Genomic DNA, 57,132 nt, shown 5'->3' with positions numbered 1-57,132 from the left:
GGTAACCGTACCCAGTACGCCGCTCAGCGCCGAAAGCGGGTTCGAACTGGTCGTTGCGCTGCCCAGCGTCGAAGTGACCGCGCTCAACGGCACGCTGCCGAGCAGGCCCGTGAGCGACGCGAGCGGCGTGCCGGCAGTGGCCGACGAGAGCGCCGACAGCGGCGAACTACCGAGCAGCGAGGTCACCGAAGTAAGCGGCGAGGCGCCGAGGCCAAGGCTCGACAGCGTAGCGTTCAACGGTCCGAGCGGTCCATTGGCGGCGGCGCCGGTCGGCGGTCCGCCCGCCACGACGGCCGTGGTGCTGCCAAACAGGCTGGTGATGAGACCCGGAATCGGCGCGGCGCCGTTCGGGCCATTCGGATTGACGAGGCCGCCGGCGTTCGTGACCGTATTGCCGAGCGAACCGACGAGGTTGCCGACGTCGGCGCCGAGCGGATTTTGCGTGGTCGAGGCGATCGTCGAGCTGGCGGAGCCCAGTGCGCCGCCGACTTGCGCCAGCACGCCGGAGACCGGTACGCCCAGACCGGTCGTGGTGCCGACCGTTTGCGTCAGGATGCCGGCACTCTGCACGAGCGGCGTGATGGCCGTGCTGAGCGGCTGGGTGATCTGTTGCACCGGCGCCGACGACAGCGCATTGCCGAGCGTCGTGCCGCCGACGCCAAGCGCGTTGGCCGCGGTGCTGAGCGTGCTGGCGAGCGGTGTCGTGAGCGGTGCGAGCGGGGCGAGGGGCCCGCTGCCGAGGCCGCCCACGGTGGTGCTCAAGCCTTGCACGACGCCGCCCGTCGAAGAGACCACGGAGCCGAGGCCCGCGACGGTCGTGCCCACCGCGTTCGCCGTCGAGCCGGTCTGGCCGATACCGTTGCTGACGGTATTGGCCAGCGTCGTCAGCGTGCCGCCTGAGGCCGACACCGTATTGCCGAGACCTTGAGTCACCTGCGAATTCAGACCGGGAAGCGCTTGCGACGAGATGGTCGTGCCGAGGTCGTTGACGGCCTTGGCGGCGGTCGTCACGGCCCCCGGGGTGCCGCTCGACCCGGTGGTCGAGGTGCCACCGCCCGAGCTTGAACCCGAGCCAGTGCCGGAGCCTGTTCCGCTGCCCGAGCCGGTCGTGGTGGTTGTGGCGCCGCTCGAACCGCTACCGGCGTTGGAAGCGGCGGGCGGCGCGGTGACATCGCTGCCGCCACAGGCGGCGAGGAGGCACGCGACGGCGAGGGCCGTGAGCGGCATGCGCAGCGACGACAGCGTCGTGCAGGCCGCTTCGGGAACAAAAAAGCGTGGGGTCGACATAGGGTGCTCCTCGGTCTCTTGTGAGTCTGACTGGATGTTCTCCGCGCGCCGGTGCAACCGTTTCTGAGCGGCGCGGCTCAGCTCAGGTGAAGCGAAAAGCCGCGCACGCGCGGCCTCTCGCGGACCTGATTACTTTTTCGTCACACCGCCGAGCAGACCGCCAACCAGCGATGTCACCGGTGACAGCAGGCTGCCCGCGGCGCCACTGCCGCTGGTCGACGTCAGACCGCCGATGAGGCCCGTCGAAGCGGTCGTAGTCGTGCTGGTGCTCTTGGTCGCGCTGGTGGCTGTCGTCGTGGCGCTGCTGAGCGTGCCGGTGACCGTGGAGAGCAGGCCCGTGACCGGAGCGAGCGCGCTGCTGCTGCCGCCGCTTGCGCCGCTCAGCGTCCCCGTCAGGCTCGAAACGAGGCTCGTGACCGGCGCGAGCGGGTTGCTGCTGCCGCCGCTTGCGCCGCTCAATGTGCCGGTCAGGCCCGAGACGAGGCCGGTGACCGGAGCAAGCGGGTTGCTGCTGCCGCCGCTTGCACCGCTCAATGTGCCGGTCAGGCTCGAGACGAGGCCGGTAACCGGAGCGAGCGGATTGCTGCCCGAGGTACCGCCTGCGACGCCGCTCAAACCACCGAGCAGGCCGGTCAGCGGAGCCAGCGGACCGCTGCCGGTGCTGCCGCCGGCGGCTGAGCCGAGGCTGCCGAGCAGGCCGGTCAACGGCGCGAGCGGGTTGCTGCTGCCGCCGGTCAGCAGGCCGCCCACCGACGTCACCGTCGTGCCGGTGCTGGTGACGACATTGCCGAGGCCAGTCGTGATCGGGTTGCCGCCGGTCGATGCGATCACCGAGCCGGCCTTGCCGAGGCCACCGCCGACCGTCGACAGCACGCCGCTGAGCGGGGCGCCGAGGCCGGTCGCCGAGCCGACGGTTTCGGTGGTGGAGGCCACCATCGAGGTGATCGGCGTGATGGCGGTGCTGAGCGTCTGAGTGACCTGTTCGACCGGGCCGGTCGAGAGCGCGGTGGTCAGCGTGCCGCCGCCCTTGGTGACGGCACCGCCGAGCGTGTCGATCACGCCGCCGAGCGGTGACGTCACGGCTGCGAGCGGCGCGAGCGGGCCGCTGCCGAGACTCGTCACGAGATTGCCGGCGCTGCTGACTGCGCCGCCGACATTGCCGACCGCGCCGCCGACGCTCGACACAGTCGTGCCGATCGCATTGCCACCGGTGCCGAGCTGGCCGAACCCTGCGGTGACGCCGTTGCCGAGAGTGGAGACGGCTGCACCCACGTTCTCCACGACACCGGCCGCGGCCTGGGTGGTTGCCGCGCTGACGCCCGGCAGAGATTGCGAACCGATGACCGAACCGACGCCCGAGACGGTCGAGCCGACGTGACTGACGACGTTACCCGCGTTGCCGGCCACGGTGCCGAGCGCATTCGCAGTTGCCGTGGTGGTGGAGCCGCCGCCGGTCGTGGTGGACCCGCCACCCGGGTTGGTGCCCGAACCGGATCCGCTCGATCCGCCGGACGTTGCACCAGTGGTCGAACCGCCACCGCTCGTCGTCGACAGTGCGCCCCCGTCACTGCCGCTACCGCTGCTTCCAGTCCCCGAACTCAAGGCTCCCGAGCCGCCGCAGGCGCTCAGCGACAGCATGGCTGCCACCGTTGCCGCGATAAAAGTTGCCCGTACCGTGAGGTTAGTCGTTTGAATGGTCATGTCACCCTCGAATCGCATCTGTTGTTGGATAGTGCTGCGTGCCTATCTCTGCAACACCCGTGCCATTTCAGCTGTTGAATACACAACCATTTCGGTTTGAATGGCTGAAAGCGATACGCGGTATAGATTTGTGGGCGATTGATGGAGTGCTTATCGAATCAGAATCAGGCGTAAATGCCTGTCATTGAAAACGGTTTTATGGCGGGCGTAACGTAACGATCCGGACTCGGCGTTACGGTGGGATGCGTAACGTGCGGTGACGCGTTGCTTCAAACACTCTGTTGAAACGGATAATTAGTGGAGCGAATCTAACCTATGGTTAGTCCTATGTGCTGCAACGCACGAAGTGCCGTTAATCTAAGTAGACAGATCGCTCCAAACACAATGGCATCCGCGCAACAACGGACAATTGCTTAAAAATGGTTCGTAGGCTATAAAAGCCGGGAGCATCAAAGTTTGAGTCGGGAGGTGCGATATCGAACAGACGGCCAAATGTAATTTGTGGTTTTAAAGCCGGCTGCGATGAACAGGCTGTGGCAGTGCAAAAGACCCGGGTCGATGAACGAGAGAATCATCGATCACGGCACTGACTACATCGTCATCAAGAGCAGCATCAATACAATCGAAATACAGCAGTTCCGAGGGCGAAAATGAAAAAGTTCACCATCAGCTTCCTGAGAGATAACAAAGGGGTCACGGCAATCGAATACGCCATGATCGCCGGGCTGATCGCAGTTCTCCTTGCCACCAGCTTAACCAGCGTAAAAACCGCTTTGGTAGGTGTCTTCACCCAGATTGTCTCGGCGTTGCCTACCACCGGCGGCTAACTCATTCTTGCGGGTTGGCGCTGCCGGCTTCTGTGAGCGCGACGCGTGCGGATTTTGTCATGCGTATCGGCTGAATCTGCGCGTCTCGCGTGAATAGTGCCAATGGAACGGATGCGGGTTGCGCTTGCGACCCGCGTCGGTTTATGTCGCCCGTCGAGTCCATATGAATCTGCTTAGTGATTCCCTCTTCGCCGTCTGGGCTACGGTCGTCGCGGTGTGCGACTGCCGCGCACGACGCGTGTCGAACGCGCTCGTCGCGGCCGGACTGGTCGCGGCGTTTGCATGCGCCGCACTGGATCAGGGTCCATTCGGAATTTCGCTTGCGCACGCGGCGCTAGGCACGCTCGTCGGCCTATGCGCGCTGTTGCCGTTCTTCGCACTGGGCGTGATGGGCGGGGCCGACGTCAAGATTTTTGCGGTGCTCGGCGCATGGTGCGGCATGCATGCGCTGGTTGGCTTGTGGATCGCCGCGAGTCTGCTGGCGGGCTGTCATGCGATCTGGTTGCTGGTGTCCACGCGGACCCGGCTTGCCACGATAGCGTGCCGTGGAGCCCCCACCTTCGAGCTGCAGGGTAAGCGTGCAACACCGTATGCCGCCTGTCTGACCATGCCCGCCATTGCGTGGATGGGCCTGCAGGCTTTTGCTGCGGGTGTGAGATGAATCGGATTCCTTATTACATGATTTCGTGTCCCGCCTTGCGGGTTGCAGCCTCGTGCTCGCGCCGCGAGCGTGGGACTGCCGCAGTGGAATTCGCGATGGTGTTCCCGCTGTTCTTCGTGATTCTTTACGGAATCATCACCTACAGCCTGATCTTCGTCGCACAGCAGAACCTGACCCTCGCCGCGGAGGAAGGCGCGCGTGCCGCGCTCAACTATCAGGTGGCAAGCAGTGTCGGGAACGCGCTGGCCGCGCGCACGTCCGCCGCCTGCACGGCGGCAAAAGGGGTGGTGACATCGCTGATCAGTTCGACCACCTGCGTATCGAGTTCGGCGCCGTGCAGTTACGACGGAACCATGGATTGCGTCAACGTCACGCTCACCTACAACTACGCCGGCAAGCCGCTGGTACCGACCTTGCCACTCGCCAGTTTTGTGTTGCCTGCTTCGCTGGTGAGCAATGCGACCGTGCAACTTAACCCGGAAAACCTACTTTAATGCGCGTGCCGGCTCTTTCCTTTGCTGTCGCATCCTGGCGGCCTGTGTCGTCGGCGGGCCGGTGTGCGCTCGAACAACCTGGTGAACTGTCATGCCGAATCTGACCCGGATCGTGGCAGGCGCCCTGATTGCGCTCGCGCTGCTGCTTGGCATCTTTGCGTGGACGCTGTCGCGGCAGCCGGCGGTTCATCCCGTCACGCCGGTGGCGCAAGCCACATTCCCCGTCGTGGTGGCCGCGCGCGCACTGCCGGCCGGCAAGCCGATCACCGTCGATGCGTTGCGCGTCCAGTCACTGCCGATCAATCCGGAAGGCGCGTTCGGCGATCCGTCCTTGCTGACGGGCCGTGTGCCGACCGCGGACATCGGCGCGGACGCGCCGGTCCTCGAAGCGCAACTGTCGTCGGGACTCGCCGAACGGATCGAACCCGGTGAGCGCGCTCTGGCTGTGCGGGTCGATGAAAGCAACGCAGTGGGCAATCGTCTGCGGCCGGGCAACCTGGTGGATGTGTTCTTCACGTTGAAACGTGAGGGCAACGGCGCGAGTGGCGCGGAAGTGGAGCGCAGTCAGGCCCGCCTGCTGATGTCCAAAGTGCGCGTGCTGGCGTTCGGCAATGCGACACCAGGCGCCGACAACCCGGGCGACGCCAACGGCATGGTGCGTACGGCGGTGCTTGCAGTCCCGGTGGCGCAGATCGATAACCTGACGCTTGCTGAAACCTCGGGGCGCCTCGTGCTGGCGCTACGCAATCCTAAGGATGAGGAAGTCGTCGATCCGGGCGCTTTTGCACCGGCCGAAGGGGTCCTGAAGATTTCCTCGCATGCATCGGCTGGGGATGATGCGCAAGCGTCGACGCGCGCCGCAGCCGGCGTGGGGCTCGATGAACTGGCGGGTAATGCAGGCAGCGCGGGCAAGCCATCCGCACGACCGCAAACGGCGCCGCGGTTGGTGAAACCTGCCGCGCGCGTGGTGGCGGCAAACGACAATATTGAAGTCATACGGGGTGGGCGTACCGAATCGGTCGCCCGATAGGGTTCCAGGGAGCGGGCGGCCGGATGCGTCCAGAACAATATGAAAAAACGGATTTTTGCATACGGGATAGCAGTGTGGCTCGGCATGGCGTTGCTTGCCGTGGCACCGGCCAGCCATGCGGCGGATGGGCCGCAGACGGTCGCCATCACGGTGGGCTCGCAACAATCGCTGGCGCTCGGCCACACCCTGCAGCGGATCGCGATTGGTGACCCGACGGTGGCGGATGTACTGATTATCCGGGGCGACAAGCGTGGCGGTGTGCTGCTGATCGGCAAATCGCCAGGCACGACTAACCTGATGCTATGGGAGCCTAATCGTGACACGCCGCTGTCGTACACCGTCAACGTGACGGCGACGGCATCGGGCGCCTTGCTCGGGCCGGGCACGCCGAACGTGAAAACGATGGGCGACACGGCGCTGATCTCGGGCTCGGCGGCGACGATGGAGCAGCATCAACGCGCGGTAGCGGTGGCGCAGGTCGAAGCGCGTGCTCACGCCGCCGCGCTCGGCAGTGGCCTGGATAGCGGTGCGGGCGGTAAAGGTGGCGCCAAGGGCGGCTCGTCCGGCGCGGGCGCGACCGGCGACACAGACGCGAACGTGGTGGACGCCTCGACCGTGGCGACCCGTTCGGTGGTGCAGGTCGACGTGCGGGTGGTGGAATTCAGCCGCTCGGTACTGAAGCAGATCGGGCTGAACATCCTCAAGCAGAACAACGGCTTCACGTTTGGCTCGTTTACGCCTTCGTCGCTGAGTTCGGCAACCTTCGGGTCGACACCGTCGTTCAACTCGACCATGCCGATCGCGGCGGCCTTCAACCTGGTGTTCAACTCGGTCACGCACGGTATCGGTGCCGACCTGAGCCTGATGGAAAGCAACAACCTCGCGCGGGTTCTCGCCGAACCGACGCTGGTGGCGCTGTCGGGGCAGAGCGCCAGTTTTCTGGCGGGTGGCGAAATCCCCGTGCCGGTGCCGCAGGCACTCGGTACGGTGTCGATCGAATACAAACCGTATGGCGTCGGTCTGATGCTGACGCCGACGGTGCTGAGCCCCGAGCGCATCGCCCTGAAGGTCGCGCCGGAAGCAAGCGAACTGGACTTTACGAACGCCATCACGATCAATGGCGTGTCGGTGCCGGCCATCACGACGCGGCGCGCCGATACCACCGTCGAACTGGGCGACGGCGAGAGCTTCCTGATTGGCGGCCTGATTGACCGCGAGACGATTTCGAATGTGTCGAAAGTGCCATTGCTTGGCGATCTGCCGATCATCGGCGCCTTTTTCAAGCAGGTGAGCTATTCGCAGAACGACAAGGAACTGGTCATTATCGTGACCCCACATCTGGTTTCGCCGATTGCCAAGGGCGCGGCATTGCCCGCGACGCCGGGTGAGCAGTCCGAGCAGCGTGACGGCGCGGTGTGGCGTTCGGTGCTGGGTGGCATCGCGTCGCCGGATGCGGCGCCGGGCTTCTCGAAGTGAAGGGGGGGCGCCATGCGACGCGGCGAGTCTCGCGTGGTGTGGCGAACCGGAAGGGCAGGCAGGCCGGCGCAAGTGCGCAGGTCAACCGTGGCAGTGCGCAGTACGATTCGGCGGCCTTGAAGCGTCGGCCGCCAAAGGATGTTCCATATGAACGCGAGAACGCATTCATTGACTGACCGGATAACCACCGACTATTTCGTGTTCGCGTCGCTTGTCGACGCGCACGTCCAATGGCTGGGCGATACGCTGGTGGCAGCCGGCGCGGTCGAACAGGTGACGCTCGATCCGGCGATGCTGACCCAGCGCATCGCGACGCTCAATCCGTCGCTGGTCTTCGTCGACTTTTCCGGCGGCCGCGCTGCGGCGGCGAGTGCCGCTGCCAGTGCGGCACGGGCCGCCTATCCGGGCCTGCAGATCGTCGCAGTGGGGTCGCTCTCGGAGCCGGAGAGTGCGCTTGCCGCGCTGCGCGTCGGCGTACGCGATTTCGTCGATCTGTCGGCGCCGGCGGAAGACGCGCTGCGTATCACCCGCCAGGTCATCGACAACCTCGTCGAGCCGGTTAGCCGGCACGGTCACGTGACCGTGCTGATCGGCGCGCGGATCGGCATGGGCGTGAGCACGCTCGCCGCCAATCTGTCGGCCATGCTGCACCGGCGCGACGTGGCGCAGGGGCGCCAGACCTCGCTCTTCGACCTCGGCTTGCCGGCCGGCGACGGTTCACTGCTGCTCAACACGCGCAGCGAATTCAATTTCGTCGAAGCCGTGCGCAATCTGCGCCGCTTCGACCAGACGTTCGTTCACACCGCGCTGTCGCATCATTCGAGCGGGATGGCGCTCACTTCGCTGCCGCCGAATCTGGCCGACATGCGCGAAGTGTCGTACTCCAGCTCGATCAGCCTGTTCAACCGCTTGCGAGCATTCTTCGACCAGCAGATCGTCGACCTTGGCGGTTTCAGCAATACCGAGTTCATCGCGCATGTCGTGAAGTCGGCGGACGAAACGTGGTTGCTGTGCGATCAGGGGGTCGCGTCGATCGTCTCGGCGGTCGCCATCCTCGACGCCTTGCGGGAAGAGGGCGTGGACGTAAGCCTCGTGCATCTGCTCGTCAACAAGTTCGATCCGGATCTCGGCCTCACCGCGGCGCAGATTGCCCAACGCCTCGATATTCCGTTGCTCGGCACGCTGCCCGAGCGGCGCGTGCCGCTTGGGCAGGCCGTCAATCAAGGGCAGTTGCTGATCGACGCGGCGCCCCGCGACCCGTACGTTCGCGCACTCGAGCCGCTCGTCGAGCGGCTTGGCGGAGTGGCGAGCGCCGCGGCGCAGGCGCGCGGCAAGTCCGCACTCGGCGCGCTCAAGCGCTTTATTCCAACCTCCAACAAGCGGTCATAGACGATGGCTAAAGACATCGAATTTGCCGACGACGCGCCTTCATTCGCGCATAGCCAGCAGTTCCAGGACATCAAGAACGCGGCGCACGAACATCTGCTCACGCGTATCGAGGAACTCGGCGCGGAGTTCGGCCGCTGGTCGCGCAATGCGATCAACCAGTTCGTCGATATGGAAATGGACAGCTTCGTGCGGCTGCGCCGGATTCCGATCAACGAGAGCGAGGTGCGGCTGATTGCCGAAGCGCTGACGAAGGAACTGGCGGGCTTCGGCCCGATCGAGGACCTGCTCAACGACGTGGCGGTCGAGGACATCCTGATCAACGGCTACAACGACGTTTACGTCTCGCGCCACGGTATCCTCACGAAAATCCCGGTGCGCTTTGCCGACAACGCGCATCTGCTGCGTATCGTGCGACGCATTCTTGCGCCGATCGGCCGGCGGCTCGACGAATCGAATCCGATGGTCGACGCGCGCCTGCCGAACGGCGGGCGCGTCAACGTCGTGATCGAACCGCTCTCGATCGACGGTCCGATCGTCTCGATCCGTAAATTCCGCAAGGACCCGTTGCGTCCCGACGACCTGCTCGCCAACGGTACGTACAACGCGGAAATCGGCGCGCTGCTCGACGCGGCGGTAGCCGCACGCTGCAACATACTGGTCTCGGGCGGCACGAGTTCGGGCAAGACGTCGCTGCTCAACGCGCTCGCTTTTCATATCCCCGAAGCCGAGCGTGTCGTGACGATCGAGGATACGGCCGAGCTGTCGCTGAACCATCCTCACGTGGTGAGGCTCGAAAGCCGCCCGGGTGGCTTCGACGGCGCGGGCGTGGTGTCGATCCGCGACCTGCTGCGCAACACCTTGCGGATGCGCCCGGATCGCATCATCGTCGGCGAAGTGCGCGGCGGCGAGGTGCTGGAAATGCTGCAGGCAATGAACACCGGCCACGACGGTTCGATGGGGACGGTGCATGCGAGCTCGCCGCGCGAGTGTCTGTACCGGCTCGAAATGCTGGCGGGCTTCGCGGGCTTTCAGGGCACCGAATCGAGTTTGCGCCGGCAGATCGCCAACGCGATCGACTTTATCGTGCAGATCGGGCGGCTCTCGAACGGGCGCCGGCGCATTCTGTCCATTACCGAAGTGACGGGGCTGTCCGACAACATCATCGCGACGCAGGAATTGTATCGCTACGAGCCGGTAGTTGATCAGGATGGCGAAGAGATCGACCAGTGGGTCTCGCTCGGCATCCATCCGCATTCGCCCAAGCTGGCGCGCTTCCGGCAGGCGCTCGGCGGCATGCAGGAACCCGTGGGCCGGTTCAGCGGTTTTGGCGGTGGCTTCAATGTCTAGCGGTGCAGTGCTCATTGCGGCGATCGCATTGGTGTGCGTGGCCGGCGCGTTGTTGCTGTTGCAGCGCGGGGCGCGCCGCGAAGAACGCGTGAGCACCGAACGGTTCATCGACAGCCGGATGGCGGCAACGGTGCCGGGCGGCGTCAGCCCAGCGCGTCCCGCTGCGCCGCGTGCGCAGGCGCTCGCGCATGGCGGCATGGCACCGCGCGCGCCCGAGGCGGGTGCCGATGCAGGGACCCGCTGGGCGTATCTGAAGGCGAAGGTGGGCTTTCAGATCGGCAACGTAATGAGTCGCGCCGGGATTTCGAATGCGCGCACACCGATCATTATCGTCGCCGTGGTTTCGGTATGGCTGTGCCTCTGGGCGGCCCGCGAGGGCGGCTGGCTGGCCGCGACGGTGACGCTGCTCGCCTGCGTGTGTTTTGTGGCGTTCATCGTGTCGATGCGCACCCAGAAGCGCCGTCTGGCGATTGTGCGGCAATTGCCGTCGTTTCTCGACGGCATCGTGCGACTCATCACGCTGGGTAACAGCGTGCCGGCAGCGTTCCAGGGCGCGATGCAAACCACCGAGGGGGCATTGCGCGAATGTCTCGACGACGTCTCGCGGATGTTGCGCGGCGGTGTCGAGATCGACCGTGCGCTTTCGCAGGCAGCGACGCTGTACGGCGCCCGTGAACTCGAACTGGTGGGTGCCGTATTGCGCCTGTCGGTGAAGTACGGCGGTCGCGCGGACGTCATGCTCGACCGCATGGCCTCGTTCATGCGCGATCTCGAACAGGCTGAGCGCGAACTGTCCGCGATGTCGGCGGAGACGCGCCTGTCGGCATGGATTCTTGCGCTGATGCCTATTGGCATCGGCGGCTTCCTGATGCTGACCAATCCGGGCTATTTCGGTGCGATGTGGTTCGACCCGTCCGGACGTCAGCTGGTGTATCTCGCGTTTGGGCTGCAAGTGGCCGGCGCCTTTTTGCTTTACCGCCTGACGCGGCTGAGGGGGGGCTGATGCGCGCTGATCGTGTCGCCGCACTGGCATTGGCACTGGCTGCCGTGGCGTTGCTCTTGCTGGCCGCCCTGGTGATCGCGAAACTGGCGGCGACGCGCCGTAGAGAGCGGACGTTGTCGAACGCGCTCAACGAACGCGCCCAGCAGAATGCGGCGCGCACTGCCGCAGGTGCTTCGGTGAGGCGCAGCGATGCCGGTGCGGGTGAGCAGGTACCGAAACTTGCGCCGGCGACGGGACTGAAGGCGCTGGTCGAGCGCTTCGCGCACACCGGCATTCGCTGGCTCGATACGCCGTTGGGGCGGCAACTGGTCGCGGTGGAAGACCGGCGCATGCTCGAGCAATGTGGCTTCGTCGATACGCGGGCGCGCGGCTTATTTCTCTTCGCGCGAATCGGCCTCGCGACCTGTTTGCCGTTGCTGGCCGGCACGCTCGCAGGCGGCCATCTGGCCGGCGAGCAGTATTTTGCGCTGTTGATCGGCACGATGATCGCGGGCTTCATGTTGCCGAAATTTTTCATTCAGCGACGCGCGGCCAGACGCCGGCGCGGCGTGGTCGACGAATTGCCCATGCTGGTCGACCTGCTGCGCCTGCTGCAAGGTGTCGGTTTGTCGATCGATCAGAGTCTGCAGGTGATGGTGTCCGATTTCAGTGGCGTGCTGCCGGTGCTGTCGAGCGAGCTGGAAATCGCCCAGCGTCATTTCGCAACCGGCCGAACCCGCGAGCAGTCGCTGCAAAGGCTCGCTTCGAGCTACGGCAACGAAGACTTGCGCGCGATCGTGCGGCTGCTGGTGCAGGTGGATCGCCACGGCGGAGCGGTGCAGGAACCGCTGAAGCAGTTTTGCGAGCGTCTGCGTGAGGCCCGGCGCGCCACGCTGCGCGAGCGCATAGGACGTCTTGCGGTGAAGATGACAGGCGTGATGATCATGACGCTGCTGCCGGCGCTCCTGATCGTCACCGCGGGGCCGGGCGTGTTGTCCATCACGAACTCGCTCCACGCGACCAAACGATAGGCAATGCTAATGAATGACGACATGACCTCGAACCCCATTGCGCGACCGGCACCCGCTGCAACGCGAACTGCGCCCGCGGCCCGACGGTTGGGCCTCGCGCGGTTCAACCGGCGTATGACTGCGGTGCTGTCGTTTGCGCTGCTCAGCGCCTGTGGGTCGACGCTGCCGGGTTACGGCGTCGGGCCGCAGGCCGAACGTCAGGCGGAGATTCAGCAGGCGACCCGCGACCCTGCGCCCGATACACCGAGCGTGTACCTCGATCTGATCGGGCGGATGCAGGCGCAGGGCCTGTACTACGCATCGCTCGCGCATATCGATGCCTTCGAAAAGCAATACGGCGCGCAGCCCGACACGATTCTGATGCGAGCGGACGCGCTGCGCATGACCGACCAGCCGGCAGCAGCGGCGGAGGCTTATACGAAACTGCTGCAAACGCCGCTTGCCGCCCGCGGCTACCGTGGACTCGGCCTGATTGCCGGCGCGGCGGGCGACTTCGGAAGCGCGGTCCAGCAATTGCAGGACGCAGCCCGCCTCGCGCCGACCGACCCGGCGACCCTGTCGGATCTGGGCTACGCGGAGCTGCGCGAAGGCGACATCAACGGCGCACGGGTGCCGCTCATGAAAGCCGCTCAACTCGACCACAGCAATCCGAAGATCATCAGCAATGTCGTGCTGTATCTGCTGGCCGATGGCGACACAGGGCGCGCGGCGACGCTAATGGATCAACAGAAGTTCAGCCCGGGTGTGCGCGCGGCGATCCGCCGTGATGCGGACAAGGTCGCCGCGGCCGGACGGGCGCAGCAACGCAGGGTGCAACTGCAACAGGATTCGCGGGATTCGAGCAACGCGCCGATCGCGAGTGCGCAAGGCGTTGAGCCGGCGCCGCGGTTGCTGCAGCGGTTCTCACAATAAGAGGCAGTGAAGGGGGCGTTTATGACGACACAACAAACGAAACGAGAACGGCGGCGTGCATCGGGCTTCGCGCCGGTAGCGCTAGTCGCGCTCTCGCTGCTGACGGTCTGCGGCTCGAATGCGGTTCATGCGCAGAGTGAAGCCGGACAACAGGCCGTGCCGAACAGCGAAATCGGCCACGCGACGAACCAGTGGCGCGCGCTCCAGCGCAGCAACGCGGCGGCCGCACCCGTGCGGCCGATGCTCGGCGCGGAAGCGAACCTGGCCTATAAGCGCTATCTGGAGTCGTTCAATTCGAAGATTCCCGATTTTTACGGCTCTTCGATCGGTGCTTCGACCGGGGGCGGCTCACAGGGCGGCCCGACGCCACAGAACTGATATGTCGGTCTCCGAATCATCTACCTCTGAAACCCGGCGCTTTGCGCGCCGTCGCCGCGGCACGGCCGGCTCGCCGTTGCGCCGGCAGCGCGGCGTGACCATGGTGATGGCGGCGCTCTGCCTCGCCGTTGCCGTGGCGGCGCTGGGGGCGATCGACGTCGGGAATGTCTTCTTCGTTCGACGGGCAATGCAACGTACTGCGGATCTGGCGGCGGCGGCTGGTGCGCAGACCGTCAGCAATGGCGGCGGCTGCAGCTCCGCTACCACCTCGGCGCAACAGAATGCTGTGACCGGCAATGGTCTGCCGAGCGGCGCGACGGTGACCGTGGTGTGCGGCCGCTGGGATCCGTCGGTCAATGCCGGTCAGTCGTATTTCGCGACCAGTGGCGCGCCGATGAACGCGGTACAGGTCACGGTCAGTCAGACCGTGCCTTACTTTTTTCTCGGTCCGGCGCGGGTGGTACAGGCTGTCGGTACGGCTCAGGCTACCAATATTCGGTCGTTCTCGTTGACCTCAGCGGTGGCGACACTGTCGGGAGGGGTGCTGAATGGCTTGCTGAACGCCTTGCTGCCCGGCGCCAACCTGAATCTCAGTGCGGTGTCGTATCAAGGTCTCGCCACAACCCAGATCAAACTGGGCGACCTGGCTACCGCGCTCGGCGTCGGTTCAATGAGTCAACTGCTCGGCACGCAGGTGTCGCTCTCGACACTCGTGTCGGCGATGATTACTGCCGCCGGCAAGAGTGCAACCTTAGGTGCGACCGCCATTACGGATCTGGGCACAATTCAGGCGGCTATTCCGTCCGGCCTGAACGTCGCGCTCGGTAACAACTCGACCACGAATGGCCTCCTGGCGGTGGCGCTGAGCGATCCCCAGGCGGCGGCGAGCGCGACCGTGAATCTGCTCGATACGCTTTTGGCAGCAGCCGAGATCGCCAATGGCACGTCCGCCATCAATCTCGGTGCGGCGCTCAATCTGGGGGCGCTCGCCAGCGTCACGGCGCAGGCGAAGGTTATCCAGCCGCCGGTGATCGCGGTGGGCGAGGCGGGGAACAATGCGGACGGCACGCCGCGCACCAGCGCGCATTCCGCTCAGGTTCAGGTGTATCTGAACGTCAAACTGTTGAATCTGGGCATTCCGGGCATCGTCACCATCAGCGCGCTGAATCTGCCGGCTTATATCGAGGCCGCCGGCGGTACCGCGGTTTTGCAGAGCACCTCGTGTACGACCCAGCAGGCCACCAGTCAAAGCACGATTGTAGTGGCGCCCTTGCCTGCGACGCTTTGCATAGGCGGCGACGCATCGAGCAACTTCACCAATACGACGACCGCGGCCCAGTGTAACCAGCCGGCGCAAATCGCGAACGTGAACGCATTGGGTTATACGGCACTCAGCGTGTCGGTCGGATCCTCGTCCGGTTTGAACCTCCAGTTCAAAGGCAGTCCGACGCCGCTCGTCTTCAATGGCGTGCCGAACAGCAGCACCGCCTACCAGTCCGTCAACACCAACGCCGTGGGCTCGGCCACCGCCGGTTTGCTCACCCAAGTGGCAAATTCGATGGGGACCAATCTTCATGCGACGGTCGCGGGTATCGACGTCACCGGGCTGGTCGCACCTCTGCTGAGCGGGATTGTTACGGTGCTTAGCCCGATCCTGAGTTCGCTCGACGCACTGCTCATTCCCGTACTGCAACTGCTGGGTGTCCAGATCGGCGTAAGCACGGTCCACGACCTCGGACTCGCCTGCGGTCAGGCCCAACTGGTTTACTGATTCTTCGCCAATGAGAACCACCGCCAAAATCGACGAACTCGATATCTACGTTTGGGAAGGCAAGGCCGACATTGTCGACCGTGTCGCGCGCTGCATGGCGAGCTTCGATGTCGAGGTGATCCGTGCCGACGACATCGCGATTTCGCCCGAACGCACCGCGCAACGGCCGTCGCTGGCGATCATCAGCGTGTCCGTCATCGACAGCGGCGCGCTGATCCTGCGTGACTGGCAAGCCGCGCACGGCATGCCGGTGGTGTGGGTCGGCGCGGCACCGCGCGATCACGATCCCACGATGTATCCGTCCGAGTATTCCCATATCCTGCCGCTCGACTTCACCTGCGCCGAGCTGCGCGGGATGACCACCAAGCTGGTGTTGCAACTGCGCGCGCACACCGCGCAGACGCTCGAGTCGAGCGCGCTGGTGGCGAACTCGGAATGCATGCAGGCGCTGCTGCACGAAGTCGACACCTTCGCGGACTGCGACACCAGCGTGCTGGTGCATGGCGAGACCGGCGTCGGCAAGGAACGCGTCGCTCAACTGCTGCACGAAAAGCATCGCCGTTACGGGCAAGGCCCGTTCGTGCCGGTGAACTGCGGCGCGATTCCCGATGGCCTGTTCGAGTCGCTCTTTTTCGGGCATTCAAAAGGGTCGTTCACGGGCGCCGTGGTTGCCCACAAAGGCTATTTCGAGCAGGCCGACGGCGGCACGCTGTTCCTCGACGAAATCGGTGATCTGCCGCTGTATCAGCAGGTCAAGCTGCTGCGCGTGCTGGAAGACAGCGCAGTGACGCGGATCGGTTCGGCGACGCCCGTCAAGCTCGACTTCCGGCTGGTGGCCGCCACCCACAAGCACCTGCCACAGCAGGTCAAGGACGGCACGTTCCGCGCCGACCTTTACTATCGGCTGGCGGTGATCGAACTGAAAATTCCTTCGCTCGAAGAACGCGGCGCGGTCGACAAGATCGCCATCTTCAAGTCGTTCATCGCGTCGGTGGTCGGGGCGGACAAGCTCGCGACCTTACCCGACATCCCGTACTGGCTGGCCGACGCGGTAGCCGACACCTATTTCCCCGGCAATGTGCGCGAGTTGCGCAACCTCGCCGAGCGGATCGGCGTGACGGTGCGCCAGATCGGCACGTGGGATGCGGCGCGGCTGCAGCGGCTGCTCGCGCTCGCGCGCAGCAACCAGCCGGTGCCGGCCGAGAGCGCGGCGGAGGTGCTGGTGGATCGCAGTAAATGGGATATGGCAGAGCGCAATCGCGTGCTCGCGGCGCTCGACGCAAACGGTTGGCGCAGGCAGGATACCGCAGGGACCTTAGGCATCAGCCGCAAGGTGTTATGGGAAAAAATGCGCAAGTACCAAATTTTCGACGAGGAACCCGAAATTCGCGAAAGTGAGTAATAATGAGACAAGATGTAACAAAACAAAAACTGTTCAAGCAGGAATTACATGGACCACAAGTCGAAACTTCGACAGATTGTCTTGGGCACTCTGGTTGCGCTCGGGACCGTGCAAGGTGTTTACGCGCAGGCTTTGACAGGTAGTGGGGCAAGCGCCGCCGTCGTTTCCCAGCCGGCTACGACAACAGCATTGCCAGCCACGACGCAGGAGCAGCCTGGGCAATCGGCCGCACTGACGCCGGACGAGGCGAAGCAATCCGCCGCCGGTAACGTCGCGGAACTGCAGCAGATGATCCGCGGCTCGGATCTGAGCGAATTGCGCACGACCTACAACGGTAGTTACGGCGCAAGCATGCTGTTTTATCCGAAGGAAATGACGTACTACGTCGCGCTGTTCCAGCAAAAAACGTTCTGGCGGGTCATCAAGACCGAGGATGAAACGCGCGCTGAAATGATTTACAAGGACTTCGTCCGCCAGACCCTGCAGCTTTCGGATGTCGAGATCCGGCGCACCCGGCTGGAGGCGCAGAAAGCCTTCACCGAGCGCATGATCGCGCTGTCGCAGGACCGTGCGAATCGTCTGCAGGCCGACCTGAATGTGGCGCATCAGCAACAGACCATCGTCAACAGCCAGCAGCAGCAGACGCGCGCGGAAGCTGCGGCGCTCGCGCAGCAGAAGACTACTGCTCAGGCCCAGTTGCGTGAAGCGCAGCGTCAGGTGGAAGAACTGCAGCGCCAGCTCGATAGCGGCCTGCCGACCATGCACTGAGCGGGCGTCGCTCGCTCGGTTCTGGCGGCAAAAAAACGTGACCTCGCCTGTTGTTCAGGGCGAGGTTTTGTTGTTTCTTGTGCTGGGCAAAAGGACGCTGCGGCTACTCCGCGCCGAGCGCCTCGCCAGCTTGCGTCAGATGACGGCGCGAGATGCTTTCCCACGCAGCCACTACGATCATGACCGCCGTGGTGAGACCGCCGGTCATCAGCAGATCGGTGTGAAACGCGAGCGGCGCGATCAGCGCGAGGAGCACCAGCCCGACCCAGTGCGATAGCGGAAACCCGCCGTAGACGACGCGCTTGTACAGGCCGCTGCCCGCCACGTAAATGGCCGGGCCGCCTAGCAGCAGCCAGGCAGTCGGCCAGTCGATGCGTTCGGGCGGATGCAGGATCACGAGGTCGTCGGCGGCCGCCGAGACGATCACGCCGGCAATCAGGATCACATGCACGTAGTGGAAATACGCCGCCATCAGGCCGGGCTCGCGGGCGCGTGCGATAGCGCGGCTGCCGGCGCTGCTGCTGGTATCGAAGTACACCCACCACATGGCCACGCTGCCGGCAAAACACACCAGAAACGCAATGATCGACGGTTCGGTCCATGTGTCCAGATCGGATAGCGTGCCGCCTGTCACCAGCACCGATTCACCGAGCGCAAGAATCACGAAGGCCTGGCAGCGCTCGGCGATGTGACCGCCCTCGGCGCTGCGCCAGTCGGCGGCGCTCGAGCGTCCGAGTCCGGGCAGCGGGAAGCCGAACATCGGCGACAGGTACTCGCACAGCACCGCCACGCTCCAGCAGGCAAAGCGCGGCAAGCCGTCCAGCAGGCCGCCCGCTATCCACGCGATGCCGGAGATCGCCAGCCATCCGCAGATACGCCGGAAGTTCGCCGTGAGTGCATGGTCGCGGCCAAGAAAAGCCAGCACCACGAGGCTGCGGCCCACCTGGATCGCCACGTAACTGATCGCAAAGACGAGGCCGCGCTCGCCATAGGCAAGCGGCAGGCTCGCGGCCATCACCATGCCGATCAGCATCACGCCGAACAGCAGCAGGCGGACCTGGATGCGTTCGGGATCGAACCAGTTCGTCACCCAGCAGGTGTATTGCCAGCCGAGCCAAACCGCGAACCAGAGCACCAGCGTCTCGAGCGCGCCGAACGCGCTCAGGTGATGGACCAGCCGATGCGAGAGTTGCGTGACCGCAAAGGCATAGATCAGATCGAAGAACAGCTCGACGTTAGTGACACGGGCTTCGTGTCCGTCGCGTTCGCGCAGGAAGCGGGCAGAACTGGGGGTGAGCGGGCGGGCAGGGTCGCTGGGCATGCTGTCGTTCCTTCTGGCGGGAGCGGGCAGGGATCGGCGCGCGGCGAGCGATGCAGCAGCGCGCCTCTGCGGTTACGCTGATGGCGGAAGTGCCAGGGCGCGGACGTGCTGGGGCGCGGTGCGGAGCCGCGTGCGGTTCAGGCGGCGGGTTTACGTGCGCCTGCTTTCTTTAGCCGGTGTCGGCTGCGCCGGGACGGGGTGCGGCCGCTCGGTGGGATCGACGGCGATCGGGTCGCTGGCGGGGAAGGTCTCGTCGAGGGCTTCGTCGAGTCGGTCTTCGGCTGTCTCACCGGAGGGCGGCGCGTGGGGCTTCGGCTTGGACATGTCATCCTCCGCATAAGGTGTCGAGCAGTCAGGATAGCGCAAACCTGTCGACGCCGGCCACCTGGCCGTTCCTTGAATTTGCCCTGGGTTGGCTCGTCTTGGGTGTGTCGCGGACGGTCTGCACCGGCCGCATCCGGGTGGCAAGGTGACGAGTTGGCGGAGGGGGCGCAGCTATGAAATCGAACGGGTCGCAGCAGGCACAACGCCTTAGCGGGTCACACGTCGTGGATGCGGAACTGGAACATCTGGATTGGGCCACGCGACAACCGATGGTGCACATGTTCGATGCGGGCTACTGGCGCCGTCGCGTGCTGGCCATCAAAACGGCTTATGAGCTGAACTACCTGCAGGGGATGCGTATCGAGCAGATCTTGCGGCGGCTGGGCGGCCCGGTGGAGTAGGCCGCCGCTGCGCAACGGCTTATTCGTTGCCGTTGTTGTTATTGTTGTTGCCGCCGCTGTTGTTTCCGCCGCCATGACCGTCGCCACTGCCGGTGCCGAACAGGCGCCGGCGCCGCGTCACGACCACCGGACCGTCCGAAGGCGGGCGTTCCGACGACGCTGGGCGCTCGCCGGACGGCTGGCTGCCATACGACTCACGCGGTTCGCGTGGCTCGCGATGCTCACGCGGTTCGCGCGAACCATGCGGGCCCCGCGTGGTGTGCTCGCCATGCGACGGCCGGCCGGCGCGCGGCGCAGGCCGGGTGCCGGTGTCGAGCTGGATGGTCGAGATGGCGCGCTTGTAGATGCCTTGCAAGCCGACTGGCGTGCGCAGCATCACCAGATACTGATCGAACGACTCAATGCATCCTGTCAGGCGAATGCCATTGACAAGATAGATCTCGACGCGCTTTCGTTCTTTGCGCGCTGCGTTCATGAAGTCGTTTTGCGGATGCGATTCTGCGGATGCCATGGACAAGTCAGGTAAGAAGGACAGTTGCTCGCCGCGATTCTACCCTTTTCGGGGCCGGGCGCGGACGGGTGAGCGATCTGGTTCCACTATAACGGCTTGCGCGCCCGGAAGCATCTGATAACTGGCTTCGGTAACGTTGAGTTACGAATCTGGTCTGGGATCTGGCCGACAAACACGGGCCGCCCGGCACCGGCGGGAGCGCGATCCTGGCGTTATCTGCGCGCGGCCGGAATAAAACGCCGGCTGTCGACGTTATGTCTCCATAGCGACGCACATTTCGTGCATCGCGTCGGCTTCGTCCCGTTCGGACCGCCTTACGGGGCGAACCCCTGACACGCCGGGCACGGCAGCTTGCTGCGGACGTTGCGCGGCAAGCCGTCCGGTCGGCTGGGCCAAGCCTCTCCTGGAGACAGTGCATGAAACCATTCCGTATCGTTTCGACCGCGTGCGTGCTTGTGGCAATCGCGTTGGCCTCGCTGGGTGTCACGGGCTGCACCACGCCCGACAGCGGCTCGAGTTCGTCCACCAGCAGCAGCGGCGGTTATTGAGCGCCCGCGCGCACGGTTCGCCGCGTGAATTTCGAAGCGGAAGTGATTTCCTGGCTCCCGCAGCTGCGGCGTTATGCGCGCGCACTGACGGGCGATTCCGCCTGGGCGGACGATCTGGTGCAGGACACCGCCGAGCGCGCTCTCGCGCGCTGGGCGGCATTCCGTCCCAACAGCAACTTGCGGGCATGGCTGCTGACGATTTTGCGGCATCTGTACATCGACCAGTTGCGGGCCCGCCGCGAGATTACGGTTGACGAAGAGAGCGCACCGTGGCGCAATCTGGAGGCGCCGGCCGGGGTCGTCGACGGCCTCGTGCTGCGCGATCTGCAGCGGGCGCTGTATTGCCTGCCGCTCGAGCAACGCGAAGTGCTGCTGCTCGTGTGCGTGGAGGAGCTGACTTATCAGGAAGCGTCGATCGCGCTCAGCGTGCCGGTTGGCACGGTGATGTCGCGTTTGTCGCGCGCGCGCGAACACATGCGTGTGCTTCTGACCGAAGGTCCGACGCGTAAGCCCGCGCCGCTCAAAGTAGTGAGAAATCCGTGATGAGCTACGACGACCCTCATTCCGCCGTGCCGAAGCCGCCTGACCTGCAGGCGTTGTCGGCGTTCGTCGACGAAGCGTTGCCGGACGAGGCGCATGCCGCCGTGCTCGAGCATCTCGCGCAGGATTCGGCCGCTGCCGCGCGGGTGGCGGACTGGCGTGCCCAGAAGGCGGCGCTCAAGGCATTGTGCGGCGCGCCCGTGGCTGACGAGGCGTCGTTCATCGTCGTGCGCGCGCCGGTTCCATGGTGGCGGCGTGTCGGCCTCGCGGCGTGCTGGCTCGTCGCCGGTGCGGGACTCGCGCTGCTGCTGGGACCGTTGGGTTCGCGTCTGCCGGACAGCCTGCGCGGTCATGAACCGATGGGCTTTGCGAAGCGCGCCGACATCGCCTATGCGGTCTATACGCCGGAGCAGCGCCACCCGGTCGAGGTCGCCGCGAGCGAGGAAGGCCATCTGGTCAACTGGTTGTCCAAACGCCTGAACCGGCCGCTTTCCGTCCCGTCACTGCAGGAGTACGGCTATTCGCTGGTGGGCGGACGGCTGCTGCCCGGCGATGCGGGCCCGGCCGCCCAGTTCATGTACGAGAATCCGGAAGGTGCGCGGCTCACGCTCTACGTGACCGACATGGGCGACAACGAAGCTGCCTTTCGCCTGTTTCGCGAAGGCAATCGCCGCACCTTCTACTGGGTCAGCGACCACGTGGGCTATGCGATGTCCGGACCGATCTCGGAGGGCAAGCTGCGCGAAATCGCGATTGACGTATGCAGCGATCTGGGCGGCAAGCCGGAGTCCTGGCAATAGCGTCCCGTCACCGTGTTGCCCGGATAGGCTCGGGTTCATGCCCTGAAAGGGTCCTTGAAACACGCCGTAACGCACGCGCGGTTCGCAGTTCGCCCGGCGCCGGAATAGTGCGGTGAGGCGCCTCGTTTAGTCATGGCGAGTCTGAGTTGCTGTTGCGTGTGACGAGCGGCGGCGGCACGGACGGATGCGAGGCAAACGATGGGGTCTTCACGGTGACGACCGCGTGGGCGGCCGCGACGCCGGACCGTCGGGCGGGACAAAATTATGCGTAATATCAAAGGACGCTGCACGGCACTCTGTGTGTGTCTGGCGTGCGCGGGACCGGTGGCGGCGCAGACCGCTACCGACACGGTGGCCGATGCCGCGCCGCCGTGCCAGACGGTCACAGGTCAGGCCGAGATCGACGGCGCGATGCAGCAGATCACCGGAATGGCCTGCCTGCAACCGGACGGCACCTGGCAGATCGTGCAGGGCCTCGACAATACCGTGGCGCTGTATCCGGCGCCGATCTATCCGTACTACGATCCATTCTATTGGGGCGGTTTCCTGACGGTCGGCTTCGGTGGGCCGTTTATTTTCATCGACCGCTTTCATCACCGCCATCCAGTCGGCTATTTTCATTTCAACCGCGTGTCGTACGGCGCGGGGATGCGTTCGGGCGGCTGGCACGGTGCGGGACCCTGGCACAGCGCCGGCGGGATGCATGGTGGTTTTGGCGGGGGCGGCGGGCACCGGTGAAGGTGGCCGCACCTGGGTGACCTGGCTGAGCAGTCAAAGGAGCGGTCTTGACACGTATTTTGCCGCCGAACGTTTTAGAGGCGCAGTTCGACCGGGCGCTCGCCGCATGGCGTGCGATTGTGGGGGAGCCGCATGTGGTGTCGTCCGGCACCGATCTCGCCTCCTACCGCGATCCGTTCGCGCCGGGCGAGGCGGCCGCGTTCGCCGCATCCGCCGCAGTGCGGCCGGATTCGGTGGACGCCGTGCGCGCCGTGTTGCGCGTCGCCACGCAGTATCGCATTCCGCTCTGGACCGTCTCCACCGGCCGTAACTTCGCGTATGGCGGCGCGGCGCCGCGTCTGACGGGTTCGGTCGTGCTCGACCTGCAGCGCATGAACCGCATTATCGAAGTCAACGAAACGCTGGCTTATGCGCTGCTCGAACCCGGCGTCAGCTACTTCGACCTGTACGCGTATCTGCGCAACAACGGCCATCGGTTGTGGGTCGATCCACCGGCGGCCGGCTGGGGCAGTGTGGTCGGCAATACGCTCGAACGCGGCTTCGGCTACACGTCTTACGGCGACCATGCCGCCAACCAGTGCGGCATGGAAGTCGTGCTGGCCAACGGCGACATCGTGCGGACGGGCATGGGCGGCATCGAGATCGGCACGGCATGGCAGACGTTCCAGCCGGGCTATGGCCCGTCGTTCGATGCGATGTTCATGCAGTCCAACTACGGTGTGGTGACGAAGCTGGGCGTGTGGTTGATGCCGGCGCCGCCGGCGTATCGGCTCGGTGAAATCCAGTTTCGTCATGAACAGGATCTGGAAGCGATCGTCGAGATTCTGCGGCCGCTGCGGCTCGACGAAACGATCCGCAACAACGCCGTGATCGAAGGCGGCTTGCGCCGCGCAGCCGGACTGGGTCCGCGGTCGCAATGGTACCAGGGGACGGGTCCCATGCCGGAAAGCGCGATTGACGCGATGCTCAGGAAGCTCGACGTGGGCCGCTGGAATCTGCATTTCGCGCTATACGGCACGCCCGAGGTGATCGACGCGCGCTACGCGATCGTGCAGCGCGCGTTCGCGCAGGTGCCGCAGGCGAAGATGATTGCGCATCTGTATCGCGGCGACGAGCAGCCGACCGGCGGCGGCGACCGCAACATGGCTGGCATTCCTGCCATGAGCGCGTTCCGGATGCTCGACTGGCGCGGCGGCGCGGGCGCGCACGTGGATTTTTCGCCGGTGTGCCCAGCCACCGGGCGCGATGCGATGCGCCAGTACACCATGGCGAAGGCCCGCGCGGCCGAATACGGCTTCGATTACTACGGCGGTTTCACAGCCGGCACGCGTCATCTGAACCATATCGTTGCGATCATTTTCGATCGCGACAATGCCCTGCAGGCGGATCGGGCGGGCGACCTGCTACGCGTGCTGATGAGCGATGCGCGTGCGGCCGGCTACGGCGAGTACCGGTCGCATCTGGCCTACATGGATCTGGCCGCCGCGCAGTACAGTTTCAACGACGGCGCCCTGTTGCGCCTGTCGGAGGCGATCAAGGATACGCTCGACCCAGCCGGCATTTTGTCGCCGGGTAAGCAGGGTGTATGGCCGGCGGCGTGGCGCACACGGCGCGGTTATACATGAGGCGGCGCGGCGCGCATGTCTGGTACACGGAAGGTGTGAACGTAGATCACGCGAGATTTGCAAAAACCGGATGAAGCCATGGACAGACGTGCTTTCATGATGACCGGTGCATGGCTTTCGGCGGCGGGCGGCACATTGCCGTGGATCGCGCACGTCGGCGCGGCGCGCCATACGATTGCGCTGGTGGATGCGAGTCTCGCGGGAGGGCGCGCGTTCTCTCGCGAGGTCACGCGCCAAGGCATTTCGGTGTTCGAAATAAACCACGAGAGCGGCGACGATATCGGCACGCTGTGGTACACGACGCTCGCGCCGCGCCTTGCCTCCACACGGGGTCTCGTGATCGGCGTCGCGCGTGCTTCGGATTATTTTGTACTCGGCGAACTCGCGCGCTGCTCGACGAAACTAGTCGAACAACGCTGCGAACGCTGCGCGGAACCGTGCGCGCCCGTGGCATTTCTGCTCGGTTCCGGCGCGATGCGTTCGCGTTCACGCTGAGCACCTATTCAGAACTTGTAGGCCGGGTTTTTCGGATCGAAGACCGCATCGTCGAGGGGTTTCGGCGTGATGCTTTCGAACACGATTCGCTCGAAGATTTTCCCGTCATTGGCATACGACTCGACCGTGCGGAAATACGGATGCCGTAAATCGAGTCCAAGCGTTTCCTTCTTCGCATAGAACTGCGGCTGACCGATCGGCGTCTCGTACGTGAAGGTGACGACCCGCACGCCTTCGATAGTCTGCACACCGATCTGGGTGGAACGGGGCACGCCCGCTTCGACGTATTTCTTGCCCTCGGCCAGATACTGGTTAGTGATGTACCCGGTGCCGAGGTCGCGCACCTGGTGATTCGATTGCGCACGCGCCAGCGCGCCGGTCGTCGAGGTCCAGAGCGGCACGACGCCGAGCACACCGCCCAGGTGCCCATACATTTCGTCGCTGCGTCTGGACTCGTCGTAGATGATTTCCTGGCCCGCGTGCGTCCCATCGGGCAGCCATTTTGCGTAGATGCGCAGCGGATCGTGCGCGATGCGTACCAGCATGTGATCCGGCTTGTCCGGCCACTCGCCCTTGATACGCTCCCAGCGCGACATCCTGAACTCATACGAGGGGTAACCGTTCGGTCCCTCCTGGATATAGCGCGGCAGCGTGAGCGGATCGAGCGACTGGAACAGGGCGGCGAGCTGCGCGTCGTCGAGTTTCTCCAGCGCACCGCTTTGCTGGGCCTGGCGCAGCCAGTGCATCTGCTGGTCGAGAGTCAGCTTGCCCGCCTGCGTCGGTGGCACGGAGGGCGCCTGCACGGCGCTGGCGGCCGCGGCGTCGGCAGCGGTATCGGCCGCCGTGTCCGTGGCGGACGGCGGCGTGGCGGATTGCGCCAACGCCAGTGCCGACGCACAGGCGAAAACCGTACCGGCAAGCGAGCGTCGCAGCAGCGGCCCGAGGAGATGCAGATTGCGCGTCAAACCCGGCGCAGGTTGCAAACGCGTGAACAGATGATGCTTCATTCATTGCCCTCCAGATCCAGGGTGAACGGAATCGATCGTAGTCCTGCCGGTCGACGTGTGCTTGAGGTGCATGTTTCGTCAGGCACCTTTTTGTTTGGCGAGTTCCTCGTCGCGCAACGCACGCCGCAGAATTTTTCCGACGTTGGTCTGCGGCAGCTCGTCGCGGAACTCGACCAGCTTCGGCACCTTGTAGCCGGTCAGATTCTTGCGGCAGTGCGCGATGACCTGCTCGGCGGTGAGCGCCGGATTGCGCGAAACGATGTACACCTTGATGCGTTCGCCTTGCGCGGCGTCGGGGATGCCGATCGCCGCCACTTCGCGCACGTCGGGATGCATGGCAATTACGTCTTCGATTTCGTTCGGATAGACGTTGAAGCCCGACACCAGAATCATGTCTTTCTTGCGATCGATGAGCCGCATAAAGCCGCGCGAATCCATCACGCCAATGTCGCCGGTGGCGAGCCAGCCGTCGTCGTCGAAGACCTTGGCGGTTTCGTCGGGACGGTTCCAGTAGCCCTTCATCACCTGCGGGCCCTTGACGCACAGTTCGCCCGCTTCGCCGATATTCGCCCAGCTGCCGTCGTCCTTCCTGAAGCGCACCTGGGTGGACGGTGCGGGCAGCCCGATCGAGCCTTCGAAATCGCGCATGTTCTTCAGGTCCACTGGGTTCATCGACACGATCGGCGAGCATTCCGTCAGCCCATAGCCTTCGATGATCGGTTGCCCCGTGACGGCCTTGAAGCGTTCGGCGACGGCTTTCTGGGTGGCCATGCCGCCCGCCATCGCGAGTTTCAGGTCCGAGAAATCGCGCTTCCTGAACTCGTCGTTTTCGAGGAACGCGTTATACAGCGTATTGACGGCCGTGATGCCGGTGAATTTCTCGTGACGGATGATCATCATCACGCGTTTGGTGTCGCGCGGATTGGCGATCAGGATATTGCGCCCGCCCAGTCCCATGAAGATCATCGCGTTCACGGTGAGCGAATAGATGTGATAAAGCGGCAGCGGCGTGAGCACGGTTTCGATGTCGCCGGTCAACTGCCCTTGCGACCATACTTTCGCCTGCAACAGGTTGGCGATGATGTTCTGGTGCGTGAGCATGGCGCCTTTGGCGACGCCCGTGGTGCCGCCCGTGTATTGCAGAAAGGCCAGATCGCCGCGGCCCGGGCGCACCGGCGTGAGCGGCCGGTTATAGCCGGAGGCGAGCGCGTCGAGCAGTCGCACGGCCTGCGGCAGGCGGTATTTCGGCACCATCTTCTTGACGTGCCGCAGTACGAAATTGAGCATCCGCCCCTTCAGATTCAGCCCATCGGCGAGCAGGTCGCCCAGACCGGTGACGATCACGTTCTGCACACGCGTGCCGGGCATCGCTTCTTCGACGGTCCTGGCGAAGTTCTCGAACACGATGATGGTCTGCGCGCCACTGTCCCTGAGCTGGTGGGCAAGCTCCCGCACGGTATAGAGCGGGTTCACGTTGACCACCACCGCGCCGGCTTTCAGGACACCGAACAGCGCGACCGGATACTGGAAGGTGTTCGGCAACATGATGGCGACGCGCTCGCCCGGCTTGACGCCAATGCTTTGCAGATACGCCGCAAACGCCGTGGCCTTGCGCGCCAGTTCGCCATAGGTCAGGTTGGCGCCGACGCTCACATACGCAACCCGTTCGCGGAACTGCGCGGTGCATTCGTCGAAGAACTGCACGATCGATTCGTACTGCCGCACATCGATTTCGCGCGGCACGTCTGGCGGATACGAGGCGTACCAGATGCCGTCGGTGTTCGGCGCATGCTGCGCCGGTTTAGCCTCGGCCGAGGGAATCGGCGCCGATTGGATAGGCTGGTTCATTGCATGTCTCCTGAAGCGCGATGCTTCTTCTATGTCTATTTATATGCAGCTATGTCGATACCTGGGCGTGGCATAAAAATCCGCAAGCGGCCGCTAGCGTTCGAGTATCGCGACAACGCCCTGGCCGCCCGCTGCGCAGATCGAAATCAGCCCGCGTGCCGTGCCGGCCGGTTTGTCGAGTTGCGCCAGCATTTTCGCCAGACCGGCGACGATACGTCCGCCGGTCGCGGCAAAGGGGTGCCCGGTCGCGAGCGATCCGCCGTTGACATTCAGTTTCGTATGATCGATGGCGCCGAGCGGACCCGCGAGACCGAGTCGCGTGCGGCAATACTCGTCATCCTGCCACGCGTTGAGCGTGCACAGCACCTGAGCGGCGAAGGCCTCGTGAATTTCGTAAAGGTCGAAGTCCTGCAGCGTGAGGCCGGCACGTGCCAGCATGCGTGGCACGGCGTAAGCGGGTGCCATCAGCAGGCCTTCTTTCTTGTCGAAGTAGTCGACGGCCGCCGTCTCCGACCAGCTCAGATACGCGAGCACCGGCAGCCCGTGCGCGGCGGCCCACGCTTCGCTCGCCAGCAGGACGGCGGAGGCGCCGTCGGTCAGCGGCGTGGAGTTGCCCGCGGTCAGTGTGCCGGCGTCGCGGTCGAAGACGGGCCGCAGGCTCGCGAGCTTGTCGAGCGTGAGGTCGGCGCGCAAGTTGTTGTCGCGCGCGAGGCCACGATACGGCGTCATCAGGTCGTTCAGAAAGCCGCGTGTGTACGCATCGGCGAGCTTGCGGTGGCTCTCGTAGGCGAGTTGATCTTGCGCCTCGCGCGCGATGCTCCAGCGCTTGGCCATCAGTTCGCAGTGTGCGCCCATGGAGAGACCGGTGCGCGGTTCGCCGTTGCGCGGCAAAAGCGGCTTGAAGAGCATCCCCGGACGCAGTTTCGTCAGCGCGCCGACGCGCTGGCCGGTGGTCTTGCCGCGATTCGCTTCGAGCAGGATCTTGCGCATCCGCTCGTTGACGGCGATCGGCGCGTCCGAAGTCGTATCGACGCCACCCGCAACACCGGCTTCGATCTGACCGAGGGCGATCTTGTTGGCCACCAGAATGGCGGCTTCGAGACCGGTACCGCAGGCCTGCTGCACGTCATAAGCCGGGGTTTCCTTCGCGAGGGTCGTGGAGAGCACCGACTCGCGCGTCAGGTTGAAGTCGCGCGAATGCTTGATGACCGCGCCCGCCGCCACTTCGCCGAGGCGCTCGCCGTGCAGGTTGAAGCGATCGACGAGTCCTTGCAGCGTGAAGGTCAGCATGTCCTGATTCGAGGCGCTCGCATAGGCGGTGTTCGAACGCGCAAACGGAATCCGGTTGCCGCCGACGATGGCGACGCGCCGCACAGCGGGAAGCGGGTGAGACATGCGTAACTCCTTTCAGGGCGTGGCGATTCGATTGGCTGGGTGTTGCGCTGCGCGCTTCGTCATAAAGGACGACGCGCGCCGGATGCTGAATGAGCGCCCGGTCATAACGTCGTCCATTGAAAACGGCCGCGAAAATGGGGCTTCTCGCCGGCCGCATCGCGTACTTCGAGGTCGCGCGTGGTGGTGGCCGCGATGGCTGCTGCCGCCGTCGCGGGGACGGTGGTCCAAAACGAAGCGTCGCCGGGCAGCAGCATCGGCAGCTTGAACTCGGCGCTGAGGTCCGCCTCGCCGAGCGGCTTGGGCGGTTGCAATGCGGCGGCCGCGCGCGCGAGGGTCCACATGCCGTGGGCAATCGCACGAGGAAAGCCAAACGCCTTGGCGGACAGGGCGGTCAGGTGAATCGGGTTGTAATCGCCGGACGCGTGCGCGTAGTCGCGCCCGAGTTGTGCGGGAAGCTGCCAGCGCGTCACGCGCTGCAAAGCGTCGCGGTCGATTTCAAGCGCGGCTAACGGATCGCCCAGCGGCGCGACGCCGCGCTTCAGGTACACGCTGTCGCCGTCCCAGACCGCTTCGCCGCGCCGATACAGGCGGGTGTGCAGGACGAATGCCTGGCCCTTGTCGTGGCGCAGCAGGGCGCCGAATTCCACCTCGACGCGCAGCGCTTCGTGGCACGCGAGCGGCCGCCGCAGGCGCACGTGATTGGCGAGATGCACGAGCCCGAGTGCCGGCCACGGAAAGGCGGGATCGGTCAGCATCAGCAGATGCAGCGGGAAGGCGAGCAGATGCGGAAACGTCAGCGGGACGCCGTGTTCCGGGATGAAACCGCAGGCGCGCGCATAGCGTTCGATGGCGGCCGGTTCGAGGCGCGCCGCGGGGCGCACGAGGCGCAGCGCGGGCAGCTGCGTGGCGCGGCCGCGCTTCAGGATGCCGGACAAGGCGCGCGCATACAGCTTCGCCGGTGCCGGCAAGGTTTCGATCGTCACGGTTCGCGGGCGCGCCGCGCCGTGCGTCGAGCCGGGACTGGGATCGGAGGGCGCGCCCATGCTCATGCTCCGATCAGGCTCTGGCCGCACACCCGCACCACCTGACCGGTGATGCCCGCGCAACCGGGATGCGTGAGCCACGCAATGGTCTGGGCCACATCCACCGGCTGGCCGCCCTGACTCATCGAATTCATGCGACGGCCGGCTTCACGGATCGTCAGCGGAATCTTCGCGGTCATCTGGGTTTCGATGAAACCCGGCGCCACGGCATTGATCGTGATGCGCCGTGCGGCGAGCTGGGCCGCCATGCTCTGCACGCGGCCGATCACGCCGGCCTTCGAGGTCGCGTAATTGGTCTGGCCCATGTTGCCGGCAATGCCGCTGATCGACGACACGCTGACGATGCGGCCGCCGTCACGCAGCGTCCCGGCGGCGAGCAACGCATCGTCGAGGCGTTCCTGCGCGGACAGATTGATGTCGAGCACGCTGTGCCACGCCGCTTCCGTCATCCGCGCAATGGTCTTGTCCTTCGTGATGCCGGCGTTGTGCACGACGATGTCGACGCCGGATTCGTCGAGTGCTGCGGCGATCTGCGCAGGCGTTTCGGCGGCGGCGATATCGAAGGCGAGGGCGGTGCCGGAGAGCGGCCGGAGGGTGGCCTCCAGCGCCTCGCGCGCAGACGGGATATCGATACCGATCACATGCGCGCCTTCGGCTGCGAGCGCGTTGGCGATAGCCGCGCCGATGCCGCGCGCCGCACCGGTCACGAGCGCGCGTTTGCCGCCGAGCGGCTGGGACCAGGCGAAGGTGGCCGCGGCGGGGGCAGCGGGCGCAGCGGCGATCCGCACCACCTGGCCCGATACATAGGCCGAGCGCGGCGACAGAAAAAAGCGCAGGGTCGCTTCAGCCTCATGTTCCGCGCCTTGCGCGACGTACAGCAGATTCGCCGTGATACCGCGCCGCGCTTCCTTGCCGAGCGAACGCGTGAGCCCTTCGAGCGCGCGCTGCGCCGTCCATTGACGCGGACTCGCGCACGCTTCGGGCGGCCGGCCCAGCACGACGATTCGCCCGCATGTGTCGAGCGAGCGCAAGGTGTCGTGAAAGAACGCAAAGACGCTATCGAGCTGGCTACTGTCCTGGATACCGCTCGCGTCGAACAGCAAGGCAGCGACTCTTCCATGCGGCCCCGCTTCGGCCGGCTCGAAGCGTCCCGTCATCAAACCGTGGCGCGTCGCGAGCGGTATCCAGAGTCCCGCGCTTTCATGCGCGACGCTGGTGAAGCCGCTGCGCGCGATCACACCCGCGAGCGCGTCGAGCAGATGCGGCTCGCGCCCCGCACCGATCGCAACGAGCCCGTCGAATTCGGGCCGGTCCGCGCGCTGGCGGCGCAATACCTCCGGCTTCGGCAAGCCGATGGAGCGCACGAGACGCGCACCGAATGGCGAGTTGACGAAGTTCAGGTAAGTGTCTTTCATCTTGCGTTGCTCCGCTGGCCAGTCGGGTTTGCTTCACGGGTTGATATCAGTGTGCATGGCGCGACGCTCAGGCCGCAAGTTGCAGCGCTTTTTCGAGCGCTTCCTTGCGCCGTTGCAGGCCTTCGAGCATGCCGAAGTCGGCGGCGAAATCGTCCACCTTCACGACCTCGGCGCCATAACGCGCGTACTCGTCGAGCACCTGGTGCTCGGCGGCGTCGATGAAGCCTTGCTGTTGCGCGGCGTCGGTCCATGCGGCGAGATGCGCGAGGCTTTGCGGCATCGGCGTGAGCAAGCCTTGCTTGACCGCGGCGCGCAGTTTCTGGTCGATGGCTTCGATTTGCGGATTCAGCGCGAACAACAGTTCGCCGTAGCCGAGCGGATCGACATCGGGGTGCGGCACATACGAGTCGGACACGAGCCGCTCGCGCGCGGCCCCGGGCGTTTGCATCAACTCGGCGATCGCCGTGCCGAGGCTGTCCGCGGGCGCGCGATGCGGCAAACCGAACGGAAAGGCGAGCACGCGCACGAGGCCCGCCGCGACACGGTTGGGATAGTTGACGAGCACGCCGTCGATGGCCTCCTGCGCCTGGTGCAAGGCATCCTCGACACCCCAGCGCACCAGCGGCAGATCGCTTTCCTCGCGGCCTTCGTCTTCGAAGCGCTTGAGCGTCGCGGAGATCAGGTAGAGCTGCGAGAGCACGTCGCCCAGGCGCGCGGAAATCCGCTCGCGCCGTTTCAGATCGCCGCCGAGCACGAACATCGACACGTCGGCGAGCAGCGCGAACACGGTGGCCATGCGCGTTGCCGCGCGATAGTAGGGCAGCAGCGGCGCGTATGCACGCTGTGGCTTGCGGATGAACGCGCCGGCCGTGACGCCGTAGACGAAGCTGCGCACGACGTTCGACAGCGTGAAGCTGACGTGGCCGAAGAAGGCTTCGTCGAAATCGCGCAACGCTTTGCCGGCCTCGGTTTCACGCGTCGCGGCCATTTCCCTGAGTACATACGGATGACAACGGATCGCGCCCTGGCCGAAGATAATCAGGCAGCGGGTCAGAATGTTGGCGCCTTCGACGGTGATCGCAATCGGCACCTGCTGATAGGCGCGCGCGAGAAAGTTCGACGGTCCCATGCAGATGCCCTTGCCGGCCGCGACGTCCATGCCGTCGTTGATGATCTTTCGGGCCCGCTCGGTGATGTGATATTTCGCGATCGCGGAAATGACCGAGGGCTTTTCGCCGAGATCGACCGCATGCGCGGAGAGCCGCCGCGCTGCATCCATCACATACAGGTTGCCGCCCATGCGGCCCAACGCTTCCTGCACGCCTTCGAACTTGCCGACGGCGGTGCGGAACTGGCGGCGCACCGCGGCATACGCGCCGGTGCCGCGCACGGCGATCTTCGCCATCCCCACGTTCGACGACGGCAGTGAAATGGCCCGCCCGGCGGCCAGACACTCCATCAGCATGCGCCAGCCGTTGCCCACTTGCGCGCGTCCGCCGATCACCCAGTCGAGCGGGATGAACACGTCCTTGCCGGAATTCGGGCCGTTCTGGAACACGGCATTGAGCGGCCAGTGACGGCGGCCGATGTTCACGCCGGGGTGCGAGGTGGGAATCAGCGCGCAGGTAATGCCGGGTTCGTCCGCCAGGCCGAGCAGATGCTCGGGATCGAGCGCGCGAAACGCGAGACCCAGGACGGTCGCAATCGGTCCGAGCGTGATGTAGCGCTTGTCCCACGTCACGCGAAAGCCGAGCGTCTCGCGGCCTTCGAAGCTGCCCTTGCAGACGATGCCAACGTCGGGAATAGCCGCGGCGTCCGACCCAGCATACGGGCTCGTCAACGCGAAGCAGGGAATGTCGACGCCGCGAGCGAGACGAGGCAGATAGTAGTTCTTCTGTTCTTCGGTGCCGTAATGCATCAGCAGTTCCGCGGGGCCGAGCGAGTTCGGCACCATCACCGAAACCGCCGCCGCCGAGCAGCGCGTGGCGAGCTTCATGATGACCTGCGAATGCGCGTAGGCGGAGAACTGCTTGCCGCCGTATTGCTTCGGAATGATCATGCCGAGAAAGCCGCGCTCCTTGATGTACTGCCACGCCTGCGGCGACAGATCCTGCCAGATGGCGGTGGTTTCCCAGTCGTTGGCGAGGTCGCACAGGTGCTGGCATTCGACGTCGAGAAACGACTGTTCTTCCGCCGTGAGTCTCGCCGGGCCGTGCGCAAGCAAGGTGTCCCAGTGCGGGCGTCCGGAGAACAGGGCGGCGTCCCACCAGACCGTGCCGGCTTCGATGGCGTCGCGCTCGGTGGGCGACATGTCAGGCAGGATCTTGCGGAAGATCTCGAGTACCGGCTTCGACAGCCACGCGCGGCGCAAAGGTTTCACTGTCAGCACGAGCGCCGGCAGCACGAACACGATTGCGAGTACGGCAGTGGCGAGCGGGCCCGCTGCGCCGCCCAGATGCGCAAGCGCGACCCAGACGATCAGGAAGGCCAGCCACCATGAGGCGCGTGCCTGGCAATAAACGAGCGCCGCAGCGACGACGACCAGTACTAAGAAGAACCACGGCATGACGTTTCCTCCTGTTCTTATCTTATGGTGCGCGCGGACGCTTCCGCAGGATGCGGAAGGCTCGCTTGAGTGCTTTGACAGCACATGCGGTGCCCGCTGCGCCGCGGCGCCTGGGCGGCAACTTCTGAGCCGCCCAGAGCCGCCCTGGTCAGGCTGCGCCGTGTGCGAGATGTCGCAATGAACCCAGGCCGTTGCCAATGCCGCCGTGGCGGTCCGGCTCCGGCTCTGTCTCCGGCTCATGGGACGACGCCGACGCTGCGCCGGGTTCGGCGGCAGCGCTGGCGAGCGGGCCAGTGAGGCTGCCGCAGCCGCTCGCCTGATCCTCCGCGGGACTGTCGGCGGCATCGCCTAGCACGGAGGCGAAGGCCGCCAGCTGGCTGGCATCGGGCAGGGGGGCCTTGAGCGCGGCCACCATCAGCGAGGCGAGGCGGGCGATCAGTTGCAGATCGTTCATGGACTTGCCCTGCGAGAACTCCGAGATCAGGCTGTCGGTGTCCGTGCCGGCCAGCACGCCGGACAACGCGCCGATGGCGAAGTGCAGGCGCCAGCCGAGTTCGTCGCGCGGCAGGTGCGGCAGTGCGCGCTGAAACGCCTCGAAGAAACGCACCGCCACGGTGGCGTAATGGGCGTTCAGGAAGTCGCGAATGAACGACGAGGGATCGGTGTAAGCGCGTCCTAGCAGCCGCAGGAACGCTTTGCCACCCACCCGTGGCTCGCGCGAGAGGCGCAAGGCTGGAATGAACATCGCGCCGAGCACGTGTTCGCAAGTGAGGCGCGGACCGAGCATGATGTCGAAGCGCTCGAGCAGCTTGACCCGTTCCTGGTTGAGATGGTCGAGGCGCCGCGAGAGCATCGCGTGAATCAGCGCTTCCTTGCTGCCGAAGTGATAGTTGACCGCTGCGAGATTGACCTCGGCACGCGAGGTGATCTGGCGCAGCGACATGGCCTCATAGCCGCATTCAATAAAGAGCGCTTCTGCGGCGTCGAGGATGCGTGATTTCGTGTCGCCGGTATGCCGGCCTGTCGTGCGAACTGCCATGTTGCGTCTCCCTGTGCCGGTCGCCCGGCCGCAAACAAGCGATTCAAGTGCGCATTTGAAACATGCGTTTTTTTCAGGATAAGAAGGTTCGGGTTCATCGGGCAAGGATTGTGTGTGGATGGACTCCTCTAAAAGGTCACCGCTGCGGTGCGTCGAGCCGCATCAAGCGACGATTGCGGCGGCGAATAAAAAAGGCCGTTCCGATCTGAATCGGAACGGCCTCGTCATACTGCCTGGCGTGGCGGCCTGGGGCCGCCTGGTTATGTATTACAGTGTTTCGGGTGTGGCTTTGCGCTGCTGTGCGATACGGGCATTTTAAACCGCCGCGACCGCTTTGGCTGATTGTGTCATATCTATGCCTCGGCGTTCACGGCTAAACGGTATCAGTACCGCAATAACCACAGCGACGATGCCGATGACCACGGCCATCACCAGCGCGTAGTTGTTGCCATGCTGCTCGGCGAGGCCCGCTTGCATCGGCGCGTTGACCGAGGAAAGCAGGTTGCCGAGCTGGTAGACGAGACCCGGGAAGGTCGCGCGGATTTCGTCCGGCGAGATTTCGTTCAGATGAACCGGAATCACGCCCCATGCGCCTTGCACTGAGATCTGCATCAGGAATGCGCCGACCGCGAGCAGCACCGGTGTGCTCGAAAACGCCCACAGCGGCAATACCGGCAGGGCGATCAGCGCGGCGATGAAGATGGCGCGCTTACGGCCGATCTTTTCGGAGAGGAAGCCGAAGAACAGGCCGCCGCAGATGGCGCCGATATTCAGCACGATGGTGATGATGGAGACGGTGTGCGGGTCGAAGTGATGCTGCTCACGCAAGAAGGTCGGATACAGATCCTGCGAACCGTGCGAGAAAAAATTGAAGGCGGTCATCAGGATGATCGCGTAGATTGACAATGTGACGTTCTTCTTCAGCGTGGCAAGCAGTCCGGGCCGGGCACGCTTTTCCAGCGTCTTGAAGGCCGGCGACTCCGGCACGTGCGCGCGCACGTAGAGGACCAGCAGCGCGGGCAGCACGCCCACCATAAACATGCCGCGCCAGCCGATGTACTGATACAGCACGCCGAACACGACCGAGGCAAGCAGATAGCCACTCGGGTAGCCCGCTTGCAGGAGACCGGAGACGATGCCGCGCGACTTGGCCGGCACGGTTTCCATGGTCAGTGCGCCGCCGACGCCCCATTCGCCGCCCATGGCGATACCGAACAGCGCGCGCAGCACGAGCAGCGTGGTGAGATTGGGCGAGAAACCGGACAACAGTTCGAGCAGCGAATAGCACGCGATGTTGACCATCAGCGTGGGGCGGCGGCCGAATTTATCGGCGAGCCAGCCAAAGATGAGCGCGCCGACCGGGCGCATCATGAGACTCAGTGTGATCCCGAAGGCGACCGTCTTGACGTCGGTACCGAACTCGCTGGCGATATCTTTCAGTATGAACACCATTAGAAAGAAATCGAATGCGTCGAGGGTCCATCCCAGGTACGCCGCGATCGTGACGTTTTTCTGTTCCCGAGTCCAGCTCATGTGTTTTTTCTCCAAGTCTCCGAACAACCCGCGCCTTACGCCGGGCCGCTGTGTGACCCGCGCACCCCGTGGTGCGGGCTCGGGGGGAGTGTACGCCGACCATTAAGCGTCTGCATGCTTGAAATGCGCTTTCTTAGTACATGTCCCTAAGTGCGGGCGGCTTCAGATGCGAAATTGGCTGTCGGAGACGGAGAAAAGGTGATGAAAATCCTGCTGGCGATGGGCTCGGTAGTCGCCCTGCAACGTCATTGTCCGAGATCGATCTCGAAGCCTAAAGGCGCGAGGTTCCTGACGATGGCGTTGACCTGGCTTCCCGACCTGTACACGCAGACGATCATCCCGGTGCGTGCCGCGTTGCTGGCGTCGTTGCATCGATAGACCGACTTGAAGTCAGGGAGAATCTCCAGAAAGCTGTAACCACCGTCCGCGGAATCGGAACGCCGGACGTACACGTCGGGCATGCCGAAGTCGTTGTGGAGGTAATGGTCGAGCAAGACCGGGTAGTTCGGTTTGTTCTTGTTTTTTGCCACGAAGACGTCGTTAAGTCCGACCGTGTCGAAAAACTTCTTTCCCGAAAACGCAGCCAGTTTGCCGGCATCGAGCGAGGCAATACTGATGCCGTCGATCGTGCTCAATTGCTTGCCGATATCCGCGAAGTCGGTATGGTCGACCCTCAGCATTTGGGCTTCTTTCTTCCCGGCGACCAGATCGGTGGTATTGCCGATGGCGAGAAGAATCCCAATCGAAAAGATCAGGATATAGGCGCGCCTGGCAGGCACACCGAATTTAACAATCAGTTCGAAACAATGGGCGATGGCAAACGACATGCCGATCAATAGAGGCAACTGAAAGCGGTAAGCCACGTCCATGATGGGCAGCACGGAAAACAGATAGGCAAAATAAACCGCGCAGGCCACATACACCGGTACATATTTCTTCGATTCCCTGAAATCGAGCGCGAGCATGGGAAACAGCGCCAGCAGGATCAACGGCAGGAGATAGCTCAGAAACGCCAGTTGAGCACCGAGAATGTAGTTGTACTGGGATCGCGGCAAGCGGCCGAGCAACAGATCGGTGAGGGGCAACTTCAGGCTGGCCGACAGCGGCAACGAGGTGCCGGTGACGATTTTCGCCAGCAATAAAGAGAATGCAACGGAAACGAATGCGCCCAATAGCAGCGCGACCCAATTCCTGGCACGCGAACCCATGCCGTCGGAATTCAATGCGAATGCGGTCGCAAAGAGTGCAATGGGAAAGAGCGGTAAATCAGGCCTGATAAGAATAGTAAAACCGGAGAACAGACCGAGCCAGATTGCCGCTTTCAATGAGCCCCGGCAGAATTGCAAAAAATAAATGGAAAGGGCGACAAAAAAGAGCGTAATGGATGTTTCAAGTCCATTACCTGAAGTTCTCGTAAAGTACGGGCTGGAAATGATCGGAATCAGGACGCAGATTGCCACCCAGCGGTTATTGCGGGTGAAGTTTCGCAATGTTGCGGCGTACACCACCAGCAGCGTCAGGATCGCGAAGATCAGACCGGTGTAGGTATTGACGGGGATGACATTGAAGCGTGTCAGACGCGCGACGAAGGTCACCAGTGTCACCCACGCAATGCCGGTTGTACCCTGAATGGGCGCGGAGTTGCGGTTCCATTCGAACATGAAGCCGTCCACGCCGTTCTGGGTGTAGCGGTGCATGATGTAGCTATCTTCGAAATCAGCCGGGAAAGGCATGAATGAACAGGTCATCCATAGATAGGTTATCAATGCCAGAAACAATAGTGCATAACTAAGATGTTTCGTTTTCATGTCCAATTCACGCTCGATATTTTGACCTGCGAAATTCGACTCACGTGTCGAATGCCATCTGAGGGATGGGTCAACACTGCACGCCATCTTTGGGCTGACGATTCGGTTTCATTTCGCTTCTCTCGCTCGTTCTTTCATGGCGTGAAGCCCGCGCTGCATCACGCCGATTGCGCTGCCCGCATTGGTTACCGGGAATCTAGCAGCACCGGAACGTCTACTATGTGCGTTGGGCAACGCCGCATAAGGTGCACTGCATAAAAGATGTCGGATATAGGCAATTCGAAAGTCATAAGTGGGGAAAATGGCGGCTATTGCCTTATTGGCGACATATCTTCGTGCAGACGGACGGGCCCGGACCCAGCGCTGCATGAAGGCACGGCGGCCCTCGTAAGCGACCCCGCAACGCATCGCACCGCAGTCGCGCGATGTCTATATATGCAGAACATGCATTAGTCGAGTAGAAAAACCAATTTGCCTCATGATGCTGTGCGCAATAGCATGGCGTACTCCTGCTCATCAGCCTCCGAGCCCGTCATCATGCCGCTCACTACGCCCACCTCAGCGCCCCCTCGGGAGTCAGCGACCCCCGAACACAGCCCGTTCACCGTGTTCGCCGCCGTCACGCTGCTGACCGGCGTCGGCGCGGGTCTGGGCGGCATGCTGCTGGCGCTGCTGCTGCACTGGATCCAGCACGTTGCGTTCGGCTACAGCATCGGCCACGTCATCAGCCACGAGAGCTTTCTGGACGGCGTGAGCGGCGCAAGCCCCGAACGGCGCGTGCAGGCGCTGGTGATCTGCGGTCTCGTCGCCGGCCTGGGCTGGTGGACGCTGTATCGCTTTGGACGGCCGCTCGTCAGCATCAAGAACGCGCTGAAGTCGGACGATCCGCGCATGCCCGTGGTCAGCACGGTGGTGCATGCGGTGCTGCAAATCGTCACCGTCGCACTGGGCTCGCCGCTTGGCCGCGAAGTGGCGCCGCGCGAGATCGGCTCGGTGTGGGCCGGCTGGCTCTCGCATCGGGCGGGGCTGTCGGTCGAGGAGAGCCGGATCATGGTGGCGTGCGGCGCCGGTGCGGGCCTCGCCGCGGTGTACAACGTGCCGCTGGGCGGCGCGGTGTTCGTGCTCGAAGTCTTGCTCGGCACCTTCGGCTGGGCGGCGCTGGTGCCGGCTGTGGCGACCTCGGCGATTGCCGCAGTGGTGGCGTGGATCGGGTTGGGCAACGAGCATCAATACACCGTCGCGCCGTTGCTGCTGAGCGCGCCGCTGCTCGTGTGGTCGGCGCTGTGCGGTCCGATTTTCGGCGTGGCGGCGTGGGGCTTCACGCAGTTGACGGCCCGCGCCCGGGAGCATGCGCCGAAGGACTGGCGCCTGCCAGTGCTCGCGCTGATCAATTTCGCCATCATCGGCACGCTGGCGATTGCGTTTCCGCAGTTGCTGGGCAACGGCAAGGGCCCGGCCGGTCTCTCGTTCAATAGCGAGCTGACCATTGGACTTGCGGGCGTGCTGCTGGTACTCAAGGTGGCGATTACGGCGGGCAGCTTGCGCGCGGGTGCCGAAGGCGGCTTGCTGACGCCTGGCCTCGCCAACGGCGCGCTGCTTGCGATCGTGCTGGGCGGCGTGTGGAATCTGCTCTGGCCGGGGACGTCGTCGGGCGCGTTTGCGATTGTCGGCGCAGCGGCTTTTCTGGCTGCCTCAATGCAGATGCCGCTGACTGCCGTCGTGCTGATCCTCGAATTTACCCGCGTGAGTCACGACTTTCTGATTCCCATTCTGTTTGCGGTGGCAGGATCGGTGTCGACCTTCAAGCTGCTGGCGAAGGTGTGGGCCGCGCGCCGTGTGCCTGGCAGCGGCACGACCGCAGGGGCCGAGCCGGCGGCTGCGGCGCTGGCGCGGACGACTGCAGGTGGAAATTGAGCGGGTAAGTGAGTGAAAGCGTGGGCACTGGCATGCCGCATGGGGATGGGATTGATGAGGAATGCGATGCATGTCGCTTTGCAGGGTGTTGCCGTGGCTGCCTGAAGAAACGGGGTGCCTAATGACCGGCGCTTTGCCCGCCATCGACGTGCAGTATTTCACCTGTGATGAACGGCGCGGCATCAAGAAACAGGATCGCCTCGACAATATCGCTCATTTCGCCCATACGACCCATTGGATGCAGCGAGGCCTTCATCGTATGGGTTTCGGGCGCATGCAACGGCGATTTGATGACCCCAGGAGAAACCGCATTCGCACGAATGCCCCTCTTGGCATACTCGATCGCAAGTGACTTTGTCGCAGCATTCAGGCCACCCTTCGTAAGCGACGCCAATACGGACGGCACACGGCTGTTCGCATGATCGACGAGCGTGGTGGTGACCGTCACCACATGGCCGCTGGAATGCTTTTCCATTTCGGCAATAGCAAGTTGCGTGATGAAGTAGAAACCCGCCACGTTGACAGCGATAGCCTTCGCATAGTCTTCCGCCGTGTAAGTCGTAAAGGGCTTCGCGATAAAAACGCCCGCGTTATTCACCAGGGTGTCGATGCGGCCGAATCGTGCCACGCCTTCAGAGATCACACGTTGAGCCGTTGCCGGATCGGCGATGTCGCCCGCGACTGCCAGGATATTCGCATCGTCGGACGGCTTGATCGAGCGTGCCGTCGCGACAATACGGTAGTCAAGCTTGCGGAACGCCTTGACTGTTTCGGCGCCGATACCTTGAGATGCACCAGTGACAACGACAACCTTCTGTGACGTGCTCATGGACTACTCCTGGAGTGGGTGGCAGGTTTCGATTTCGATTGGTTTATCGACTTCGATCAAGGCAATGTAGTCGCGTTGATCCAGCTTTCGAATACGTGCTCGGGACAAACACTTTTGCCTGTCGAGAATGAGTGGACATTCGGCTGCCGGCGTGACCGCGCAGCGTGTCGACATTCGCGACCGAGCTTCAGGCATGGCGCTGCAACAGCTTCTGCAATCAAGCCGCCGCGAGTCCACCGTCGACGAGATAGATCGCCATCGAAAAGGTCACGATAGACAGCACGGTGCTGATGAGGATCGACGTTGCCGCCTCGCTTTGATAGGCGCCGGCTTCGTTCGCGAACATGGCCGGGATGGTGGCGGAGGGGAGGGCGCACAGCAGGATCATCTGTTGTGCGTATAACCCGTGAACGCCCAGCAACAAGGTTGCACCGAACATCAGCGCCGGATGCACGAACAGTTTCAGGCCGAGATTCGCCCACACTTCGGATGACAGCTTCAGTCGCACGGACGACATGATCAAGCCCAGGCACAGCAGCGATACGCCAGGCGTGGCCTTGCCCAGAAGCGTGAACGCGTCCGCCAGCACAGGGGGAAACTTGATCTGCAGTAGCGAACAAAGAATGCCTAACGCCGGCGCCCACATGAGCGGGCGGCGCACCGCACTGGAAATGCTGGAAAGAAAGGCCTGGCGTCCGTTGCCTTTTCCGCTTGCCACGGCGAGCAACATGGTCGTCAACGGGATCATGACGAGGCTGGCGACGAGGTTGAGGACCAGGATCGAGTAGATGCTGGCCGGGCCGAACATCGCCTGCAAGATTGGAATACCCATGAAAGCCGCGTCCGGGTAGCCGCACAAAAAGCTCTTGAGCGTGGCCGCCTTGAGTTCACGGTAGCGCCACCAGCCAATCGCAAACGCTGCACCGTACATCCCCATGATGCCGATTAAGGTAGCGAACACGAATCTGCAGTCGAGGAGTTGCGAGCGCGGCGTACTGGCCATGCCGACGAGGAGCAGGGCAGGGAAGATCCATCCCAGCACGAGCCTGCTGATCAGCAGGCTGTCCGAGTGAGTCAGACGACCGCGCTTACCCGCGATAAACCCAAGAACGATAACGAACGCCACAGGCAACAGGGGGCCAACAATTCGATCAAGCATGTTCTCCACACTCCTTTCTCGGGTGGACGATTGCGTCGCCGCTTCCCGGCGCAGTTGCAAAACAGGGAAGCCCCCGGCTTTTCCGCTGGCCCGCATTCCACGTTAGATGGACAGGGCCGATACGGACGAGCACAATCCGGGGCGCGGCGGGTGCGGCCGTTGTGACGATTAGCGGATCCGGTAATCGCGGATGACGTCGAGGTTGGGTTCCAGACCCAGGCCGTTGCCTTGCGGTACATCGATCCGTCCGTTGCGGGGAATGATGGCGTCGCCGTAGAACTGCGCTTCAAGATCGAAGTAACGCCATTCGACCAGCGCCTTGGGGCCGCCCAACGCAGCGCTCGTATGCACGCTGGCCAGCAGTCCGGGGCCGTCGTAGAACGTATGCACCATCACGGCGACGTTATGGGCGTTGGCCATGGCAAACACCTTCTGCAATTCGGTGATGCCGCCCATCTTCGCGGGACTCGGCTGGATGAAATCGACGGAACCTGCTTCGAGGAGATGCTGGAAGTCCATGACCGTCGAGGCATTTTCACCGGCGGCGACCGGAATGTGCCCTTGCTGTCGCACGGTCGCGAGACCCGCATAGTTTTCAGGCGGCCAGACCGGTTCCTCGATCCAACGCAGGTTGAACGGGCGCAGTTTAGCCGTCATATCCAGTGCTTCGCGTACCGTCCATGGGCAATTGACGTCGAGGGTCATTTCGATGTCGGGGCCGGCTTCTTCGCGGGCAGCCCGGACACATTCGATGTCGACCTCATGCAGTTTGAGGTGCTGGTAGCCGCTATCGAGTGCGCGTCGAACGTTCGCCCGCACGAGTTCCGGATCGGCGTACCTGATGAGGCTGGCATAGCAGGCAAGCGAGGTGGCTTCGCTGCCGCCAAGCAACTGGTACACCGGCTTTCCAGCGGTCTTTCCGGCGATATCCCACAGGGCGATATCGATCGCAGACAGGCCGTAGATGAAGGCGCCGCTCCGGCCGAAGACGTGAAACTTCTTTTGCAGCTCGAGCATGGACATTTCGCGCAACGTCACATCGCGCCCGATCAACTCGGGGGCCAGCAGGGAGTCGATCACGAGCTTGACGGCGGGGATGGCCGTGAAGCCAAAGGTTTCGCCCCATCCGACCACGCCGTCGTCGGTGGTCACCTTGACGATAAGCGAGTCGGCGACCTGAAGGTCTTTCGGCCCCCACACGCCGCCAGCCGACCGCCCGCCGGTGGTGAACGGAATGCGCAGGGGGATGGTTTCGATGCTGGCAATTTTCATAGGGACGCCTGAAAGCAGAGTGCAAATTTGACCGGCCGACAGACCACGCCGGCAATCGGCGAAGCGTCAGCAATGGATTGCATACTATTAGACATCCGGTTGTCCTTCAAGTGAACAAGTTGTTCTTTTTCGTCGGTGTTTACCCTGGATGTAATGTCTTCAGGTGAGCGGAAACGCCCGTGGAGACAGGCATTCAGGGGGTATCAGGGCATTTCCAGCCCGCCGCTTCCCGCCCTAGATGTAGAATGACGTGACAACCTTTTGAGGAACAGGCGAGCATGAGTGAACTCAAGGTGCGTCCCGTTGAGCGCAGACCCCATCTGGCCGAGCACATCACACAGTCGTTGAGCGCCGAGATCGCTTCCGGCCGGCTGCGTGCGGGGGACCGTCTTCCGACCGAGCAATTTCTGTCCGAGAATTTCGGCGTCAGCCGCAACGTCGTCCGGGAAGCGATTGCGAGTCTGCGAGCCCAGGGGCTGATCGAAACGCGGCAGGGGATCGGTGCCTTCGTGGCGGGCCCGGCGCCGGCTGTCGAGCCGCTTCAGCCCATCAGGGCGCAATTGCTCGAAGGTGACAACACGATCCGCAATATGTTCGAGGTGCGCGCAGCGCTGGAAAGCCAGGCGGCGGCGCTGGCGGCGTTGTCCATGACGCCGCGGAAACTGAAGCTGATCCAGGATGCCGTGGAACGGATGCGATACGAAGAAGCGCCGAGCGGTGCGACCGTCAACGCCGACCTGGATTTTCACCGCGCGGTGGCGGCAGCTTCAGGTAATGACTACCTGGCAACGATGATTCGCACCGTGCTCGAACCGATGCGGCCGTTGATCGCGGCGAGCTTCTCGCGGCAAGGTCCCATGTTCGGCAATATCCCCCATGCCGCGCGGGGCGAACATGAAGATCTGGTGGCGGCGTTCGTTGCGAACGATGCCGCGGCGGCGCGCACGATCATGGGGCAGCACATCGTGAGTGCTGCTTCGAGGTTCGGGTACGAGATAACTTTTTTCTAGAAAACACAGGACTCATGGGCGGCTGTTCGAAGCCGCCCAGGAAGGGCGTGTTCTCATGCCAGACTAGCGATACTGCCCGGCGTACTTGATCACAGTGCTGATGTTCTCCTTGGTAATGAAGCCCGGGCCGGACCGGATGCCTTTATCGGTGAAGATCGGATGGATTCAATCCACAAGAGACGTCAAGACGACTGTGTCTGTTTCATCGGCACGAGCGGCGCAAGGAATTGCTCGACATGCGGTAACCAGATTGGAATGGAATCCTTGACGGCAAACATGCCATGGCCGTTCCGACCAAAAGGCGGTTCGACAATCAATTGTCCTCGGCCGCCAGCCGCTTGAAACGCGGCAAACCATGTCGCGACGATGTCGGGCGCAAAGAACATATCGTTTTGTACGTAGTGCCAAAGGACTGGAACTTGTGTCGTGGATGCAAAATGTCCCATCGCATCGGCCATCTGCTGCGGGCCGCAGGGCATGCCGGGATGTTTCGAAGGGTTGCCGCCGCGACCACCCGAAAAGTTGACGACTGCGACGAGTCCCTTAGGGGCATAGCTTGCCGCTGCCAGAGACGCAAATCCGCCTGCCGACTGCCCAACCAGCACGACGTGATCCCGATCGACCTGAGGCAAGGTCTGCGCAAAGGCGAGGGCTGCGAGTACGTCCTGCGCGGCCTGCTTGCCCGCGGCAAGGTAGTCGGGATTCGAGCAGGAGCCAGAGTCTTCCTCGTAAGTGCCGCCCGTGGCGCCGAAGCCTCGGCGAATCGGCACGATCACGGCGAAGCCGAGTTGCACAAAGGTTCGGATCTGCGGCAATTCGCGGTAACGGCCGACCTCCGGGCGGTCTCTGGCTTCAGGCGGACTGCCATGACTGAGCACAATCAACGGAAACGGTCCGGGGCCGTCGGGCATATAGGTGGTCGCGACGATGTCACGCGCGTGATCGCCAAATAATCCGTGCTCGGTCATGGGCACTTTGACGATGGTTTCGTGGAGATCGGTTGCCAACGGCTCCGTCTCGTCCTTGGCTAACGCGCCGCCGGATAAAGTAGAGATCAATAGGCCAGACATCAGCAGGCAGAGCAGGTGGACCAGAGTCCCATTTCGACGCGTAATAGGTTTCATGCGTGAATTTTGATGAGCATTTTTTGGAATTGCTGCGCTGGCGACAGGTTGCTGATGGCTTGCGAGGCATTGGCTTTTACACACATCTGTTATTTGCTCTCGTCGGTGCGAACCAGATCCTGCTTTGGGGTAGCAGTAACAGCACAGCAACCAGTATTTCGGCGTAAAGCCCCCAGGCGTTCGTGATGAGCGTTAGAACTGCCTGTTGGGAAAGGTGTGCCATGGCAATCGTGAACTTTGTGGTGCAATTGGATTAATTTCGAGGGTGCTTTCCATAATTCGGCGTCTCCTGTTCGAATAATTCAAATTGGCCGTTATTTTGAAAAAACGATTTACCACTGAAATTCTTTGACGCACATGAGTATGAACTGGATTGTTTTCGCGTTCAAGCCCGGAGCAATATGCAGGTTTCCTCAAACTTGGCGATTAAAATCAATCCGGGTGGAATTGGATTTCCAGGCAGCGTCATTGGCCTGAACTAACCGCGAATTTGCCGGGTTGTGGTTCTTGGCGAGGTATCTGCCGGGAAGGCATCGTCGGCAGGCACAACAAATTGAAAATTTGCGCCTTGGGGTTGGTTCTGGGTGAACCCAATCTGGCCGTTATGCGCCTCGATAATTGCGCGGCAAATCGATAGGCCCATTCCCATGCCATCGGATTTCTTGGTAAACAGCGGGTCGAATATCCGTGCAATGTCATGCGGCGCGACACCTGCGCCGGTGTCGGCCACCGGTACCTTGACCCGACCCTCTTCGTGAAGGCTGGATTTCACGTCCAGAACCCGTGGCTCGTCACTGGCCGCCATCGAATCGATAGCATTGCTAATCAGATTGAGTAGCACCTGCTGCAACTGGATTCGATCGCCTAGTACGTTTGGTAGCGATTCGCCCAGATCGTACCGGACCATAATCCCATGCTTCTGCAGATTGCCGTGTACAAGGGCAACGGTTTCCGCGACGAGGCTGTTGAGTTCGAACGTGCCCTTGTTCGTCTCTCCCTTCCTGAACATGGCCCGCACCCGTTCGATGACGGCTTCCGCGCGACGCCCGTCAACGTCGATCTTTTTAAGTAACGCCTTGGCTTCCTCGAGATTGGGGGACGCGCCGTCGAGCCAGCGCACGCCCGCATTGGCGTAGGCCAGCATCGCGGTCAAAGGTTGCCTGACCTCGTGCGCAATCGCGGCCACGATCGCGTCGCCGGTCAGCAGGCGTGCCTCACGTTCCCGGCGTTGGGCGAGATCCGCGCGAACCAGTTGCGAGTAAAGCATCGTCACCTCATACAGCAACACGAACAGAACGAGACAGGCCGAGAGGAGCCCACCGATTCGGGCGATATACCAGCCGAACGTGAAGCGAATCGGAACGGGAAATGCGAGAAGACACACCTCCATTACGTACACGCACAACACCACTTTCAGCCACAGATCGAGCACTGAACGACTGCGGAACCAGAGCACGACGAGCGCGACGATGTCCAGTAACACCAGGGCCGAGGCGATCTTGGGCCAGAGAGGCGACAGGACAAGTGAATTGAGAACGAGGCGGGGCAGGCGTGCATCTACCGCGATGATGATGATGTATGTCGCGATGCAGGCGAGCGCGACACTCCCGAGCAGGCTCGAAACAACGGCGACTCTTGCGGAGCCGCGCCACAGCGATCTTGCGCCATCGGCATCCTTGAGCAGGGCATAGGTAATGACAGACACAGGAAAGCTGATGTGCGACACGATGTAGATCCACGGCGTACTCTGCAAGCTGGCGCCGAGCAGTCCAGTGGGGGCGAACACACCCGGAAACGTGAGCAGCCACGGAATGAGCATTAACGACGTGAAAAAATACGCGCTCGCGATTGCGAGAAGGGCCGGCGAGCGGAGGATTGAGAACTGCGCGAACAGCACGATTGCGGTGATCGAGCCGGTCACGAACATGGCCGTGGTGTAGGCCGGGATAAACGCGTCGATCCGACCAAGATGGGTGGCCGAAAGCGGTCCAACCGAGGCGACGAAAGCCATTAGCAAGGCGAGAACGATGGCAAGCGCGAGCAGTTTCTGCGCTGGCCCGGGGGACAGGTCCGACAAATCAAATGCTGAGCCTGAGGAGCAACGGCAGGTGACTTGGCCATGCGGGCTATTCCTAACGGGGGCTGAAACTCGCGGCAACAGGTAGCTTGTACCTTTTCGCCGGTTTCATGTCAGGCTCTTTTGGCTCGCCGTAATTTTTTTTACTCGTAGGGAGTGCCGAGGATCACGAGTGTCCAGTCTGCGGCGCTCGAGGTCCTGCAGAGAAGAGCGGGCATCAAGCAACGACAGCGCGGCGATGGGCTCGCCGTGAACCGGTCGACACGCTGATCTCACTGCGCGCATGGTCCGCAATGATCTGATCGAACGTTCGGATGATGCCGTTGGTGTCGTTACGGCCGTGCGCCAAGGCGGACGGGTCGGGCGGTCAATAATATCGAAGGCGCCCATTGCGCCGCCCACCCTGTGTCATTGTCTTATGGCACTTAAGGCGGGCGAGGCAAAAAGCAAAAGCAATAGCAATAGTGTTAGCGTTAGCGATCAATCCGCTGCTGCATCTGTGCCGGATAACGCTCGCCCACCACCTTGATCTGCTTCAGTGCCGCTTCGATTTTAGACAGGTCCTCCGCCGACAATTCGAGCGCGACCGCGCCGACGTTTTCCGCCAGCCTGGGTAGCCGGGTGGTGCCGGGAATCGGCACGATCCACGGCTGTTGCGCCAGCAACCAGGAAAGCGCGATCTGCGCGCGCGTGGCGCCTTTGCCATCGGCGATGGTGCCGAGCACGTCGACCAGGCCTGCATTGGCCTTGCGGTTCTCCTCGGAGAAGCGCGGCACGATGTTGCGGAAGTCGGTCTTGTCGAACGTTGTGTTCGCATTGATCGCACCGGTAAGGAAGCCCTTGCCGAGCGGGCTGAACGGCACGAAGCCAATGCCCAGTTCCTTCAGCGTCGGCAGCACCGAGTCTTCCGGCTCGCGCCACCACAGCGAATACTCGCTTTGCAATGCCGCAACCGGTTGTACGGCGTGGGCGCGGCGGATCGAAGCGGCGCCTGCCTCGGACATGCCGAAGTGCTTGACCTTGCCTTGCGCGATCAGATCCTTGACGGCGCCGGCGACGTCTTCGAGCGGCACGTTCGGATCCACGCGATGCTGATAGAACAGATCGATACAGTCGGTTTTCAGACGTTTGAGCGAAGCCTCGGCAACAGCGCGAATCCGTTCGGGGCGGCTGTCGAGCGGCTTCTTCGAGTCACCGTCCTGAAAGCCGAACTTGGTGGCAATCACAACCTGATCGCGAAACGGTGCGACCGCTTCGCCGACCAGTTCTTCATTGATGAACGGGCCGTAGCACTCGGCCGTATCGAAAAACGTGACGCCCTGTTCGAAAGCAGACTGGATCAGTTTGATCCCTTGGGTCTTTTCAGTAGCGGGCCCATAGCCGAAGCTCAAGCCCATGCAGCCCAGCCCGAGCGCCGACACTTCGAGGCCGCTGTTTCCCAGTTTGCGCTTTTGCATATCCGTTCTCCTTTTCGAAAATAGCGGGCGTGGCGCGTGCCTGTGCGGCGTGCGTCGACGATGCCCGGCGTTCAATAGGACACCAGATTAGGCTGTTGTGTGCCATTCAACAATACGGCTAGAATTGGATGAGGTTATGAGGAAAATTCAACTATGCTGCGTGCCGGTCTGACGGAACTCACGGCGTTTGTGGCGATCGCCGACCGGCGCAGCTTCAGTGCGGCGGCGCGCACGCTCGGTGTGTCGCCTTCGGCGCTTAGCCATGCCATGCGGGGTCTCGAAGCACGGCTCGACGTGCGACTGTTCAACCGGACCACCCGCTCGGTCGCGCTGACCGAAGCTGGCGAGCAGTTGCTGCGGCGTGTCGCGCCTGCCATCGCGGACCTGGAAGATGCGGTGAACGAGGTGGCTTCTGCACGCGACCGTCCGTCGGGCTCGATCCGCATCAGCGCATCCGAGTCGGCCGCGAGATCCATCGTTCGACACGTACTTCCCGATTTTCTGGCGGCGTACCCGAATATCCACGTGGAATTCGTCGTGGATACACGACTCGTGGATATCGTGGCGGATGGTTTCGACGCCGGTATCCGGGTCGAGGAGGATGTGCCGCGCGACATGATTGCCGTGAGGTTCGGCCCCGACATGCGCTTCGCGGCGGTGGCGTCACCCGCTTATCTCGCACGCCACGAGGCGCCAGGCGCGCCGCACGACCTGGCGAAACATCGCTGTATCCGGTTTCGTTTCGAAAGCGGCGCGCTGTATCGTTGGGACCTCGAGCTGCATGGCAAAGGCGCCAGTGTCGATGTGGACGGCCCCATGACGTTGGGCAACACGAACCTGATGGTCGAAGCGGCACTGGCCGGCATCGGCATTGCGTGGGTGCCGGATTATCTGGTTACCGAACATCTGGCAGCAGGGCGGCTGGTTCAGGTGCTTGCGCCGTGGAGCCCTTCGTTTGCGGGCCTGTGCCTGTATTATCCGGCGAATCGTCATCCTCCTACCGCGCTGCGGCTGTTCGCGCAGGCGGTGCGGGAATGGGCCAGCCGTTCGGGCGTGCGCTAGTCGCCGACCTCAGGCAGCGGCGTCGCTGGCTCTCGTTGCCCGGGCTCGCTCGGCAGGCAGGAAACGACAGGCAACAAAAAACCCCGTAAGACGTTGGTCTTACGGGGTTTCTCGAACTTCTACGGCTTTTGTTGAAGCTAAGCCGGAACAACTGATGGTGCCAGGAGAGGACTCGAATATGGAATTTAAATAACTGATTTAATTAGAAAAAATGCGATGACTAGTGCTGTGTATACGTATATGTATACGTAACGGAATTGGATTCCAGCGGACGCTATTTCACGGCGAATGATTTCGAACGGCACGAGGCCGGCGAAGCTCTTCAGCGCGAGATTTGGTCCTTGGATGGTGTGCAGGTGGTCGGAGGTTCAAATCCTCTCGCCCCGACCAACAGATATAAGGCTCTCACGGCTTCGGCTTTGAGGGCCTTTTTCATCTTAGGTCGATTTTGCCCCCACGTTTGCCCCCACACGACAGCCGGCTCTCGCGGGAACGGAGCGGAATTCTCGGCGGGGGGAGGGGGCGCTTCGCGCACATTCATCGAGAGAGTTAGGGGCAAGTCTGGTCGCTCGTAAACCGGTGTGTGCGTACGCCACAGGCAGCCAGTTATAGCGGTTGCGTGCTGTCATTTCTGACGGTGCCCGCGAGAGGCTATTAGCCTAGCGAATACGGATCGATCGGAGGAGAAGAATCTCATTTGGTTAGGAGTCCGGTACTGTGACTAAAAAATCGTTGCCGGATCTCTCCTCGGTCTAGACTGCGGACGTCTGACAGCCATTTCTAATGAGACGGTGAGCGCTGAGATAAACAGTCGTGATCGGACCAGTTGATATCAACTGTTGGAGGCATGATTAGTGCCTTTCTTCACGCGAGTCCGCTCGCTCCCGTGCTGCGGACTCATAATCCGCCTCCGAAAGGACACCGTGGGTTCGACTCCCACCCGGCCCACCAAAGAAATCAAGGAGTAACGTACATGCTCGTGTGCCGTTAAGCATAAAGTGGCCACTTTGACAGGTTATGCTTTATTTCCCGATAGGACAGATTTTGCTTTATCAGGAATCGGTGATACGTTGAAGGGTTTCTTTGCGGCTATAGCTGCGAACAGACGTAAAAAAAGCCGGCATATGTGGCCGGCTTTTTGCGTTTTTGGAGGCGGGACTTAGCTCACACCGAGCGTTTCCTTCACGTCCTGAAGCACGTCTATGACTCCGCGAATGCTGCCCATGACGTCTTTGGGCACACGGGTATTGAGCTCCCGCAGGTTGATGGCTTTACCGTCGGCGAGGATGTCGCGGCACGCGGCCTCAATGATGGTGCGAGCATTTACCACGCTTTGTTCCTTGCGGCGCAGCATGTATTGCTTCCAGCGTTCGGCGAGAATGCGTGCTTCCTTGTTCGCATGCTGATATAGCAACCGCGCATCAACATCAAGTCTGCGAGCAGCTTCCGACACGCTGATGATTGACGGCAATCTGCTGAATGCATGCAATTCATCGCGTATCTTGTCCCAGTCGATGACACGAGCCGCGGCCCGTTTTGTTTCGTCTGGAAACAATAGCGCGAGCTGGTGGACTTCAGCGGTACACGGAGTCCAGCTACTCAAATTGCCCGTCAGCAACTGAGGAACTGCCAATCCTGTTTGAGACGCGATACGTAAATGCGCTGACAACGTGGGCGTGCCACCATGTCGCGCGCAGTTGTAAATTGATACAGCAACGCAGTTAGGAATTGACACACCTCGTTGTAGGGTTGCTCCTTTTGGGCAGCCCGTGATCAGCTACGAGGAGTACATGGAAATCGAGATTCTGCGTCGCCAGGGTAACAGCCTCCGGGACATCGCGGTCGAGACCGGCATGGCCGTCAACACAGTCAGGAAGTATCTGAAATCGGGGCCGCCGCAGCGTAAGGCCCGGCAACCAGTCGTCGGCAAGCTTGCGCCCTTCAAGGCCTATCTGCAGGGCCGCGTCGAAGCAGCGAAGCCGGACTGGATTCCGGCGACGGTGCTCAAGCGGGAGATTGAGGAGCGCGGCTACACGGGCGGGTTACGCCGGGTGCAGGAGTATCTGCAGAAGCTTCGGCCCGCTGCACGCCCCGACCCGGTGGTCAGATTCGAAACAGAGCCGGGACATCAGATGCAGATGGACTGGATTGAGTTTCGTAAGCCGGGGCACAAACTCGGCATGCTCGCGGCGTTCGTTGCGACGTTGGGCTACAGCCGGGTCAGCTATGCGGAGTTTGTCACCGACATGCGTATCGAAACGCTGCTGGCTTGCCATGTGCGGGCATTCGAGGCATTTTGCGGCGTCACCAGAGAGATCGTGTACGACAACATGAAGACAGTGATTCTGAAACGCGATGCCTATGGCAAGAAGCAGCACCGATACCATCCCGGGTTCGCCGACTTCGCCAAACACCATGGGTTCGTACCTCGCGTGTGCAAGCCATACCGCGCAAAGACGAAGGGCAAAGTCGAGCGTATGAACGGATATCTGCGCTACAGCTTCTGGGTTCCGCTGGTTTCAATGCTCAAACAGGCAGGACTCACAGCCGACTGCGGCCTGTGCAATGAGCGCGTCAGGCTGTGGTTGCGCGATGTCGCCAACGTCCGTGTGCACGGCACTACCGAACGGGTTCCGGCCGAGGTGTTGCTCGAGGAGCGGCCGCATCTTCTGCCAGTGCCGGCACCATACGTGGGGCGATCGGTTAGAACGGGCGCGACGCCACATCAGCAGCCGAAACCAGCATCGCGGTACGCGAGCTCAGAGTGGAACAAACCGTTGCAGCACCCGCTATCGGTCTACGACGCGTTCAGCCGCGCGCAGGAGGTAAGCGCATGACGCCACAGCTCGAACGACTAACTGGGTTGTGCAAGCAGCTCAACCTGCTGCACTTGCCGACACAGATTGCACATCTCGGGCAGATGGCCGCGAAACGTGAGCTCGGCTATCTCGACTTCCTCGAACAGGCCTTGAAGGATGAAGCGATGGCACGCGCGGAACGAATGCGCCGGATCCCTGATGACTCTTGCCGCGACCCTCGTCGACATCGACGTCAACTTCCACTCCAAGCAGTTGACGGGGCTCGCACCCGAGCTCATCGCACGAGCGAATGACGCTAGCGTGGGGGCTATCCTTGCAACAGGCACCTCTCTCGATTCCAGCCGGTTAGAGCTCGCACTTGCGCACCAACATCCCGGTTACTTGTATTTCGACTGCGGGCGTGCATCCACATTCTGCGGACGGCTGGAATGAAGCAATGCGCGAGGTGCTACACACCTTTCTGGCCGACGCCGCATGTGTCGCGGTTGGAGAGACTGGGCTCGATTACAACCGCAATTTTTCGACGCCTGCAAACCAGCGTCGCGCCTTTGCTGCACAACTTGAACTTGCAGCCGAGACGGGCAAGCCGCTGTTCCTGCATTGCCGGGATGCGTTCGATGACTTCTATATGATGATGAGAGATGCCGTTGCCGCCGGAGCGCAAGGGGTCGTGCATTGCTTCACGGGTAGTCAAGATGAAGCCGAAGCGTTCGCCGGACTGAGGCTCGACATTGGTGTCACAGGCTGGGTGACCGACCTCGCGCGCGGACAGGCTCTACGAGAAGCGGTGAAAACCATTCCATTAAACCGACTGCATCTCGAGACCGATGCGCCGTATCTCAGCCCCAAGAATGCGAAAAAGCGTCGTCCGTACAATGAGCCAGCAAACTTGGTTTGGGTGGCGCGCGCCATCGCGGAGTTGCGCGGCGTCGATGAGACTTCCGTAGCGCAGGCGTGCACCAACAATAGTTCACGCCTCTTCCGGCTTGCGAATCTGGGGCTACACCCGTGACTAACGCGGCTTGATTCGATATGAATGAAGGTCGGTTAGACCAATGTAAGCGTCATTCGAAGGCCATAGCCGCTCGCGAAAGCATCATGAGCAAGGCTTTGATGGAGGGGATGCCGATTACGCATGTCATGGGTGCTGACTACGAGGAGATGCTAAAGCGATGAATCAGGACCGAAATGTTGAACGTGCAGCCTCGCTCGACTGCGCAACCTTGAGCGATGCATTGGATCGCATTGGAATCCACGGGCAATGTGCCTGGATCAAGGCTCGTGCTGACGAGTTCCGGTTGACGGGACGAGCCTTCACGCTTCTCTACGGGCCGGCTTCCAAACCGGCGGGTACCGTAGGCGACTATATCGATGACGTTCCGCCCGGATCGGTGGTCGTCCTCGACAACGGGGGGCGTGAAGATGTCACAGTGTGGGGAGACATCCTGACGGAGATCGCTCATCGCAGGGGGATTGCGGGAACAGTCATAGACGGAATCTGTCGCGACGTCGCACTCTGTCGCAAGCTCGGATACCCGGTGTTTTCTCGCGGGCACTGGATGCGAACTGGCAAGGACCGCGTGCAGGTGGAGGCCACTGGGGTCGTGGTTTCAATCGGATCGGTTCGCGTCGCGCCAGGTGACCTCGTACGTGGCGATGCGGACGGTGTAGTGGTACTACCCAGCGCCCACGAGGATGCCATCCTTGATGCGGCTGAGGAGATTTCGCGTGCCGAAGACGCCATTCGCGCTCTCGCACGAGAGGGTGCTCGGCTAGACGAGGCGCGCCGTCAGTTTGGGTACCACCGCCTTCAATCTTTGAAGGACTCAGCATGAGTGACGAACACGTTCCCTTCGCCGACACGTCAATCGCGGTGCGGAAAGCGGTAGCGCTACCTGCAGACCAGATCAAACGAGCAGCCAGGCTCGGCTCGGCGACACTTCACGAAGCGGGAGGCCGGATCGGGGCGTTGCCGTCGTCGATCAAGCCGACAGCCGCCAGTTTCAGGCTGGCAGGGCCGGCATTTACTGTGCACTGCCCGCCGAACGACAATCTGTGGATTCACCGAGCCATCAAGGCGGCCAGCCCGGGCGATATCCTGGTCGTCTATGCGAGCGGCCACTATGAAGCAGGATATTGGGGCGAGGTCATGTCGACTGCAGGATTGGTCGCACGACTGGGCGGCCTGGTCATAGATGCGGGCGTGAGAGATGGCGCTCTGCTTGAGGAAGTTGGGTTTCCTGTTTTCTCGAGAGGCTTATGCATCCGCGGTACCGGGAAAGATTTCGGTGCGACGGGGTGGCTTAACAAGCCCGTGCTGATGGGTGACATCTTCGTGAATCCTGGCGACCTGATCGTAGGTGACATTGACGGAGTGGTCTCTATCCCCAATGAGAGGATTAGTGAGGTCCTTCTCGCCGCCGAGAAACGTGAGGCGGCCGAGAGGGAGATTCTGAAGAGGCTGCGTGCTGGAGAGTCGACCTTGCAGGTCTTTGGTCTGGACCGTTGAGGAGGAGTGCGAAACGGGGGAGGGGAGCCCCCCGCGGTGACGGCTCTTCGCAAGGGCTTTACGACAACCCGAGCAACGTCTTTGCCTCCAGGTACGACTCCAGACCAAGTACGCCGTACTCGCGGCCGACCCCCGACTGCTTGAATCCGCCGAACGGCGCCAAAGGATCGTGCTGTAGCGTGTTGATCATCACGCGACCGGCCTGCAGCCCTGTCGCCACTGCCTTTGCCCGTGCCGGATCGGACGACATGACATAGGCGTGCAGGCCAAACACCGTGTCGTTGGCCATGTCGATCGCTTCCTCGTCGCTGCCATATGTCAGGATGGACAGAACGGGGCCAAAGATCTCCTCACGTGCGATGGTCATCTCGCTGCGCACGTTGGCAAATACCGTCGGTTTGACGAAATAGCCTTGCTCTAGCCCCACCGGACGCCCCTCGCCACCCGTGATCAGCGTAGCGCCCTCGGCGAGACCGAGCCTGATGTAGTTCTGAACGCGTTCGTACTGGTTTCGATTGGCGAGAGGCCCAATGACGGTCGTGGAGTCGGCCGGGTCTCCCACTTTCATCTGCGCCACCGTCTCTTTCACAGCTGTGATGACTTCTGTCAGGCGCCGCTCAGGCACCAGCAATCGGCTCCCCGAGATGCATGCCTGCCCGTTGTTCATGAACGCCGCATTGAGCGCGAGCGGAACTGCCGTCGTCAGGTCCGCATCGTCAAGGATGATGGACGGGGATTTGCCGCCCAGGGCTAAGTGGACACGCTTCATGGTGTCGGTCGCCGCGCGCTGGATGATCTTGCCCACCCCTGTGGAGCCAGTAAACGAAATCTTGGCCACATCCGGGTGCGTGCTCAATTCGGCGCCCACGACGTCGCCGCGTCCGGTGACGATATTGACGATGCCTGCCGGCAACGCGGCCGCATGAATTGCTTCTGTCACGATCCTGTTTTGTATCGGGCTCAGCTCGCTCGGCTTGATCACGGACGTGCAACCTGCGGCGATGGCCATCGCCAACTTGCTACAGATCGAACCGGCAGTGCTGTTCCACGGAGTGATGAGGGCAGCAACGCCAACCGGTTCCATCACCACGGTCGAGGCACCCATTACGCGGGTGAAGTCATAGGTCTCCAGTGTCACTGCGGCGTCAAGAAATGATTGTGCCGCGAAGTGAGAGATCCAGGTGGCCCGTGAAACTGGCGCGCCATATTCTTCAATCGTCGCATCGCGCAGTGCATCGCTGCGTTCCAGGATGGCAGCGTGCAGCCGCTTCAGCATGGCGACGCGCTCGCTGACAGTGGTTTGCGCAAATGCTGGCAACGCCCTTTTCGCCGCGGCGATGGCGCGACGCGTGTCCTCGGCATCGGCGAGGGTCGCGCGTGCGAGAGGCTTTTCGGTGGTTGGGTTGATGATTTCAACGGTCTCGGTGCCGTGCGGTGTCACGAAGGTGCCGTCGATGTATGTCTGCTGGATGGTTTGCATGATCGCT

50 protein-coding genes and 2 pseudogenes (1 of these 52 cut by a window edge) are annotated in these 57,132 nt (G+C 62.8%); 30 read left to right on the top strand and 22 right to left on the bottom strand.

The window, feature by feature from the left end; all coding sequences use genetic code 11:
* Both P3T43_RS11610 and P3T43_RS11605 read right to left on the bottom strand, forming a co-directional pair.
* On the bottom strand, positions 1-1,287 hold the 5' portion of the coding sequence (locus P3T43_RS11610; RefSeq protein ID WP_429281181.1) for a collagen-like triple helix repeat-containing protein. Its footprint begins 162 nt before the window's first position; the window shows 1,287 of its 1,449 coding nt (coding positions 1-1,287); it begins with the start codon at positions 1,285-1,287; its stop codon lies off the left edge, out of view.
* Between the two features lie 129 nt (positions 1,288-1,416).
* Positions 1,417-2,988 (bottom strand): collagen-like triple helix repeat-containing protein, encoded by a 1,572-nt coding sequence (locus P3T43_RS11605; protein WP_429281180.1) that lies wholly within the window; start codon positions 2,986-2,988, stop codon positions 1,417-1,419.
* A 650-nt stretch (positions 2,989-3,638) separates the two neighbouring features.
* On the opposite strand from P3T43_RS11605, the gene P3T43_RS11600 reads away from it, so the two are divergent.
* The 14 genes from P3T43_RS11600 to P3T43_RS11535 all read left to right on the top strand — a co-directional run bounded on the left by P3T43_RS11600 (position 3,639) and on the right by P3T43_RS11535 (position 17,456).
* Complete coding sequence (locus tag P3T43_RS11600; protein ID WP_429281179.1) at positions 3,639-3,815, top strand: Flp family type IVb pilin; 177 nt, start codon at positions 3,639-3,641, stop codon at positions 3,813-3,815.
* Positions 3,816-3,978: 163 nt separating this feature from the next.
* The gene (locus P3T43_RS11595) at positions 3,979-4,476 is read left to right on the top strand and encodes an A24 family peptidase (protein ID WP_429281178.1); all 498 of its coding nucleotides are present in this window, start codon (positions 3,979-3,981) and stop codon (positions 4,474-4,476) included.
* A gap of 17 nt (positions 4,477-4,493) precedes the next feature.
* Positions 4,494-4,970 (top strand): TadE/TadG family type IV pilus assembly protein, encoded by a 477-nt coding sequence (locus tag P3T43_RS11590; RefSeq protein ID WP_429281295.1) that lies wholly within the window; start codon positions 4,494-4,496, stop codon positions 4,968-4,970.
* 91 nt (positions 4,971-5,061) lie between these two features.
* Positions 5,062-6,000 (top strand): Flp pilus assembly protein CpaB, encoded by a 939-nt coding sequence (gene cpaB, locus P3T43_RS11585; protein ID WP_429281177.1) that lies wholly within the window; start codon positions 5,062-5,064, stop codon positions 5,998-6,000.
* A gap of 39 nt (positions 6,001-6,039) precedes the next feature.
* Positions 6,040-7,476, top strand: coding sequence for a type II and III secretion system protein family protein (locus P3T43_RS11580; protein WP_429281176.1), 1,437 nt, complete (start codon positions 6,040-6,042; stop codon positions 7,474-7,476).
* Between the two features lie 147 nt (positions 7,477-7,623).
* A complete protein-coding gene (locus P3T43_RS11575; protein WP_429281175.1) occupies positions 7,624-8,865 on the top strand; it encodes a fimbrial protein in 1,242 nt (413 codons plus the stop codon).
* A 3-nt stretch (positions 8,866-8,868) separates the two neighbouring features.
* A complete protein-coding gene (locus tag P3T43_RS11570; RefSeq protein ID WP_429281174.1) occupies positions 8,869-10,212 on the top strand; it encodes a CpaF family protein in 1,344 nt (447 codons plus the stop codon).
* Positions 10,205-11,215, top strand: coding sequence for a type II secretion system F family protein (locus P3T43_RS11565; protein ID WP_429281173.1), 1,011 nt, complete (start codon positions 10,205-10,207; stop codon positions 11,213-11,215). The genes P3T43_RS11570 and P3T43_RS11565 overlap by 8 nt, the downstream gene beginning before the upstream one ends.
* Positions 11,215-12,225 carry a type II secretion system F family protein gene (locus P3T43_RS11560; RefSeq protein ID WP_429281172.1) on the top strand — a complete coding sequence of 337 codons (1,011 nt, stop codon included), beginning with the start codon at positions 11,215-11,217 and terminating at the stop codon, positions 12,223-12,225. The genes P3T43_RS11565 and P3T43_RS11560 overlap by 1 nt, the downstream gene beginning before the upstream one ends.
* A 114-nt stretch (positions 12,226-12,339) precedes the next feature.
* Complete coding sequence (locus P3T43_RS11555) at positions 12,340-13,137, top strand: tetratricopeptide repeat protein (RefSeq protein ID WP_429281294.1); 798 nt, start codon at positions 12,340-12,342, stop codon at positions 13,135-13,137.
* A 21-nt stretch (positions 13,138-13,158) separates the two neighbouring features.
* On the top strand, positions 13,159-13,515 hold the full coding sequence (locus P3T43_RS11550) for a DUF3613 domain-containing protein (protein WP_429281171.1): 357 nt from the start codon (positions 13,159-13,161) through the stop codon (positions 13,513-13,515).
* A gap of 1 nt (position 13,516) precedes the next feature.
* Positions 13,517-15,286, top strand: a complete 1,770-nt coding sequence (locus P3T43_RS11545; protein WP_429281170.1) for a TadG family pilus assembly protein — start codon at positions 13,517-13,519, stop codon at positions 15,284-15,286.
* Between the two features lie 10 nt (positions 15,287-15,296).
* Positions 15,297-16,688 (top strand): sigma 54-interacting transcriptional regulator, encoded by a 1,392-nt coding sequence (locus tag P3T43_RS11540; RefSeq protein ID WP_429281169.1) that lies wholly within the window; start codon positions 15,297-15,299, stop codon positions 16,686-16,688.
* A gap of 48 nt (positions 16,689-16,736) precedes the next feature.
* On the top strand, positions 16,737-17,456 hold the full coding sequence (locus P3T43_RS11535; RefSeq protein WP_429281168.1) for a DUF2968 domain-containing protein: 720 nt from the start codon (positions 16,737-16,739) through the stop codon (positions 17,454-17,456).
* 103 nt (positions 17,457-17,559) lie between these two features.
* On the opposite strand, the gene P3T43_RS11530 is transcribed toward P3T43_RS11535, so the two are convergent.
* Positions 17,560-18,777, bottom strand: coding sequence for a low temperature requirement protein A (locus P3T43_RS11530; protein WP_429281167.1), 1,218 nt, complete (start codon positions 18,775-18,777; stop codon positions 17,560-17,562).
* Between the two features lie 150 nt (positions 18,778-18,927).
* A complete protein-coding gene (locus tag P3T43_RS11525; protein WP_429281166.1) occupies positions 18,928-19,101 on the bottom strand; it encodes a hypothetical protein in 174 nt (57 codons plus the stop codon).
* Between the two features lie 173 nt (positions 19,102-19,274).
* On the opposite strand from P3T43_RS11525, the gene P3T43_RS11520 reads away from it, so the two are divergent.
* Positions 19,275-19,502, top strand: coding sequence for a hypothetical protein (locus P3T43_RS11520; protein ID WP_429281165.1), 228 nt, complete (start codon positions 19,275-19,277; stop codon positions 19,500-19,502).
* A gap of 19 nt (positions 19,503-19,521) precedes the next feature.
* On the opposite strand, the gene hfq is transcribed toward P3T43_RS11520, so the two are convergent.
* Positions 19,522-20,013 carry an RNA chaperone Hfq gene (gene hfq / locus P3T43_RS11515; protein ID WP_429281164.1) on the bottom strand — a complete coding sequence of 164 codons (492 nt, stop codon included), beginning with the start codon at positions 20,011-20,013 and terminating at the stop codon, positions 19,522-19,524.
* A 416-nt stretch (positions 20,014-20,429) separates the two neighbouring features.
* On the opposite strand from hfq, the gene P3T43_RS11510 reads away from it, so the two are divergent.
* The 6 genes from P3T43_RS11510 to P3T43_RS11485 all read left to right on the top strand — a co-directional run bounded on the left by P3T43_RS11510 (position 20,430) and on the right by P3T43_RS11485 (position 24,759).
* Positions 20,430-20,561: a hypothetical protein gene (locus P3T43_RS11510; RefSeq protein WP_429281163.1), complete on the top strand. Its 132-nt coding sequence runs from the start codon at positions 20,430-20,432 to the stop codon at positions 20,559-20,561.
* Between the two features lie 24 nt (positions 20,562-20,585).
* Entirely contained in the window at positions 20,586-21,104 is a 519-nt protein-coding gene (locus P3T43_RS11505; RefSeq protein WP_429281162.1) for a sigma-70 family RNA polymerase sigma factor, read from the top strand.
* A complete protein-coding gene (locus P3T43_RS11500) occupies positions 21,104-21,901 on the top strand; it encodes an anti-sigma factor family protein (RefSeq protein ID WP_429281161.1) in 798 nt (265 codons plus the stop codon). The genes P3T43_RS11505 and P3T43_RS11500 overlap by 1 nt, the downstream gene beginning before the upstream one ends.
* A 264-nt stretch (positions 21,902-22,165) precedes the next feature.
* The gene (locus tag P3T43_RS11495; protein ID WP_429281160.1) at positions 22,166-22,639 is read left to right on the top strand and encodes a hypothetical protein; all 474 of its coding nucleotides are present in this window, start codon (positions 22,166-22,168) and stop codon (positions 22,637-22,639) included.
* Between the two features lie 47 nt (positions 22,640-22,686).
* Positions 22,687-24,264 (top strand): FAD-binding protein, encoded by a 1,578-nt coding sequence (locus P3T43_RS11490; RefSeq protein ID WP_429281159.1) that lies wholly within the window; start codon positions 22,687-22,689, stop codon positions 24,262-24,264.
* 78 nt (positions 24,265-24,342) lie between these two features.
* Complete coding sequence (locus P3T43_RS11485; RefSeq protein ID WP_429281158.1) at positions 24,343-24,759, top strand: hypothetical protein; 417 nt, start codon at positions 24,343-24,345, stop codon at positions 24,757-24,759.
* 8 nt (positions 24,760-24,767) lie between these two features.
* Here P3T43_RS11485 and P3T43_RS11480 read toward each other — a convergent pair whose 3' ends face one another.
* The 9 genes from P3T43_RS11480 to P3T43_RS11440 form a co-directional block, all read right to left on the bottom strand.
* Positions 24,768-25,766 (bottom strand): DUF1571 domain-containing protein, encoded by a 999-nt coding sequence (locus tag P3T43_RS11480; RefSeq protein WP_429281157.1) that lies wholly within the window; start codon positions 25,764-25,766, stop codon positions 24,768-24,770.
* 78 nt (positions 25,767-25,844) lie between these two features.
* On the bottom strand, positions 25,845-27,614 hold the full coding sequence (locus P3T43_RS11475; RefSeq protein ID WP_429281156.1) for an AMP-binding protein: 1,770 nt from the start codon (positions 27,612-27,614) through the stop codon (positions 25,845-25,847).
* Positions 27,615-27,707: 93 nt separating this feature from the next.
* Positions 27,708-29,009, bottom strand: coding sequence for an acetyl-CoA C-acetyltransferase (locus P3T43_RS11470; RefSeq protein ID WP_429281155.1), 1,302 nt, complete (start codon positions 29,007-29,009; stop codon positions 27,708-27,710).
* A gap of 101 nt (positions 29,010-29,110) precedes the next feature.
* Positions 29,111-30,052, bottom strand: a complete 942-nt coding sequence (locus P3T43_RS11465) for a MaoC family dehydratase (RefSeq protein ID WP_429281154.1) — start codon at positions 30,050-30,052, stop codon at positions 29,111-29,113.
* A gap of 2 nt (positions 30,053-30,054) precedes the next feature.
* Positions 30,055-31,467 carry a 3-oxoacyl-ACP reductase gene (locus P3T43_RS11460; protein WP_429281153.1) on the bottom strand — a complete coding sequence of 471 codons (1,413 nt, stop codon included), beginning with the start codon at positions 31,465-31,467 and terminating at the stop codon, positions 30,055-30,057.
* 67 nt (positions 31,468-31,534) lie between these two features.
* Positions 31,535-34,033, bottom strand: a complete 2,499-nt coding sequence (locus tag P3T43_RS11455) for an acyl-CoA dehydrogenase (protein ID WP_429281152.1) — start codon at positions 34,031-34,033, stop codon at positions 31,535-31,537.
* Positions 34,034-34,181: 148 nt separating this feature from the next.
* The gene (locus tag P3T43_RS11450) at positions 34,182-35,072 is read right to left on the bottom strand and encodes a TetR/AcrR family transcriptional regulator (RefSeq protein WP_429281151.1); all 891 of its coding nucleotides are present in this window, start codon (positions 35,070-35,072) and stop codon (positions 34,182-34,184) included.
* Positions 35,073-35,387: 315 nt separating this feature from the next.
* On the bottom strand, positions 35,388-36,605 hold the full coding sequence (locus tag P3T43_RS11445) for an MFS transporter (protein WP_429281150.1): 1,218 nt from the start codon (positions 36,603-36,605) through the stop codon (positions 35,388-35,390).
* Positions 36,606-36,850: 245 nt separating this feature from the next.
* Positions 36,851-38,413 (bottom strand): hypothetical protein, encoded by a 1,563-nt coding sequence (locus P3T43_RS11440; protein ID WP_429281149.1) that lies wholly within the window; start codon positions 38,411-38,413, stop codon positions 36,851-36,853.
* Between the two features lie 537 nt (positions 38,414-38,950).
* Between P3T43_RS11440 and P3T43_RS11435 the strand changes: the two genes are divergently transcribed.
* Positions 38,951-40,327, top strand: coding sequence for a chloride channel protein (locus P3T43_RS11435; protein ID WP_429281148.1), 1,377 nt, complete (start codon positions 38,951-38,953; stop codon positions 40,325-40,327).
* Between the two features lie 118 nt (positions 40,328-40,445).
* Here the strand turns inward: P3T43_RS11435 and P3T43_RS11430 are convergent, their stop codons facing one another.
* The 3 genes from P3T43_RS11430 to P3T43_RS11420 form a co-directional block, all read right to left on the bottom strand.
* Positions 40,446-41,156 (bottom strand): SDR family NAD(P)-dependent oxidoreductase, encoded by a 711-nt coding sequence (locus tag P3T43_RS11430; RefSeq protein WP_429281147.1) that lies wholly within the window; start codon positions 41,154-41,156, stop codon positions 40,446-40,448.
* Between the two features lie 217 nt (positions 41,157-41,373).
* Positions 41,374-42,315: an AEC family transporter gene (locus P3T43_RS11425; protein WP_429281146.1), complete on the bottom strand. Its 942-nt coding sequence runs from the start codon at positions 42,313-42,315 to the stop codon at positions 41,374-41,376.
* 168 nt (positions 42,316-42,483) lie between these two features.
* Complete coding sequence (locus P3T43_RS11420) at positions 42,484-43,587, bottom strand: mandelate racemase/muconate lactonizing enzyme family protein (protein WP_429281145.1); 1,104 nt, start codon at positions 43,585-43,587, stop codon at positions 42,484-42,486.
* Positions 43,588-43,865: 278 nt separating this feature from the next.
* Between P3T43_RS11420 and P3T43_RS11415 the strand changes: the two genes are divergently transcribed.
* Positions 43,866-44,597, top strand: coding sequence for a FadR/GntR family transcriptional regulator (locus P3T43_RS11415; RefSeq protein WP_429281144.1), 732 nt, complete (start codon positions 43,866-43,868; stop codon positions 44,595-44,597).
* Positions 44,598-44,779: 182 nt separating this feature from the next.
* Here the strand turns inward: P3T43_RS11415 and P3T43_RS11410 are convergent, their stop codons facing one another.
* A complete protein-coding gene (locus P3T43_RS11410; protein WP_429281143.1) occupies positions 44,780-45,805 on the bottom strand; it encodes an alpha/beta hydrolase family protein in 1,026 nt (341 codons plus the stop codon).
* Positions 45,806-46,199: 394 nt separating this feature from the next.
* A complete protein-coding gene (locus tag P3T43_RS11405) occupies positions 46,200-47,798 on the bottom strand; it encodes an MASE4 domain-containing protein (protein ID WP_429281142.1) in 1,599 nt (532 codons plus the stop codon).
* 165 nt (positions 47,799-47,963) lie between these two features.
* Here P3T43_RS11405 and P3T43_RS11400 point away from each other — a divergent pair.
* Positions 47,964-48,123 (top strand): annotated as a pseudogene (locus P3T43_RS11400) (MarR family winged helix-turn-helix transcriptional regulator); the annotation flags it as partial.
* A 148-nt stretch (positions 48,124-48,271) separates the two neighbouring features.
* On the opposite strand, the gene P3T43_RS11395 reads toward P3T43_RS11400, so the two are convergent.
* Positions 48,272-49,255, bottom strand: coding sequence for an aldo/keto reductase (locus P3T43_RS11395; RefSeq protein ID WP_429281141.1), 984 nt, complete (start codon positions 49,253-49,255; stop codon positions 48,272-48,274).
* Between the two features lie 153 nt (positions 49,256-49,408).
* Here P3T43_RS11395 and P3T43_RS11390 point away from each other — a divergent pair, with 153 nt between their 5' ends.
* Positions 49,409-50,317, top strand: a complete 909-nt coding sequence (locus P3T43_RS11390) for a LysR family transcriptional regulator (RefSeq protein ID WP_429281140.1) — start codon at positions 49,409-49,411, stop codon at positions 50,315-50,317.
* A gap of 1,159 nt (positions 50,318-51,476) precedes the next feature.
* Here P3T43_RS11390 and P3T43_RS11385 read toward each other — a convergent pair.
* Positions 51,477-52,052 (bottom strand): hypothetical protein, encoded by a 576-nt coding sequence (locus P3T43_RS11385; protein ID WP_429281139.1) that lies wholly within the window; start codon positions 52,050-52,052, stop codon positions 51,477-51,479.
* 34 nt (positions 52,053-52,086) lie between these two features.
* Between P3T43_RS11385 and istA the strand changes: the two genes are divergently transcribed.
* The 5 genes and pseudogenes from istA (at position 52,087) to P3T43_RS11360 (ending at position 55,645) form a co-directional block, all read left to right on the top strand.
* Entirely contained in the window at positions 52,087-53,154 is a 1,068-nt protein-coding gene (gene istA / locus P3T43_RS11380) for an IS21 family transposase (protein WP_429281138.1), read from the top strand.
* Positions 53,151-53,327: pseudogene (locus P3T43_RS11375) on the top strand (IS21-like element ISRso6 family helper ATPase IstB); the annotation flags it as partial. The gene istA and the pseudogene P3T43_RS11375, both read left to right, overlap by 4 nt.
* 167 nt (positions 53,328-53,494) lie before the next feature.
* Positions 53,495-54,148 (top strand): TatD family hydrolase, encoded by a 654-nt coding sequence (locus P3T43_RS11370; RefSeq protein WP_429281137.1) that lies wholly within the window; start codon positions 53,495-53,497, stop codon positions 54,146-54,148.
* A gap of 160 nt (positions 54,149-54,308) precedes the next feature.
* Positions 54,309-54,971: an RraA family protein gene (locus P3T43_RS11365; RefSeq protein ID WP_429281136.1), complete on the top strand. Its 663-nt coding sequence runs from the start codon at positions 54,309-54,311 to the stop codon at positions 54,969-54,971.
* Positions 54,968-55,645, top strand: coding sequence for an RraA family protein (locus tag P3T43_RS11360; protein WP_429281135.1), 678 nt, complete (start codon positions 54,968-54,970; stop codon positions 55,643-55,645). The genes P3T43_RS11365 and P3T43_RS11360 overlap by 4 nt, the downstream gene beginning before the upstream one ends.
* 58 nt (positions 55,646-55,703) lie before the next feature.
* On the opposite strand, the gene P3T43_RS11355 is transcribed toward P3T43_RS11360, so the two are convergent.
* Entirely contained in the window at positions 55,704-57,125 is a 1,422-nt protein-coding gene (locus P3T43_RS11355) for an aldehyde dehydrogenase family protein (protein ID WP_429281134.1), read from the bottom strand.
* Between the last annotated feature and the right edge of the window lie 7 nt (positions 57,126-57,132).

The organism is Paraburkholderia sp. GAS41, assembly GCF_050436545.1.
In the GTDB taxonomy this organism is placed as follows: Bacteria; Pseudomonadota; Gammaproteobacteria; order Burkholderiales; family Burkholderiaceae; genus Paraburkholderia.
This window is presented reverse-complemented; position numbering and strand designations above follow the sequence as displayed.

What these genes read in the sequence shown, in the direction of transcription:
- P3T43_RS11605 (WP_429281180.1), bottom strand. Translation starts at nt 2,988, where the DNA reads ATGACCATTCAAACGACTAACCTCACGGTACGGGCAACTTTTATCGCG.
- P3T43_RS11600 (WP_429281179.1), top strand. Translation starts at nt 3,639, where the DNA reads ATGAAAAAGTTCACCATCAGCTTCCTGAGAGATAACAAAGGGGTCACG.
- P3T43_RS11595 (WP_429281178.1), top strand. Translation starts at nt 3,979, where the DNA reads ATGAATCTGCTTAGTGATTCCCTCTTCGCCGTCTGGGCTACGGTCGTC.
- P3T43_RS11590 (WP_429281295.1), top strand. Translation starts at nt 4,494, where the DNA reads ATGATTTCGTGTCCCGCCTTGCGGGTTGCAGCCTCGTGCTCGCGCCGC.
- cpaB (WP_429281177.1), top strand. Translation starts at nt 5,062, where the DNA reads ATGCCGAATCTGACCCGGATCGTGGCAGGCGCCCTGATTGCGCTCGCG.
- P3T43_RS11580 (WP_429281176.1), top strand. Translation starts at nt 6,040, where the DNA reads ATGAAAAAACGGATTTTTGCATACGGGATAGCAGTGTGGCTCGGCATG.
- P3T43_RS11575 (WP_429281175.1), top strand. Translation starts at nt 7,624, where the DNA reads ATGAACGCGAGAACGCATTCATTGACTGACCGGATAACCACCGACTAT.
- P3T43_RS11570 (WP_429281174.1), top strand. Translation starts at nt 8,869, where the DNA reads ATGGCTAAAGACATCGAATTTGCCGACGACGCGCCTTCATTCGCGCAT.
- P3T43_RS11565 (WP_429281173.1), top strand. Translation starts at nt 10,205, where the DNA reads ATGTCTAGCGGTGCAGTGCTCATTGCGGCGATCGCATTGGTGTGCGTG.
- P3T43_RS11560 (WP_429281172.1), top strand. Translation starts at nt 11,215, where the DNA reads ATGCGCGCTGATCGTGTCGCCGCACTGGCATTGGCACTGGCTGCCGTG.
- P3T43_RS11555 (WP_429281294.1), top strand. Translation starts at nt 12,340, where the DNA reads ATGACTGCGGTGCTGTCGTTTGCGCTGCTCAGCGCCTGTGGGTCGACG.
- P3T43_RS11550 (WP_429281171.1), top strand. Translation starts at nt 13,159, where the DNA reads ATGACGACACAACAAACGAAACGAGAACGGCGGCGTGCATCGGGCTTC.
- P3T43_RS11545 (WP_429281170.1), top strand. Translation starts at nt 13,517, where the DNA reads ATGTCGGTCTCCGAATCATCTACCTCTGAAACCCGGCGCTTTGCGCGC.
- P3T43_RS11540 (WP_429281169.1), top strand. Translation starts at nt 15,297, where the DNA reads ATGAGAACCACCGCCAAAATCGACGAACTCGATATCTACGTTTGGGAA.
- P3T43_RS11535 (WP_429281168.1), top strand. Translation starts at nt 16,737, where the DNA reads ATGGACCACAAGTCGAAACTTCGACAGATTGTCTTGGGCACTCTGGTT.
- P3T43_RS11530 (WP_429281167.1), bottom strand. Translation starts at nt 18,777, where the DNA reads ATGCCCAGCGACCCTGCCCGCCCGCTCACCCCCAGTTCTGCCCGCTTC.
- P3T43_RS11525 (WP_429281166.1), bottom strand. Translation starts at nt 19,101, where the DNA reads ATGTCCAAGCCGAAGCCCCACGCGCCGCCCTCCGGTGAGACAGCCGAA.
- P3T43_RS11520 (WP_429281165.1), top strand. Translation starts at nt 19,275, where the DNA reads ATGAAATCGAACGGGTCGCAGCAGGCACAACGCCTTAGCGGGTCACAC.
- hfq (WP_429281164.1), bottom strand. Translation starts at nt 20,013, where the DNA reads ATGGCATCCGCAGAATCGCATCCGCAAAACGACTTCATGAACGCAGCG.
- P3T43_RS11510 (WP_429281163.1), top strand. Translation starts at nt 20,430, where the DNA reads ATGAAACCATTCCGTATCGTTTCGACCGCGTGCGTGCTTGTGGCAATC.
- P3T43_RS11500 (WP_429281161.1), top strand. Translation starts at nt 21,104, where the DNA reads ATGAGCTACGACGACCCTCATTCCGCCGTGCCGAAGCCGCCTGACCTG.
- P3T43_RS11495 (WP_429281160.1), top strand. Translation starts at nt 22,166, where the DNA reads ATGCGTAATATCAAAGGACGCTGCACGGCACTCTGTGTGTGTCTGGCG.
- P3T43_RS11485 (WP_429281158.1), top strand. Translation starts at nt 24,343, where the DNA reads ATGGACAGACGTGCTTTCATGATGACCGGTGCATGGCTTTCGGCGGCG.
- P3T43_RS11480 (WP_429281157.1), bottom strand. Translation starts at nt 25,766, where the DNA reads ATGAAGCATCATCTGTTCACGCGTTTGCAACCTGCGCCGGGTTTGACG.
- P3T43_RS11475 (WP_429281156.1), bottom strand. Translation starts at nt 27,614, where the DNA reads ATGAACCAGCCTATCCAATCGGCGCCGATTCCCTCGGCCGAGGCTAAA.
- P3T43_RS11470 (WP_429281155.1), bottom strand. Translation starts at nt 29,009, where the DNA reads ATGTCTCACCCGCTTCCCGCTGTGCGGCGCGTCGCCATCGTCGGCGGC.
- P3T43_RS11465 (WP_429281154.1), bottom strand. Translation starts at nt 30,052, where the DNA reads ATGGGCGCGCCCTCCGATCCCAGTCCCGGCTCGACGCACGGCGCGGCG.
- P3T43_RS11460 (WP_429281153.1), bottom strand. Translation starts at nt 31,467, where the DNA reads ATGAAAGACACTTACCTGAACTTCGTCAACTCGCCATTCGGTGCGCGT.
- P3T43_RS11455 (WP_429281152.1), bottom strand. Translation starts at nt 34,033, where the DNA reads ATGCCGTGGTTCTTCTTAGTACTGGTCGTCGTCGCTGCGGCGCTCGTT.
- P3T43_RS11450 (WP_429281151.1), bottom strand. Translation starts at nt 35,072, where the DNA reads ATGGCAGTTCGCACGACAGGCCGGCATACCGGCGACACGAAATCACGC.
- P3T43_RS11445 (WP_429281150.1), bottom strand. Translation starts at nt 36,605, where the DNA reads ATGAGCTGGACTCGGGAACAGAAAAACGTCACGATCGCGGCGTACCTG.
- P3T43_RS11440 (WP_429281149.1), bottom strand. Translation starts at nt 38,413, where the DNA reads ATGAAAACGAAACATCTTAGTTATGCACTATTGTTTCTGGCATTGATA.
- P3T43_RS11435 (WP_429281148.1), top strand. Translation starts at nt 38,951, where the DNA reads ATGCCGCTCACTACGCCCACCTCAGCGCCCCCTCGGGAGTCAGCGACC.
- P3T43_RS11430 (WP_429281147.1), bottom strand. Translation starts at nt 41,156, where the DNA reads ATGAGCACGTCACAGAAGGTTGTCGTTGTCACTGGTGCATCTCAAGGT.
- P3T43_RS11425 (WP_429281146.1), bottom strand. Translation starts at nt 42,315, where the DNA reads ATGCTTGATCGAATTGTTGGCCCCCTGTTGCCTGTGGCGTTCGTTATC.
- P3T43_RS11420 (WP_429281145.1), bottom strand. Translation starts at nt 43,587, where the DNA reads ATGAAAATTGCCAGCATCGAAACCATCCCCCTGCGCATTCCGTTCACC.
- P3T43_RS11415 (WP_429281144.1), top strand. Translation starts at nt 43,866, where the DNA reads ATGAGTGAACTCAAGGTGCGTCCCGTTGAGCGCAGACCCCATCTGGCC.
- P3T43_RS11395 (WP_429281141.1), bottom strand. Translation starts at nt 49,255, where the DNA reads ATGCAAAAGCGCAAACTGGGAAACAGCGGCCTCGAAGTGTCGGCGCTC.
- P3T43_RS11390 (WP_429281140.1), top strand. Translation starts at nt 49,409, where the DNA reads ATGCTGCGTGCCGGTCTGACGGAACTCACGGCGTTTGTGGCGATCGCC.
- P3T43_RS11365 (WP_429281136.1), top strand. Translation starts at nt 54,309, where the DNA reads ATGAATCAGGACCGAAATGTTGAACGTGCAGCCTCGCTCGACTGCGCA.
- P3T43_RS11360 (WP_429281135.1), top strand. Translation starts at nt 54,968, where the DNA reads ATGAGTGACGAACACGTTCCCTTCGCCGACACGTCAATCGCGGTGCGG.
- P3T43_RS11355 (WP_429281134.1), bottom strand. Translation starts at nt 57,125, where the DNA reads ATGCAAACCATCCAGCAGACATACATCGACGGCACCTTCGTGACACCG.